Consider the following 49,254-nt stretch of genomic DNA (forward strand, 5'->3'; position numbering starts at 1 on the left):
AGGAATGTATTTACAAATAAACATAAGTAATTGATAAATTATTTTTAAAAGATATTGATTATAGGAAATTAAATAAGTTATAATTGAATCCATAGCAATGACATCCTTTCATGTTATTTTTGGTTTTAGCGATTCAATTATAGCATAAAAAAGGGGGTCATTGTTTTTTTATTAAAAAAACTCTGTAACCATTGATATATAAAGGTAAAAATTAATAAGTAGTGTAAAAAACTTTACACTACCCCGATAAACCTAGGAGGGGTTTTATGAAAAATTCAAAATTAAACAAAAACATCAAAATATCATTACTAGCAGTTATAGCATTTTTACTTATGTTTATTGAAGTAGCTATACCTATATTTCCAGAGTTTCTGAAAATAGATATAAGTGACCTGCCAGCGTTAATTGGAACTTTTGCTTTTGGGCCTGTGGCTGGTATTATAATTGAATTTATGAAAAATTTACTTCATGGATTATTTGCAGGTAAAACAGCTTTTATAGGCGAACTTGCTAACTTCTTAGTAGGGGCAATGCTAGTAATAACCGCTGGAACTATTTATAATAAGAAAAAAGATAAAACAGGAGCAGTTATAGCATTACTTGCAGGTACAGTAGTTATGAGTTTAGGAGCAGCTATAGTAAATCTTTTTGTACTGTTGCCACTGTATGAAAAAGTACTAGGTTTCCCTATAAGTGCAGTAGTAGGTATGAGTTCTAAGGTAAATCCAAAGGTTGTAAGTTTAGGAACGCTTATAATTTGGGCAATAATTCCTTTCAACTTAATAAAGGGAGCAGTAGTATGCATTATGACTAGATTAGTGTATAAGAGTGTATCTCCAATATTACACAAGGAACAAATGGAAATAGCTAATGAAAAATTAGAAAAAAAATATGAACAATAGTAAAAATAATAAATAATAAATAATAAATAACAAGAAACAAGTAAAAGTAATTCAACTTTTACGGTTAAAAAATAAAAATATAAAATTTGAAGATAAATAGTAGGTAATAGATAAGAAGTAAGAAGTAAAAAGTAAAAAGTAACAAGTAAGAGTTAAGGATAAAACTCCTTGAGCCTTATCCTTAACTCCTATCTACTAACTTTTACCTATCACCTAGCACCTAGTACCTAGTACCTATCACCTAGCCTTATTATCTCTGCCAATGTAGAGATTTTCTACAAAAAAGCCAACCTTGCTTATTTAGGTAGTTTACAGGTTTCTATTCCACATTATTAAACCGTCTTCTCCATCAGGATAGTATTTTTTTCGAATTCCCTCTTCTTTAAAATTAAACTTCTTGTACAAATTTTGAGCAATGGTATTAGAGGTTCTAACTTCTAGGGTTAGTTCTTTTACACCAATAGTTTTACAGAGATCTAAAATACCGTTCATTAAATGAACGGAAATGTCTAAACCACGGTAATCAGGATGTACTGCTATACTTATGATATGAGCTTCATCTAGTATGGCCCATATACCAGCATAGCCCACTACTAAGTCGTCCCTAAGGGCAACTATATAGTGAGCAAATTTATTCTCCAATTCTTTTGTAAATGAACTTTTAGACCAAGGGTCTTTAAAACTAAGAGAATTTATTTTAAGAACTTCGTCAATATACTCATCTGATATATTTTTTATTATTATATCACTCATATTATTCCTTCTTTTTTTCATATTCTCTTTCAGCTTGAGATTTTCTTAAATAAACAGGGCTTGCAGTTAATATATCATCAGTTATGCCCTCTTTAAAAAGCTCCATACCTAATTGACCTAGTGAAGAGGCATTCATTATATTTAAATGAGTAGGAGCAAAAAAACATTCAGCCAAAGAGTCCTTTAGTTTAGATGAAAATTTGTATGTACCATCTCCTATGAAAGTAACCGAAGAATTTTTTTCTTTTATAATGCTGATTAATTCATCAATATGAATGGCCATATAATCGGTTATTCTGCACAACTTACCATTATTAAAGGTAAACAATGCGGTATAAACATTATCCCTTAAGGCGTCTAAAATAGGACATATTAATCCAGAAGTATAGGCTAAATTATTAGCAAGAGAATCCAAAGATGATACACAAACTAAAGGCTTATTTGAGCCTTGGCAAAGACCTTTTACAGTTGCCATGCCGATTCTTAAACCTGTAAATGAGCCAGGGCCCTTTGAGCAAACGAAACCATCTATGGAACTTATATTTAAGCCTATATTTTTTAGAAGGTTTTCTATCATAGGCATAAGAATTACTGAATGCTGTTTTTTATAATTAAAAGTAATTTCACCTAAAACTTTATCATCTTCAAGCACAGCGCAACTAGCCACTTCTGTTGAAGAATCTATGCTTAAAATTTTCATATTCTAATCTCCTTTACGTAATTATATCTATCTCCAGTATAAGTAATAACTATTTTTCTAAAGTTTTCGCCTAGTTCAGGTAGTTTGTGTATGCTTATTTCCATATGTTCCTTTGGAATAAGTTCTTCTATATAATTTGCCCACTCGATGACACTTACTGCAGGGCTGAATATGTATTCATCAAATCCAATAGCTTCTATTTCATCAGGATCATTTACCCTGTACACATCAAAGTGATAAAACTTCAATCTTCCATTGTATTCGTTAACTATATTAAATGTAGGGCTTGTTATATAATCTGTAACTTCTAATCCCTTAGCAATTCCTTTGGTAAGATGGGTTTTTCCAGTGCCTAAATCACCTATTAAACATATAACGTCACCTGGAAGGGACAATTTCCCTATTTGTTCTCCCACACAAAGGGTTTTTTCAATACTATCTACTATAAATTCCATAAAATCCTCTCCTACTTAAGCAATAGTCTACACTATAAATATTCTATACTAAAAATATAAAAAATAAAAGGTAATCCTAATATATATTTTTTTTAAGAAACTATTATTTATTACCTATTAGTTCTTACCTTTTCACTTTTACGTATTAGCTACTCAACAAATTCCTATTTTATGAGCTAAAGTTTGAGTAACTAAATATTTAACTATTTAACTATTTAACTATTTATTATAAAGTAAAAAGTTTTATAGCTAAAAAAGCTTATTTATTCAATAATTTATTGCATAAGTAGGGTATATTTTATAAAATATATATAAAAACATAATTAATTATATGAAATTTTGAGGTGCAATATAATGAAAAAATGTACTCTAGTAATATTACTTATATTAACGATTATTATTTCTGGATGTAATAATAAAATTAATATAAATAATAAGGATAACAATAAAAATAATATAGAAAATTCAAAGATAAGTAATTCAAAAAAAGATAAAGAACAAATTAAATTGGATATATTAGTTAGTAATAAATTTTTATATGATTGTGTAAAAAAAATAGATAAGGGAATACATAAAGTTGATTATATATTTAATAAAAAAGGTGAGCAAATATATGTAAATTACTATTACGATATAAGTTATGTACCAGATATTTTTATATATGATGAATTTAATTTTTCAAATCTTAATAATAGTTATATAAGCAGGATAGAAGGTAATAAAGTAGGTATAATAAATAGTTCAAGGGGTGCTAATCCTTTATCCTATTATAAGAATGTAGACAAGTATGGAAAAGGTGAAGAATGTATATTCTGGAATAATATTGATAATTATAAAGTGGTTTTGGTAAATGTGAAAAACGCTATAGTGGAAAGAGACCCGTTAAATAGAAGTTATTATGAGAAAAATTTTAAAGAGAGCTTAAAAGAATTAGAGGATTATGAAAAAATATTTAAAAAGCAAGGGGAAGGTGTTAAGGAACATTTATTTATAGTAGAGGGCAATAGTTTGGATTATATAATGGCGTATAGTGGTTTGAAAACTGTAAGCATAGATGAAAATATTGAGAAAAGTAAAGAATTAGATTTAAATAAAATTATAGAAGAAAAATATGAAAAAAATAAGGATAAGATGGTACTAGTATACTTTAGTAATGATTTTTTGAGTAAAAATAAAGAATTTATTGCAAAGTATGGAGTGAAATGTGTTAAGGTAAGTAATTTTAATATAAGTGCTGAATATGATAAAGTGTTGGACTATGAAAAAAAATTATTTAGTACACTTGTAAATATTTGTACTAAATAATAAATATGATGTATAATTGTTATAAGTAACTATAAGGAGGGGGATTTATGTTTGTCAATAATTTAATGTTACCAAAAGAAAAATTAATTACTGTTACACCAAAGGATACTATTCAAAAGGCTTTGGATTTAATGGAGAAAAATAATTTTTTATCAATTCCCGTATGTGATGGGGATAAATTCTATGGAAGTATATCTAAGGAAATGATATATACTTTTTATTATGAGAAATGTTTAGATAAAAAGTGTCTTTTAGAAGATTTTCAAGTAGAAAAGGTTATGAGAATAGATGTGCCAAGTATAGAACCATTACAACAAATAGAAAAAGCTGCTCATTTTTTAGAAACAAAGAATATTTCTTTTGTAGCAGTAGTAGACCAATATGGAGATTTTAAGGGAATAGTAACACATCATGCTATATTCCATCAATTCACAGAGTTGTTTGGATTAAATCAAGGAAAAAGATTAGCAGTTATAGCATATGATATACCTGGCCAAATATCTAGATTATCAAAGATTATAACTGAAAACAATGGAGACATTATAAGCTTTGTTGTAGTAGACCCTAAGAGTTTAACAGAAGTAAAAGAAGTAGTTGTAAGAATAAAGGCTTCTGATGAGGTATTTAACAAAATTCAACAACAAGTTAAGGAAAATGGATTTAAAGTTCAGTAAATATAAATATTATAAAAGATTTAAAGGTGGCTTATAATTTTGTAAGTCACTTTTTCAATGCTCAATTAACAATGAACAACTATCAATGAAAGTTGAAACTCCTAAGGAATTTGTTGAATTTATATTTTTAAAAACTCCAAGAGAAGTTTTTTACTTAATTAATCCTTGATCATTTGTACATTGATATTTGCAATGCTATTGTATTATTAATATAATATTGATATAATACATTAAGTAAAGTTTATTATAAACTTGTTGATTGTTATATTTGTGGGGTAATTTTAATTTTAAACTAAAGAGTAGCTAGTTCATTCATATCTTAAATCTTTTAGAAATAGGAGAAAATGTATATGAAAGAATTTAGTATTAACACAAATGTCTATTTTGGAGAAGGTTCTTTAGATAGACTAAGCAAAATTGAAGGTAAAAGAGTACTGATTGTATGCGATAAGTTTATGGAAACTTCAGGCATGGTTGCAAAAGTACAACAAAAACTTGTGAACTGTGAAGTAGCTATATACAGTGATATTGTGCCTGATCCATCCGTAGAAGTTATTGCAGCTGGTATTCAAAAGTTAAAAAGCTGTAATGCAGAAATTATGATAGCTCTTGGTGGAGGTTCATCAATAGATGGAGCCAAGGCTATAAGAGAATATGCAAAAAAAATTACTGGAGGAGTTTCTTCTATAAAAGAATTCTATGCTATACCTACTACAAGTGGCACAGGTTCTGAAGTTACTGAATATGCAGTAATTACAAACAAACAAGAAGGGTTAAAATATGCTCTTGCAGACAAATCTCTTCTTCCAACAGTTGCTATTCTTGATCCTGAACTAGTAAAAACTGTACCTAATTTTATAACTGCAGATACGGGAATGGATGTAATAACACATGCTCTAGAAGCATATGTTTCAAAGAATGCTACTGATTTTTCAGATGCTCTTGCAGAAAAAGCTGTTACTTTAGCTTTTAAATTTTTACCACAGGCTTATGCTGACGGCAACGATATAGTAGCAAGAGAAAAACTTCACAATGCATCATGTCTTGCTGGTATGGCATTCAATGCAGCTGGACTTGGAATTACTCATAGCTTAGCGCATGCTGTAGGTGGAAAATTACATATTTCTCATGGAAGAAGTAATGCAATTATACTACCTCATGTAATTGAATACAATGCTAATTTGAATAAAGAGGCTTTCAATGCTGAATATGGAATAGCTGCTAAAAAATATCATAGAATTGCAGAATTATTAAATTTACATGCACCAAATGTAAATATTGGAGTTAATAATCTAATTAGAAGTGTTGTAGAACTTCAAAAGACATTGATGATTCCAACAACATTAAAAGAACAAGGTGCTGACATGGATTTAGCTAAAGCAACAAGAGAAGACATTGTAAATGCAGCTTCTAAGGATATTTGTACAACTGCAAACCCTAGAGAAGCAACAAGAGAAGATTTATTAAAAATATTAGATAAGGTTATGGAGTAAAATTTTGTAGTTAATACCACTCATTAATGGGTGGTTTTTTTATGTGATTTTTCAGAAAAAAGTTGAGAAATTAGCTTAAATAAAATATAATTAAAAATATCACAAAAGAAGGAGGTCTAACATGGGAGAGGAGTTGTATTCAATAGGGAAAGTAGAGGAAATATGTAAAATAACAAAGAAAGCACTGAGATATTATGATAAAATGGGCATATTATCTCCTGATAAAGTAGCTGATGAAAGCGGATACAGATATTATAGCAAAAAGAATTTATTATCAGTACCGGTTATAAAATATTATAAGCAAAGTGGATTTAAGTTAGAAGAAATGAGAAGCTTTTTAAAAGGTACAACCTATGAATTTGTTGATAAAAGCTTTAGAAATAAAATTGATGAATTAAAAGAGCTTGAAAGAGAAATAAATTTAAAAATCAGGTCCATTAAAGATTGGCACGATCTTATAATTGAGGCACAGATGGTACTTGAAAATAATATTTGTGATGTGACTATAAAATATATAGATAATCGTAATTTGATTTTTTTGGATCAAGATTTTAAATACGATTATATGGATTCTATAATTAATATAGAATTTAATAATTACATTGATAGAATAGATAATGCAATAACAGGACCTGTAATTATTCGTTTCCCCTCTTTTGAAGATAAAATTAATGGAAAATGTACTAGGGTGACAATAATGCAAGAGACCATTTTGAGATGTAGAGAGGAAGAATGTATTCAATTTGGAGGCTGGATAGCGGCTTCTTGCTATCACATAGGAACTCATGAAACAATTGATGAAACTTATAAAAAAATAAAAGAATGGACGAAAAAACATGGTTACATATGTTCAGATGAATCCTATGAAAGATATGTAACCGATTATTGGACAACTAAAAATACAGATAAATTTGTAACGGAAATTTTTATTAAAATCAGTAGAAAAAATAAGTAGGTAATATTGAAAACGTTGACCATAGGGGAAAGTATAGATGATTTATTAAACTCAATTTGTGAAAAAAATACCAATGTTATTAAATAAAAAAGGATATTTATTTCCATAATAAAATAAAACTTCCATCAATTATTATTGAATATTTTTTATATTTACATGTAAAAAAACCTACAAAACTAATTTAAATAAGCTACTTTGTAGTTGTATTATTAATTTAGTTATGTAGGTTTTTTTAGATTTTTGAATTTTATTTAAATATTCTTATTAAATATATATTGACTTTACCCCATAGGGAAAGGCATATAATTTAATAGAAAATGAAATATCTGCAAGATATAAAATGAAAAGTTGCTTAAAGTTTAAAAAACAAAATACCCCAAAGTATAACAATTCAAAAACACATTCATCACAAACTTTTATTTAATAATGCAAATAAAAATGTTATCAAAATTAAGCGAAAGGGGCTTTAATTATGAATGACGTTTCAAAATCAGTAAGCTTAGAAGCAATTGCAGCAAAAAAGAAGTTATCATCTAATTTCCTTAAAAAAGGAATTACTATTGCGCTTTTTTCAGGTCTTATGTATGGTTTTTATTCAGCGTTTTTGACATTAGGTATGACAAAAGGAGTTTGGGGTGACTGGTATGGTGCTAACACAGCAGGTTTATCAGCAGTAGTTATTACATATGTACTTGGTGCACTTGGCAGTGCTGTAAATGATACATGTAGTGCTATTTGGGCAATAATTTATGCAACTTTTAAAGGTAAACTTGGAGATTTTTTCAGATGTATTAAAACTAAGCCAGGTGCTGTAATGATATTGGCTGCTCTTATAGGAGGACCTATTTCAAGTACAGCTTATGTTGTAGCTTTACAAATGGCGGGCTCAATTGTTATTCCAATTACTGCGCTTTGCCCAGCTATTGGAGCTATTTTAGGAAGAATATTATTTAAACAAAAATTAAACAAACGTATGGTATTAGGTATTATTATTTGTGTTTTATCTAGTTTTATGATTGGAAGTACTAGTATTGGCGGAGATGCTCCTAAGGGAATGTTCCTTGGAATTTGTATTGCATTTATCGCTGCTCTTGGATGGGGATTTGAAGGCTGTGTAGCTGGATATGGTACATCTATGATAGACTCAGAAATCGGTATCACCATTCGTCAAGCAACATCTGGACTTTCAAACTTAATAATATTAGTACCTGTATTTGGTATGTTGTTTGGTGGTGGAGTTAAATTCTCAACTGACTTAACTATTAAAGCGTTTACAAGTGGTCCTGCAATGATTTGGTTTGCTTTAGGTGGACTTTGTGCCTTCGTTTCATACATGAGCTGGTATAACGGTAACAGTATGTGCGGTGCTGCACTTGGTATGGCTTGTAATGGTACATTTTCATTCTGGGGTCCATTCTGCTGCTGGATAATTCTTGGCGTATTAGGTGGAATGGAAGGATGGGCATTGCCTCCAATAGTTTGGATTGCTGCTGTATTAATGATGTTCGGTATCCTTGTAATAGCAATGAATCCAATGGATTTATTCAGAAAGAAGGAGGGAACAGAGAATGAAGCCGCTTAACTATGCGATTTTAAAATATTTTACTAAAGTTGAAGAAGCTTGTGCTGACGATGTTATAGAGGCATTAAAAGGTGAATATGGTAACTTTAAAGCTTTAAAAAAGAATGCTGTAATAACTGCTTTAATGACAGCAGAAGCCAATGGTCTTCTTGAAGAAAAAAGATTTGAATTAGATGAAAATAACGAGTTAAGAGTTTATTATCATGCACATGAAGATGGTGCTGCTACAATAAACAAATACATAAAAGACTAGAAAGAAATAGACTAGAAAATAAAAATAAATGACTCATTACTATAATGTAATTTCATAGCAATGAGTCTTATTTATTTTTTATATATATAATAAATTATTATTTTGAAAGGAGTTTTTATTTTATGAAGGAAGTTTCAAATGCAGTAAGTTTAGAAGCAGTTGCTGCAAAAAAGAGATTATCAAGGAATTTCTTTAAAAGGGGGATATCTCTAGCTTTGTTTTCAGGACTTACATATGGAATGTACACTGCATTTCTAACTATGGGTATGACAAAAGGAGTTTGGAGTGACTGGTATGGAGATAATACAGCTGGCTTATCAGCATTTGTCGTGGCATATTTGCTTGCAGCACTTGGTAGTGCAATAAACGACACATGCAGTGCTATATGGGCAATTTTATATGCTATAGCTAAAGGTAAGTTTGGTGATTTCCTAAGATGTATCAATACCACTCCAGGACGTATTATGATATTAGCAGCACTTATTGGAGGACCTGTAGCTGGGACTGCTTACGTTATAGCTATACAAATGGCAGGCTCAATTGTTGTTCCAATATCTGCTCTTTGCCCTGCTATTGCAGCTATATTAGGTAAAATTTTATTTAAACAGGAATTAAATAAGCGTATGGCTTTTGGTATTGCTATATGTGTATTTGCAAGTTTCTTAATTGGTAGTACAGGATTTAGCGGTGGTGCTTCAGCAAAAACTATTGCTGGTATATTAATAGCTATTATCGCAGCTCTTGCATGGGGATTTGAAGGTTGTGTTGCTGGATATGGTACAGCGATGATTGACCCTGAAATTGGTATTTGTATTCGTCAAGTAACATCAGGTATTGCTAATTTATTCATATTAGTCCCAATATTCGGAATTATGGCAGGGAAGGTAAGTATTTCCTTCAATCTTGCTATGCAAGCATTTACCAGTGCTCCTGCAATGGTTTGGTTTGCTTTAAGTGGTTTGTTATCAGTTATAACATTTATGACATGGTATGCTGGAAATAGTATGTGTGGAGCAGGACTTGGTACTGCATGTAATGGTACTTATTCATTCTTTGGACCATTATTCTGTCTATTACTATTAGGAATATACGGTGGAATGGATGGATGGGCATTACCGTCTGTTGCTTGGTTTGGAGCTTTGATAATGATGTTTGGTATTCTTACAATATCTATGAATCCGTTAGATCTTTTTAAAAACAGAAAACAGGAGGGTGTAGCAGATGAAGCCGCTTAATTATGCAATTTTAAAATATTTTACTAAAGTTGAAGAAGCTTGTGCTGACGATGTTATAAATGCTCTTAAAGGTGAATATGGAAATTTTAAAGCTTTAAAAAAGAAAGCTGTAATTACTGCTTTAATGACAGCGGAAGCAAATGGACTTATCGAAGAAACAAGATTTGAACTAGATAAAAATAAAGAGTTAAAGGTTTATTATCACGCACATGAAGAGGGTGCTGCTACAATAAACAAATACATTAAGGATTAATCTTCAACATTCCCCATAGGGTAATGCTGAATGGAATGAATTTATTAAGAAATTAATAAAATTATTATCCCAAGGTAATATTAGGAGTGAACTTTGCTCCTAATATTACAATCTAATAATGAAATATTTCAAAAATTTTATTTTCAGAAATATATTGACTTTCCCCCAAAGGGTAAGGGATATAATCAATATATAAAAATTAAAAAACATATGAAAATAATTATAGTAATGAAAGTTATTTAATTAACAAAAAAGTATATTCAGGAAGAAATGGGAAGGAGGAATTATCAATGAGATATTATGGAGAAGAGGCTTTAGGACTTGTAGAAACAATAGGGTTAGTTCCAGCTCTTGAAGCTGCTGATAAAATGCTTAAAGCAGCTAATGTTGAATTAATATCATATGAAAACGTTGGTTCAACTCTTGTAACTATTATGGTAAAAGGTGATGTTGGTGCAGTAAAATCTGCCGTAGAAGCGGGTGCTCAAGCAGCAGCAGCTATTGGTAAATTAACAGCACACAATGTTATGCCACGTCCTATTAAAGAAGTTGGAGATATTGTTTCAGTACACGATATCGATAACGAAGCATAATACATAGAAAGGAAATGATTACACATGACAAGATATAAAGCGTTAGGATTAATCGAAACTTTTGGTCTGGTTTTTGCTTTAGAAGCAGCAGATGCTATGTGCAAAGCAGCAGATGTTGAACTTATAGGATATGAAAACGTTGCTTCAGGTTATATATCTGTTTTAGTTCGTGGCGATGTAGGTGCTTGTAAAGCAGCGGTAGAAGCTGGAGCTGCAGCAGTTAATGCAATGGAAGGTGGAAATCTTTATAGTTCAATAGTTATCCCAAGTCCACATGAAGATCTTGAAAAAATAATAAAACGTTATGCTATTCCAAATCCTATAACTGAATAGTAAAGTGAACTTTTTTAAGAAAAGGAGAGAGGAAAATGAATATTATTGATAATGATTTACTCTCCATGCAGGAAGCTAGAATTCTTGTTGAAAATGCTCGTGAGGCGCAAAAGAAATTAGCAACCTTTCCACAAGAAAAGCTTGATGAAATAGTTGAACGTATGACGGAAGAAATTGAAAAACACTTAAAGGAACTTGCTAAAATGTCTAATGAGGAAACTGAATATGGAAAGTGGGAAGATAAATATATCAAAAACCGCTTTGTATGTGAGTATCTAAAAAATAGACTTAAGGACATGAATTGTGTAGGTATCATTAATGAAGATAAAATGAACAAGACAATGGATGTTGGAGTGCCAATGGGTGTTATTGTAGCTTTTTGTCCGTCTACGAGTCCTGTTTCTACAACTATATATAAGGCGCTAATTGCAATTAAATCAGGAAATGCAATTATATTTTCACCTCATCCAAGAGCTAAAAATACAATTTCTAAAACAGTTGATATTTTGATTCGAGCTGCAGAAGGTGTAGGACTTCCAGAGGGCGCTATTGCATATTTACATACGGTAACCCAAAGTGGTTCCAGGGAGCTTATGAACCATAGAGATACTTCTCTTATAATGAACACAGGAGTTTCAGAAATGCTTCAAGGGGCTTATAAATCTGGTAAGCCAGTGATTTATGGTGGAAATGGAAATGGTCCAGCATTTATAGAGCGCACAGCTGATATAGAGAAGGCTGTTAAGGATATTATTAGCAGCAAGAACTTTGATTATGGAGTTGTTTCTGCCGCTGAGCAATCAATTGTTGTGGATAGTTGTATTGTAGCAGAAGTGACACAAGAACTTCAGAAAAACGGCGGATACTTTATGACAGATGAGGAAGCTGAAAAGTTAGGAAATATCTTTTTTTACAAAGATGGAAGTGCTGATTTAGAGATGATTGGTAAATCACCACAATTTTTAGCTAAGAAAGCTGGTTTTAGTATTCCAGAAGATGTGAAGGTTCTTATTTCTAAACAAAAGTTTGTTTCTCAAAAGAACCCTTATTCAAAAGAAAAGCTTTCTCCAGTATTAGCCTTTTATATTGAAGATGACTGGATGCATGCTTGTGAAAAGTGTATAGAATTGTTACTTAGTGAAAGACAGGGACATACACTTATTATACATTCAAAAGATGAAGAGGTTATTCGTCAATTTGCATTAAAGAAGCCAGTTGGAAGAGTGTTAGTTAACACTCCAGGAACTTTTGGAAGTATGGGAGCAACTACAAACTTGTTTCCTTCAATGACTTTAGGCAGTGGTTCTGCAGGTCAAGGTATGACTTCTGATAATGTTTCACCTATGAACTTAATATATATACGTAAGGTAGGATATGGAGTTCGCAGTGTGGAGGAGTTTGTTAATGTAGCAAATCATAAAGAAGATTTCAATGGGGTTTCAAAGGATAAATTAAATGCAAATGAAATAGATAACTTTAAACTACTAGAGAGTATTTTGAAAAAAGTTATGGATGACTTAAGATAAAAATCATATCTTAGATATGAAATATATTAAAGAATGCGAGGGAATAAATTGGATATTCGTGAATTTTCAAATAAATTTATGGAAGCTACTCAAAACATGTCTGAAGAAGAACGTGCTAGTTTAATGAAGATGTTCGAGAGTGTTTCTAAAGAAATAACAAAAGAAGAACCAGCAGTTTCTCATGTTGCATGTGATAATAATAATGGACAAATTCCAGATGGAATGACAGAGCGTTTAGTTAAATTAAAAGAAAACTACTTAAAACATGTTCCATCAATAACAACTCACCGTGCAAGAGCTATTACTAAAATAGCTAAAGAAAATCCAGGTATGCCTAAGTCAGTTTTACGTGGTAAATGTTTCAAACACTGCTGTGAAACTGCACCACTAGTAATTCAAGACCATGAGCTTATAGTTGGAGCACCAAACGGAAAACCTCGTGCAGGAGCATTTTCTCCTGATATAGCTTGGAGATGGATGGAAGCGGAATTAGATACAATATCAACTCGTCCACAAGACCCATTCTATATATCAGATGAAGATAAGAAAATAATGCGTGAAGAGTTATTCCCATTCTGGAAAGGTCAGTCAGTTGATGAATACTGCGAAAGCCAGTACCGTGAAGCTGGTGTATGGGAACTTTCAGGAGAATCTTTCGTTTCAGATTGTTCATACCACGCAACAAATGGTGGAGGAGACTCTAACCCAGGATATGACGTTATACTAATGAAAAAAGGTATGCTTGACATAGTGAGAGAAGCAGAAGAAAAATTAGCTCAGCTTGACTACGAAAGACCAGAAGATATTGAAAAAATATACTTCTACAAATCATTAATTGATACTGCTGAAGGTGTTATGATATATGCTAAACGTATGTCAGACTATGCTGCAGAACTTGCTGCAAAAGAAACTAACCCTCAGCGTAAAGCAGAACTTTTAAAGATTTCTGAAATAAATGCTAGAGTACCAGCACATAAGCCAAGCAACTTCTGGGAAGCAATTCAAGCAGTTTGGACTATAGAATCATTACTTGTAGTTGAAGAAAACCAAACAGGTATGTCTATAGGACGTGTTGACCAATACATGTATCCATTCTACAAAGCTGATATTGAATCAGGACGTATGACTGATTTTGAAGCATTTGAATTAGCAGGTTGTATGCTTATAAAAATGTCTGAAATGATGTGGTTAACAAGTGAAGGAGCTTCTAAATTCTTCGCAGGTTATCAGCCATTTGTTAACATGTGTTTAGGTGGTGTAACTAGAGAAGGTCGTGACGCTACAAACGAATTAACATACTTATTAATGGATGCAGTTCGTCATGTTAAAATATATCAACCATCTTTAGCTTGTCGTATCCATAAAGGATCACCACAAAAATATCTTAAGAAGATAGTTGACGTTATTCGTGCAGGTATGGGATTCCCAGCATGTCACTTTGACGATGTTCATATAAAAATGATGTTAGCTAAAGGATGTTCTATAGAAGACGCAAGAGATTATTGCTTAATGGGTTGCGTTGAGCCTCAAAAGTCAGGAAGATTATATCAATGGACTTCTACAGGATATACTCAATGGCCAATATGTATAGAACTTGTTCTTAACCATGGTGTACCACTATGGTATGGTAAGCAAGTATGCCCAGATATGGGAGACTTGAGCCAATTTAAAACTTATGAGCAGTTCGAAGCAGCTGTTAAAGAGCAAATTAAATACATCACTAAATGGACAAGTGTTGCTACAGTAATTTCTCAACGTGTACACAAAGAGCTTGCACCAAAGCCACTTATGTCTATGATGTATGAAGGATGTATGGAAAATGGTAGAGGAGTAGAAGCAGGCGGAGCTATGTATAACTTCGGACCAGGAGTTGTATGGAGTGGTCTTGCAACTTACACTGACTCTATGGCAGCAATAAAGAAATTAGTATTTGAAGATAAGAAATACACTTTAGAACAATTAAATGAAGCTTTAAAGGCTGATTTTGTTGGATACGATCAATTAAGAAAAGATTGTTTAGAAGCACCTAAATATGGTAACGATGATGATTATGCAGACTTAATTGCTGCTGATTTAATCCAATTTACTGAACAAGAGCACCGTAAGTATAAGACATTATATTCAGTGCTTAGCCATGGTACTTTATCAATCTCTAACAACACTCCATTTGGACAACTTACTGGAGCTACAGCAAATGGACGTAGAGCTTGGATGCCATTATCAGACGGTATAAGTCCAACACAAGGAGCAGACTTTAAAGGACCTACTGCTATAATTAAATCTGTTTCTAAAATGTGTTGTGAAAACATGAATATAGGTATGGTTCATAACTTCAAGTTAATATCAGGTCTTCTTGATACAAAAGAAGGTGAAAACGGAATAATTACATTATTACGTAGTGCATGTGCCCTTCAACTTGGAGAAATGCAATTCAACTATTTAGATAATAAGACTCTAATAGAGGCTCAAAAACATCCAGAGCAATATCGTGACTTAATTGTTCGTGTTGCTGGATATAGTGCATTCTTCGTTGAATTATGTAAAGACGTTCAGGATGAAATCATCAGTAGAACTGTACTTAACCACTTTTAATTAGAAGAATTTTTGAGATTATTTAAACTAAAATTTATAAATCTGTAATCTACAGAATTGTTCTGTAGATTGCAGATTGCAATTAAGATATATATTAAAAATCAAGGTAATGAAACTGGAGAATGAAAATATGAGTAATGAAAATTTAGGTGTAATTGAAAGAAAAGCGACGATTTTTAATATACAGAAATACAATATGTATGATGGAGATGGAGTAAGAACTTTAGTATTCTTTCAAGGTTGTCCTCTTCGATGTAAGTGGTGTGCAAACCCTGAAGGAATGATTAAAAAACATAGAGTTATGTTTAAAAGTAATTTATGTGTTAATTGTGGGGCTTGTGTAGAAGCTTGTCCTGTGGGAATACACACTATCTCTAATGAAACTTTAAAGCATGAAGTTAATCGTGATATTGATTGTATCGGATGTGGTAAATGTCAAGAAGCCTGTCCTAAATCTGCTATATCAATAGTTGGAGAAGTAAAGACTATCTCTGAACTTTTGGAAATTATAGAAGAGGATAGAACTTTTTACGAAGTTTCTGGTGGCGGAGTTACATTAGGCGGTGGTGAAGTTCTAATGCAACCTGAAGCAGCTTCTAGTTTATTAATGGCCTGCAAACAAGTAGGAATAAATACTGCAATTGAAACTTGCGGTTATGCAAAACTAGAATCAGTACTTAAGGTAGCAGAATTCACAGACTTATTCCTATTTGATATTAAGCATATTGATTCTGATAAACACTTCCAATTAACAGGTGTTAGAAATGAACAGATTTTAGAAAATCTCCAGGAACTACTTCGTCGCAAATATAATGTTAAGATTCGTATGCCTTTACTTAAGGGTGTAAATGATGAAGAAAAAGACATTAAAAAAGTTATGGAATTATTAACACCATACAAGGATTATAAAAACTTTAAAGGAATTGATTTACTTCCATATCATAAAATGGGTGTAAATAAGTACAACCAATTAGGAATTGAATATCCTATAAAGGATGATCCGAGTTTAAAAAATGAAGATTTAGATAGAATTGAAGGATGGATTAAACAATATGATTTACCTGTAAAGGTAATCCGTCACTAAATAATTTTCAAATAGATAATAAGATAGAAGGTAAGGTTTATGGGAGATTTTCTTGATAGAAATATACAGCGTGTTATACAAGAGTCAGTGCCAGGAAAGCAAATTACAATAGCTCATGTTATTGCATCACCCATGCCTGATATATATGAACGTCTTGGAATTGATGAAAAAGGAGCAATAGGTATTTTAACGCTTTCTCCTTATGAATCTGCTATTATAGCAGCAGATATTGCTACAAAGGCTTCCGATGTAGAAATTGGATTTCTTGATCGTTTCACAGGTTCAGTTGTAATAAATGGTGATGTACAAAGTGTTGAAACAGCACTTAGTGCAGTAAATGATATTTTAAAGGATATGCTTGGATTTACTCCGGCTCCCATTACAAGGACATGAGAAGAAAGCGCATAATGGTAATTGGGCCTTCAAAATCTGGTAAAACCACATTGGTTAATGCATTAAACAATTATGATGGTCCATTAAGAAGAACACCAGATTTGATTTATGGTAAGAACACCATTGATGTTCCAAGCTCTTATTTAGAGAATGCATGGATGTATAAACATATAATAGCAGCAGCTCAGGATGCATCTCATGTGCTTATAGTGGTTGACCAGTCTAATTGCAGTGAAATATACTCCCATGGATTTGCAAAGTCCTTTAGATGCCCGGTAATCGGGGTTATAACAAAGTGTGACTTGGTACCTGAAAATGAAGAAAAATGTTTAAAACAACTAAAGAACATAGGAGTATCAGAACCATATTTTCATATTAGTTTTCAAATGGGAACAGGAATTGATGCTTTAAAGAAGTATTTATTTGAAAAAGGTGAGGAGTAAAGGTCAATGATGAGATTTATTACTGAAGAGTACTTGAGAGACTTATTTAGAAAAGAACCTTTTGATACCTACAAGTTACAACAAGGACAGCGCCTTACACCTGGAGCAGCTCAATATTTATCTGATAAAAGAATAAAATTAAGTGATCATGCTCCAAAAGCAAGCAAGAATGTTTCTAAAAACGAACAGGTTGAAACAAAAGAAGTAATGGTAAATAGCAATTCAAATTTAAATAAGAAACTTTGCTTAAAATTAAAATCTATGGAGGCAGTATTTCTTGTTACTAGTAGTGAGATATTAAAAGAAGATATTATCTTAGCGCAAAATATTATAAATTTGGGTAGAAAAATATCAAACATCAGAAACGTTGTGGATGGAAAAGGTACTCTTGAGCCAATTTACTGCAAAGAGTGTACTGGAATGAATTCATCAAATTTTACAACTGAGCTTGATGATTGTTTCGAAATAACAGAATTTCATATGCAGCTTGCAAAGAGCAATGCAATTTTAAAAATGAATACACTACGTTGTGCTTTAAGGGAGTTACAGTTTGAAATAATTGATACCTACAAAAATGATGATGACGGTTTAAAAGATAGAATTATAGGGAACGTTAACTCAATAATTAATTCGCTGTCTCAATTGATTTGTTCAGCAGTAGGAGGAAAAGAATGTCAGAGAAAAAATTAACTTTTGAATATTGTGATAATATGGTTCAGGAGTTTGAGAAAGTAATAGAAAGACCAATAGTTAATGGTTCTTCTGTTTATTATACAGGTGTAGACTTAGGTACTGCTTGTATAGTATTGGCTGTTTTAGATGAAAACTACAAGCCTGTTGCAGGTGCATACAGGTATGCAGATGTAGTTCGTGACGGTATGGTTGTGGATTATATTGGAGCAGTAAGGATTGTGAGAGAACTTAAGCAGGAAATTGAGGAGAAATTGAATACAGAGCTTATTTATGCAGCGGCTGCAATTCCACCTGGAACTGATGCTTTAGATTCTGGAGCAATTAAAAACGTAGTTCAGGCAGCTGGCTTTGAATTGACAAATCTTTTAGATGAACCTACTGCTGCAAATGCTGTACTTAAAATTCAAAATGGTGCAGTTGTAGATATAGGTGGTGGAACAACTGGAATATCTGTTTTAAAAGATGGAAAAGTTGTTTATGTTGTGGATGAACCTACAGGTGGTACACATTTTTCACTAGTTATTTCAGGTGCATATGGAATGCCTTTTGATGAGGCAGATAAGTTTAAAAGAGATAATAAAAACCATAAAGAAATTTTACCAGTGTTAAAACCAGTAGTTGAAAAGGTGTCAACAATTATTAGTAATCATATTAAAGACTATGATGTTAATGAAATTTCTTTAGTTGGTGGTACTTGTTGTTTGACAGGAATCGAAGAAATTATCCAAAAGAAGACTGGTGTTTATACTCATAAACCTAAAAATCCTATGTTTGTTACGCCACTTGGAATAGCATTAAGCTGTACACAAGATATTATGGAATAATAAGGAGAGTGTTTAAAAGTGGATTTTAGAATTATAAAATCACCTTCCCATAGCACTAAAGATATTCTAATAAAACGTATGGGTGCAAAGTGCCAAACGGATTTAAACAGCGTTGATGCAATAGGACTTGTGCAAGGTAAACTTATCGATATGATTTATGCTGCAGATATTGCCGAAAAAGCTGTTGGGGTTACTGTTGAAGAGGTTAGAGGTACATGTCCTCAACACATGGTTTTAATTGGAATTTTTGGTGACACATCATCAGTTGAAGCCGCCATAAATGAGATTAAAATGAAAATGAAAGAGGGAAAAACAATATGATAGTAGCAAGACTTATTGATAATGTATGGGCCACTAGAAAGGCAGAATCACTTAGCGGACTTAAGTTTATGCTTGCAGAGGAAATTGGTGGAATAGATGAAGGTCGCAGATTTATTGTTGTTGATATTATAAGTGCAGGTATTGGTGATAGGGTTATTGTTAGTACTGGATCTTCTGCCCGCAAAATGTTGGGCGACGACAATATTCCTGTGGATGCAGTTGTTATTGGAATAATCGATGATGATTGTCAGTTTGGTTAAATAAAACCTTTCTTAAAAATAATCACAGGATTTTAGGAGTTTTATGGACATCAACATTATTTGAAAGGAAGTGAAGGTATGAAAAGATTAATTTGTGCAAAAGATATTGAAGCATTAATATTAAAAAATGAAAAAGTATTTTATTTAGAAGGCAGTGAGATAATCACTCCATCAGCTCAAGATCTTGCAAAAAATAATGGAATAATATTCACTACAGAAACACCTGCAGCTAAAGTTGAGCATGTAGAAGTTAAAAATGCTCCAAGCATGCCAAACGTGCCAAACATAGAAGGCATGGATGTTGAAATGATGCTTAAGTTCTTTAGAACAATGATGGACAAAGGTCTTTTACAACAAATGCTTGACTGTTTAAAGCCAAACAATCCTCTATTTACAGCGGAGACTGATCCTAGCGGACTTAAGGTTGTTAGAGGAAACACAGTAAAGATGGATGTGTTTGATACTGGTAATCCAGAGGCAAAAGTTTATTTCCAAGAGTTAGTAAACAAAGAAGAATCAAAAATGAGTGCTGGATTTTTAATTATTGAAAATTCAAAATTTGATTGGGAATTAACTTATGAAGAAATTGACTTTGTTATTGAGGGAACTTTAACAGTTGAAATAAATGGTAAGACATATACAGCTTATCCTGGAGATGTATTGTTTGTACCATCAGGTTCTAAAGTAGTTTGGGGTTCCCCAGACAAAGCTAGGGTATTTTATACAACATATCCAGCAAACTGGGCGGATCTTTTATAGAAGACTAGGAGGATTGACCTATGCAAGCGCTTGGTTTAATAGAAACAAAAGGATTACTTGCAGCTGTTGAGGCAGCTGATACAATGGTTAAATCCGCAGATGTAAGTATTATTGAAAAAACCTATGTAGGTGGAGGTCTTGTTACAATTTCAGTTACAGGTGATGTAGGTGCTGTAAAAGCATCTATAGAGGCTGGAGTAGCAGCTGTTAAAAAACTTGATGAAGAATTTTTAGTTTCAGAGCATGTAATTCCACGTCCTCATCAGGAATTAGAAAGCTTAATTGGGGTTAATACTCCAGTAGAGGTTTTGGAAGTTCAAACACCTGATGAAGAGGTAGAAATAGCAGCAGAAGAAGAAGTAGTAGAAGAGGCGCAAGAAGCAGATATAGTAGAAGATACGCAAGAAGATATACAAGAAGATACACAAGAAGAAACTCAAGAAGAAACTCAAGAAGAAGTAGAAGAAATTGCACAAGAAACTGAAGATGAGGTCAAAGAAAATCAAGCTACAATAGAAACAGATTTAGATAAACTACATAAGGTGAACTTAGAAAATCTACATAAAGATGATGTAGACAATCTGGTAAGTAAAAATGGTATAGAAAAAACCATTTTGATATTATCTAAGTTAAAAGTTGTTAAGCTTAGAAATCTAGCTCGTGAATATAAGGATTTTGCAATTACAGGCAGAACAATTTCAAAAGCCGGTAAAAAATTATTAATTTCAAAATTCAAGGTATATTACGAGAAAAATTAGATATGTAAAGTGACGAAAGGAAGTAATGCAAATGGAAAACTTTGATAAGGACTTACGTTCTATACAAGAAGCAAGAAACCTTGCTAGACTTGGAAAAGTAGCAGCTGATAAAATTGCTGATTATACTGAAGAACAAATTGATAAAATTTTACGCAACATGGTTAAGGTTGCAGAAGAAAATGCTGTTTGTTTAGCACAAATGGCAGTTGAAGAAACTGGTTTTGGTAAAGTTGAAGATAAAACTTTCAAAAACCATTTAGCAGCTACTATACTATATGATTCAATAAAAGATATGAAAACTATAGGTATAATTAAAGAAGATGAAGTAAACAAGCTTATAGAGATTGCTGAACCAGTTGGTTTAGTTATGGGTATAGTTCCTTCAACAAACCCAACTTCTACTGCAATATTCAAAGCTATGATTTCAATAAAATCTCGTAATGCTATAGTGTTCTCACCACATCCATCTGCTGCAAAATGTACAATTAAAGCAGCTGAATTAATGCGTGATGCAGCTATTGAAGCTGGTGCACCAGAGAACATTATAAGCTGTATAACTACTCCAACAATTGGAGCTACAAATGAGTTAATGAAGAGCAAAGAAGTTGCTATAATAATAGCTACAGGTGGTCCTGGAATGGTTAAGGCTGCTTACAGTGCAGGAAAACCAGCTCTTGGTGTTGGTGCAGGAAACTCTCCAGCATACATAGAAAGAACTGCTAATGTAGAACAAGCTGTTAGAAACATAATGGCAAGTAAGACTTTTGACAATGGTACAATTTGTGCTTCAGAGCAATCAATAATCTGCGAAGAGTGTAATGAAGCTAAAGTTATTGAAGAATTCAAAAAGCAAGGCGGATACTTCATGACAACAGAAGAAACTGATAAAGTTTGTAAGCTGTTATTCAAAAATGGCCATGCTATGAATGCTAAATTTGTTGGAAGAAGTGCACAAGTTATTGCAACTGCTGCAGGATTCACAGTTCCATCAGAAACTAAAGTACTTATAGGAAGACAAAATGGAGTAGGTGAAGGCAATCCATTGTCATATGAAAAGCTTACAACAGTTCTTGCATTCTATACAGTAAAAGATTGCCATGAAGCATGTGAATTAAGTATTGAATTACTTCAAAATGGAATTGGTCACACAATGAGCTTACACACAGAAGACAGAAATATGGTTCTTAAGTTCGCTGCAAAACCAGCTTCTCGTATTCTTGTTAATACTGGTGGAACACAAGGTGGAACAGGTGCAAGCACAGGACTTAACCCTTCATTCACTTTAGGTTGTGGTACATGGGGAGGAAGTTCAGTATCTGAGAACGTTACTCCAGAACACCTTATAAACATAAAGAGAGTTGCTTATGGTTTAAAAGATTGCGCAACATTAGCATCTAATGACCCAACTTTCAACTGTATAAAAACTGCTGAGAACTGTCATGCTGTTCAAAATCAATTTATGAACATGAGTCCAGCTCAAATTGCAGCAGCTGCAGCAGCTTTAAATAAAGTTACTGAGTGTGCTCAAAATACTAATAGCTGTACTGAATGCAGTTGTGAAGGTACAAAAAATGAAGAACTTTTAGACTTAGTTAACCAAATAGTTGCCGCTATGAAGGGGGCAAAATAATGGATAATTTAGAAGCAGTATTAAAGCTTTTACTAGAAACTGCAAAAAGTAAGGGTGAAAACACTGTATGCAAGGGAAGCTCAGCTGAGATTCCAGTAGGTATTTCTAATAGACACGTACATCTTTCACAAAAAGATTTAGAATGTCTTTTCGGAAAAGACTATCAACTTGCTAAACTTAAAGATTTATCTCAACCTGGACAATATGCTTGCAAAGAAGTTGTAACAGTATGTGGACCAAAGGGTGCAATTGAAAAAGTTAGGATTCTAGGACCTGTAAGAAGTAAAACTCAGGTTGAAGTATTAGCTGGAGATTGCATTAAGCTTGGTGCAGTACCACATGTTAGATTATCTGGAGATTTAAGCAGAACACCTGGAATAACATTAGTTGGACCAAAGGGATCTGTTCAAATTGAAGAAGGATTAGTAGTTGCACAAAGACATATCCACATGACACCTGAAGATGCTAAAAATTTAGGAGTATGTGATGGAGAGGTAGTATCAATAAAATTTGATGATTTAAGAGGCGGAATATACAGCAATGTAGCTATCAGAGCTAATGATGCTTCAAAGCTTGAATGCCACCTTGATATAGAAGAAGCTAATGCAATGGGCATTAACTCAAAGTCAAAAATAACAATAGTAAAGTAAAGTATTTAAATATATAATTAAGTAAAAATTAATAAAATAAATGATTATAATTAAAAATTATAATATATAAATATATAATATTAGGAGGATTTTAAAATGAAATACGATGCATTAGGAATGATAGAAACTAAAGGATTAATAGGATCAATAGAAGCAGCTGACGCTATGGTTAAGGCAGCAAACGTATATTTAATAGGTAAAGAATATGTTGGAGGCGGACTTGTAACTGTTATGGTTAGAGGAGACGTTGGAGCTGTTAAAGCTGCTACAGATGCTGGTGCTGCTGCTGCACAACGTGTTGGAGAATTAATATCTGTTCACGTTATACCACGTCCACATTCTGAAGTTGAAGTAATACTTCCATCAACTAAAGAAGCTGCAAAATAAGATTTAATTAGATTGTAGTAAAACGTCGCTAAAGTATATTTAGCGGCGTTTTAAATTTATTGTTCCGAGCTCTTATGCAAGTCATGGAGGAGAAATTTCATAATTCACCTACAGTGTACCTTTTGTGGTTGAATCATTTTATTGGTTTTTAGCAAAATTTAATGCAAATATATGTTGACTTATGTTGCATATCATGATACAATAAATTTCGTCAAAGGGGTATAGCTCAATTGGTAGAGTAGCGGTCTCCAAAACCGTTGGTTCCGGGTTCGAGTCCTCGTGCCCCTGCCAGACAAAAACCAGTAATCTTAAAGATTGCTGGTTTTTTTATGTGCATATTTATCTTGTTGATTTTTAAGCATTGGTTGTAATTTGGTTGTCTTTTAAAAATATGCTTAAGAATTACTATTTTCTATAGAAGATTTGCAAAAACATATCTTGTCTATGTAAGTGCTATTTTGCATCTTATTAATATAGTATAAATAAATTAGATTCCTTCAATTTGTATTTAAAATATAATAATGATAATATAAATAAATGTAGTATAATATTAGTAGAATTTTGAATATAAATTCTGTCGCTTATTTTAATGGTAATTCACTTAGCAATTAGCATGGATGAAAACCTTTAAATTGCACCATAAGTTTACTGGAGGGGATAGACTTGATATTTATAAATAGTAGCTTTACAGATCCATATATTAATCATTCTGTAGAGGAGTACATACTTAAGGAAAAGGATACAGATTGTTTTATACTGTGGAGAAATAGAAGATCTATACTCATAGGGAAAAATCAAAATACACTAAGAGAAATAAATTTAGAGTATGTTAAAGAAAAAGATATAGATGTAGTTAGAAGGGTATCTGGTGGCGGCACAGTATTCTGTGATTTAGGTAACTTAAACTTTACATTTATAACTAAAAAGGATTCGGATTTTGCAGATTTTAAAGGATTTACTAAGCCTATAATAAATGCCTTGAAAAAACTTGGAGTAAATGCAGAGTTTACTGGAAGAAATGATTTAACCGTGGAAGGAAAAAAATTTTGTGGCAACGCACAATATTCATATAAAAATAAAGTTCTTCATCATGGGACTTTATTATTTGATGCGGATTTATCAGACTTAGTAAAAGCTTTAAAGAGCAATCCTATAAAATTTAAGGATAAGGCTATTAAGTCTGTATCAAATAGAGTTACTAATATAAGAAAGTATTTAAATAGGGATATGGAAGTAGAAGAATTTAAGGATTGTCTAATAAAATTAGTGATGGAAGAATTTAATTGCAAGGAGTTTTATGAACTAGACGAAGAAGAGTTAGAAAAAATAAATAAAATATCCCAAGAAAAATTTTCTACTTGGCAATGGACTTATGGAAATTCACCCAAGTTTGAATTTTTTAATGAGGACAAGTTTAAATGCGGGGTAGTTCAAATTAATTTATCCATAAAGAATGGAAGTATAAATGACATAGAGATAAATGGAGACTTTTTTGGCAAAAAAGAAATTAGTGAATTAGAAAATATACTTATAGGGAAAAAATATCAGGAAGAAAACATAGCACAAATCATTAAAGCTATAAATATTTCAGAATACATATCTGATTTAACAATGGAACAGTTTATGGGGTTGATGTTTAACTATAAATAAACATGTGTGATTTATAAATTATAAGTAGTTTAGAAATAGAAAATATAATGGGTGTGTAGTATATGCTGCATTTAATATTTTAAGGGGGAATAAAAATGTACGTAAGAAAGCCAGAATGGTTAAAGGTAAAACTAGTTAGAAATCACAATTCTGTAGAAGTAGAAAAGTTATTAAAGGATTTAGAATTAAATACTGTATGTGAAGAAGCTTTATGTCCTAATAGAGGAGAATGTTTTCATAAAGGGACAGCAACATTTATGATACTTGGCAGAAATTGTACTAGAAATTGTACCTTTTGCAATGTAACTAAAAGTAAACCAGAGCCTGTAAATGAAAAGGAACCAAAAAATTTAGCTAAAGCAGTAGAAAGACTTGGCTTAAAGCATGTAGTTGTTACATCTGTAACCAGAGATGATTTAGAAGATGGTGGAGCAGGACACTTTGCTAAGGTTATAAAGGAAGTTAAAAATTTAAATAGAAAGGTGACCATTGAGGTTTTAATACCTGATTTCCAAGGAGATGAAAAAGCTCTTAAATTAGTAGCAGATGAAAAACCGGATATAATAAATCATAATGTAGAAACAGTGCCTGATTTATATCCAGGGGTTAGACCAAGAGCAATATATAAAAGATCCCTTGAGGTTTTAGAAAATGTTAAGAAAATGGATAGCTCTATTTTGACTAAGTCTGGAATAATGTTAGGCTTAGGAGAAACGAAAGAGCAAGTGGTTAGTCTTATGAAAGATCTTAGAAAAGTAGATTGTGACATATTCACCATGGGACAATATTTGCAGCCATCTAAAAAACACCATGATGTAGTAGAATATGTTCATCCAGATGTATTTGATGAATACAAGAAAATTGGAGAAAGTTTAGGGTTTAAATATGTGGCATCAGCTCCTTTGGTTAGAAGCTCTTATAATGCAGTAGAAGTATTCGAAAAAATTAAGGGAAAATAAACTGTATATTTGTATAGTGGAATTATAGCCGTAATATATACATACCTTATATAAACTGATAAAATATATTAGAGATATTAGCTTAGTCTTTTTTAATTTAGAGGGAGGTGGACTGTTGCAAAAACAGAAATAAATCCTATAAAAATATGTTTTAATATATTGAATGGTTTTATAAAGTTTTGGCAGCGGAAATTCTATGCAATTATATGATGTGGTGGTAATAGGAGGGGGACCTAGTGGCTTATCTGCAGCTATTACTGCTAAAAAGCAAGGAATAGATAAGGTTTGTATAATAGAAAGAGATAGTTCTTTAGGAGGTATACTAAACGAAAATATTCACAATGGATTCTTCTTAAAAGATTCTAAAGAATATGTTACTGGTCCTGAATATATACAAAGGTTTATTGATAAAATAAATGAATATAAAATAGAAACCAAGATAAATTCTACCGTATTAAGACTTACAGAACATAAAGAAATAACTTATGTAAGTGAAAAAGAAGGTATAAAAAATATAAAAGCTAAAGCTGTAGTTTTAGCTACAGGATGTAGAGAACAATCTATAGGTGCTATAAATATACCTAGGAATAAGTGTGTAGGCATATATACTTGTGGAACAGCACATAAACTAGTGAATTTACATGGATATTTACCGGGAAAAGAAGTTATAGTTTATGGTTCAAGTAATTTAGCTTTATTAACTGCCAGAAGGCTTAAATTAGAAGGGGCAAATGTAAAAATGGTGGTAGAAAAAAATCCGCAGCCCATAGGAAAAAAAGAATTTTTTAGAGAATGTATAGAGGAGTTTAATATACCATTTAAGGAAAACTGCTATATAATAGATATAAAAGGAAAAGATAGAATAGAGGGTGTAACACTAGCTTCACTGGACAAGGATAAAAAGGTATTAGAAGGTACTGAGCGCTATGTAGAATGTGATACACTGCTTTTATCTGTGCAGTTATTCCCTGAAACTGATATAGCTATGAATGCTAAAATTTCTCTAAATAGTCCTTGGGGAGGTCCCGTGGTAGATGAAAATATGTGCACATCTGTAGATGGAATATTTGCCTGTGGGAACTTGCTTAAAATTAATTACAACACTGATTATGTAGTTTCTGAAGGTGATAAAGCAGGGAAGTCTGCAGCTGAGTATATAAATGTGTTAAAATAATCCATTTAAAATTTTAGTGCTGTACAAGATATTAAATGTACAGCACTAAAAAAGTTTTTTGAAACAATTATTGCAAATAAATGAGCTGCCCTTATTAATAGATACTCCTTCTTTGCTTTTTATAGGTTTGCCGCATATTTCACATAATTCACTATTAGAATCACCTGATTCTTTTTTTAAGTTATTTTGGCAAGAGATGATCTTGTTTTTTTTATTTGCTGGTGGTGTGTAAATTATAGGTTTTTCAGGCTTTTCTTTTTTCAATATAGAGTATTCCACATGATATTCACTTTCAGGAAAAAGTTCTAATTCAAATCTAGGATTATCTTTATCATAAAACTCCTCAATAATCAATCTTCTTATTTGAGCATCATTTATAATCAATCCGCTTTTTTCTATTCCATCAAAAATACTTTTAGTTATATTTGTGGTATCAGGATGCCTTTTTTTACTTTTATAATATACCTTTAATATAGCTATTAACGATTCATTAAGCACTGTATTAGGGTTTTGGCATCTAGCTTCATAAGCTATTTGTTCTTCATATAAAGCATATCTATCATGATATTTTCCAGAATCATAAGGTAGTATAGCTCGTCCTTGAGTATTAGAAAGTTTAAAATTAGATTTTGTTATAGGAGAGCCCTTAATTATAACTTTAGCGTAATTACAAATCATATACAAACTCCTTTTCATATTATCAAAAGAATTATATCATAATATTAATATAATACAAAATGGATAGGCTTTGAAAGTTTTTAAGGTTTTCCTTGATGATATATGAAGTTTTTTGTATTATAGAAGTTAAGGTATAAAATTAGATGTAGTAATATTTTAGGCTATATGGAAATAGTGAAGAACTAAGAACTAATAGTGAAAAAGTAAGAGTTAATAGTGAAAAAGTAAGAACGATTACCTACAAATTAATTATTAAAAACTCCTAGAGTTTTATCCTTACCTCTTACTTCTTACTTATTATACTTTGCATTAAATACTACACAGTAAAGGAAGGGATCTATTATGAATGAAGATATAAAAATATTAGCTATAGAAAGCAGTTGTGATGAAACTGCAGCGGCAGTAGTTGTAAATGGAAGAGAAGTGTTATCTAATGTAATAGCTTCTCAAATAGATATACATACTAAATTTGGGGGAGTGGTTCCAGAAGTGGCGTCTAGAAAACACATAGAAGCCATAAGTGCAGTGGTTCAAGAGGCTTTAGATAAAGCCAATGTTACACTTGAGGATATAGATGCTATAGGCGTTACCTATGGCCCAGGATTAGTTGGGGCACTACTGGTTGGACTTCAATATGCAAAAGGCCTTAGCTATGCCTTAAATAAGCCATTAATAGGTGTAAATCATATAGAAGGACATATAAGTGCTAACTTTATAGAGTATAAAGAACTAGAGCCACCATTTGTATGTCTCGTGGTATCTGGAGGACATACTTTCATAGTATATATGAAGGATTACGGTGAATTTGAAGTTCTGGGCGGAACTAGGGATGACGCAGCAGGAGAAGCTTTCGATAAAGTAGCAAGAGCCATAGGGCTTGGCTATCCAGGTGGACCTAAAATAGATAGGGTTTCAAAAGAAGGAAATGCTGATGCCATAAAATTCCCTAGAGCTAATTTCCACGACAACAGTTTAGATTTTTCCTTTAGTGGAGTTAAATCAGCAGTACTTAATTATTTAAACAATAAAGAGATGAGGAATGAAGAAATAGTTAGAGAAGATGTGGCAGCATCCTTCCAAAAGGCAGTGGTAGATGTATTGGTAGACAATGCAATGGAAGCTTGCAAAAAGAGAAAGGTAGATAAAATAGCCATTGCAGGCGGAGTAGCTTCTAATTCATGTCTTAGAGAATCAATGATTAAAAGAGGTGAAAAAGAAGGAATAAGAGTGTTGTTTCCTTCAATGATTTTATGCACAGATAACGCAGCGATGATAGGAAGTGCTGCTTACTTTGAATATAAAAAAGGAAATATAGCTCCTTTGACTTTAAATGCTATTCCAAATTTAAAGCTAGGAGAGAGATAAAAACTATAATAATGGGGGTGAAAAATTGGGGACAAATATAAATAGAAGATTTAAATCCCTGCTAGGCACTTATTCAGGGTTGCCAAAAGAAATATATGTTTTATTTATAGCTAGGGTTATAAATTGTATTGGAAATTTTGTTTATCCATTTATGACATTCTTTCTTAAGGATAGGTTAAATATGTCTCCTAAGGAAATAGGTACATTTATAACCATAACTGCAGTATGCGGTGGTATTGGATCCTTAATAGGTGGAAAGTTAGCAGATCATGCAGGAAGAAAGAGAACAATAATTATATCTCAGGGATTAGCAGCTTTTTCATTAATTTTATGTGGAGTATTAAACAATCCTCATTTTATAATATGGTTGCTTATTTTATCAGGGGTATTTAATGGGGCAGCACAACCAGCTAATAGTGCAATGCTGGCGGATGTTACTAATAAGGAAAATAGGAAAGCAGCTTTTTCTCTTTTATATTTAGGTATAAATGTAGGTTTTGCCATAGGACCATTAATTGCAGGAATGTTATATAACAATCATATGAGAATTTTATTTATAGGTGATGGTATAACTACATTAATCTCATTAATTTTAGTAATGGTATATGTTAAAGAGTCTATACCTGAAGAGAAGGAAATGGAAATAAGAATTGATGATGATGAAAAAAGTGAAGAAGGTTCTACCATTTTAGCATTAATTAAGAGACCAAATTTACTTATTTTCACTTTTATTTCTATTATATATTCATTTATTTACGCTCAAGCTGGCTATATAATACCACTTCAAGTAAATGATATATTTGGAACAATAGCTTCTAAAAAATTATATGGATATTTAATGACCGTAAATGCTCTTACAGTAATATTTTTTACTACAATTATAACGCATATTACAAAGAAGAATAAGGCAGTTTTAAATATCGCATTGGCAGGAGTTTTTTATGCTATAGGATTTGGAATGTTGTCTATTATAAAAGCATATCCATTATTTATATTATCCACAGCAGTGTGGACAGTAGGGGAAATATTATGTTCAACTAATTCAGGAGTATACATAGCAAACCACAGTCCAATGTCACACAGAGGTAGATTTAATGCTCTTATACCTATAATCTCTGGAGCGGGATATGCTATAGCGCCATATGTAATGGGTGGGATTTTAGAGAAAAGTGGATTTACATTATCCTGGACTTTAGTTTTAGGACTAGCTATCTTATCCGGAATTTCCATGTACGGTCTTTATCTAAACGAAAAGAGAAAATAAGAAAATTGTGAAGTAAGTGCCATAGGAAAAATCTGCTTTTAATTCCGTGATAAAATTGAAATTTGGGACTGTGAACAGTACGCTAAGAACTTCTAAATGTTTTGAAATTTAAATCCCCTAAAGCCTTCAAACTCGCTCGTACCTCACTCAAGCAATGAAGGCTTCTTAACGGGGATTTAAATTTCAAAACAAAGAAGTTCTAAAGCTAGTTCAATAGTCCCAAATTTCAATTTTATCACTCCATTAAAAGCAGATTTTTCAGGTCATGCATATATCGTCACGGGGAGAAAACAGCCTACTAAAGGATAATTTTTCTTCATTGCATTACGAAAAATTTTAGAATGTAAAAAAGATAGCTAACATAATTTCACGTTGTGAAATTGTGTTAGCTATTTTTTGGGACTTAACTTAAATCTTTTATTGGCGATAGCCAGGTTAAATATATAAATGAGAGATTTGCATAATTAATAAATTTAAAACATAGCCATAATATATAGTATTCCGTAAATTGGATCTATACAATATCTTAACAAGATTTTATTTTAAAATGAATTATCCAATTTTCTCAAATAATAAATATCAATTAATGTGAATTTTCTTCATTTTATTTAGGAAATCTTTAATTTATAAGAAAGAACTCATAATTTTTTTTAGGCGTAGCCGTTCGTTTAGTCACCAATTCATAATCCCCAATCCCTCGATTCTAAATGTATTAAAGGATAAAACTTCTTAGGGAATTTCAACATTATTTGATATTTCTATATTTTCGCTGGCTACCGCCAATAAAAGATTTTTTAAGCCCTTAAAAAGAAAAAGTATAACCACTTCATTTAATGAATCAATTATACCTTTTCCCACTATACCATTGCTTATATTTAATTAAAGATTTTCCGTAACGTAGTGGAGGAAAATCATCCTTTCCTAGCACCTAGCACCCAGTACCTAGTACCTAATCTCTTATTTTTTATTTCTTACTTCTTACTTAATTGTCCATTGTCAATTGTCAATTATAAAATTGCGTCGCAATATATTTTTATTCAGAGAGTTTTTTGGATATGAAGTCATCTAAAAATGTTTTTAATACTGCTATAACAGGAACACTTAAAAACATTCCTATAACGCCAAAAGTTCCGCCACCTACAACTATGGCTAAAATTATCCAGAAAGGACTTAATCCAACCTTATCACCTAAAATTTTAGGTCCTAAATATAAACCATCAAATTGTTGAAGTGCAAATATAAATATAAGTACCCAAAGGGCCTTTATAGGATTATAAAATAAAGTTATTATAAAGGCTGGTATCATTCCTATAAAAGGTCCAAAATAAGGTATCATATTAGTTACACCTACTATCAAACTTAAAAACAAGGCAAATGGAGCTTTCAAAATACTTAGACCTATAAAACAAAGTATACCTATTATAAAGGAGTCTATGGCTTTCCCAATTATGTATTTAAGAAAAATATTATCCACTTCTCTTGAAATATGTATGATTTTATCCACAGTTTCTTCTTTTAATGTTGCATACAAAAATCTTTTAAAACCATATTTAAATTTTTCTTTATCCTTTAGTATATATACAGAAATTATAAAACCTAAAATGGCCTTAAAAAAGGATGATGTAATGGTAATAGCTTTGGTTAAAGCTATATTTAAGCCTTCTCCTATGGAAGTGGTGAATTTACCAGTAAGAGCGTTAATTTTTTCATCTATATTTATTCCGAGCTTGTCTAGAAAATCTAAAGTTAAATTAGAGTTGTCTATCCAATGTTTTGTCTTATCAATGTAATCAGGAATATTTTTAACTAAGTCACTTATACTGTGAGTTATTTTAGGGGATATTCTTGTTATTAGCAGTACTATGCTTCCCAGAACTAGGGTATAAACTATAAGTAAACTAATAGGTCTTTTTAGTTTAAATCTCTTTTCTAAATAATTGACAGCAGGACTTAAAATATAAGCGATACAAAATGCCCATATAAATGAACTAATTATAGATAAAAATGTTTTTAGAGATTTTGCAAATAAATTAATATTATCAATGAATTTAAATAGTAAAAAAGATATAACCAGTATGGGGATTAAATTTAAATAGGGTATTTTTTTATTTTTAATCAAAATAGTCACTCCTCGTATAATAAGTGAAATTAATTTTATAGTCCTATTACATGGAATTAGCTTTAGAATTATTATAAAAGTTATTTTCTATTAATTTTTTACTTATAGGTATTATATGAGGTCGTAAAGTTACGGGATCTTTTATTATGTTTACATCTATGGAATAGGCTAGTCTTATGTTATTTTTAGTAAGAACTTGTTCTGGTGTACCTATGGAAATTATTTTTCCATCTTTTAAAAGTATTATATAATCACTGTACTGGGATGCTAGATTCAAATCGTGTAAAACAGCTACAATAGTCATGTTGAAGTCTATAAATTTTATGGTATCTAAAAGTTCAATTTGATGATATATGTCCAAATTAGAAGTTGGTTCATCAAGTAGGAGTATATCGGTCTTTTGAGCAAGGGCTCGTGCAATAATTACCCGCTGACGTTCTCCGCCGCTTAATTCTTTAATGTTTTTATTTTTCAAGTGCCAGGTATTAGTTATTTTCATAGATTCTTCTACAATTTTTAAATCTTCAGGACTTTCAGAGGAAAATCTATTTATATATGGATTTCTGCCCATGAGAACTATGTCCATAACAGAAAAATCAAAATCTATAATTGTATTTTGCGGAACCCAGGAAACTTTCTTTGCTAATTCCTTATTTTTTATGAAGTACAAGTCTTCATTTTCTATAAATATAGTATCCTTTATTGGTTCAAAGGATTTATTAATATTTTTTAAAAGAGTAGTTTTACCAGAACCATTTGGACCAAGTATGCTGTAAAATTTATTTTTTTCTATATTTAAATTTATATTTTCTAATATAGTTTTTTCACCATACTTAAAGTTTAGATCTTTTACAAGTATCATAATTATAACACCTTCTTCTTATTTTGGTATAGTAGGTATAAAAAATATGGTGCACCAAATAATGCAGTAATAACCCCAACAGGTATTTCAGAAGGATTTATTAATGTACGAGCCAAGGTATCTGTAATAGTTAAAAATATAGCACCAAATAGTGCAGAGAAGGGAAATAAAATTTTGTGGTCAGGTCCAACTATTAATCTAGTTATATGAGGAATTATAAGTCCTACAAAGCCGATTATACCTGTGACAGATACGCAGGAAGCAACTATTAATGAAGAAGTTATAAGTATTATCTTTTTGACTTTTTCTACATTTACTCCAAGACTTTCAGCAGTGCTATCACCGGTTAACATAATGTTTAAGTCTTTGGATAGGGATATTATTATTAGAGAACCTATTAATATTATAGGTACTACTATTTTTAGTTCCTGCCAGCTAGCAGAGGAAACACTACCCATTGTCCACATATATATATCTTCTAATTGATTTCTATTAAATAGCATTAGTATTGATATTATAGAAGAAAGTAAAAAACTCATGGTTACCCCAGATAAAAGCAGTGTGTTTGTAGGAAGTTTTTTTCCCACTCTTGCGATATTGTAGACAAAGAGAGTGGTTAATATACCACCTAAAAAAGCGAAAAAGGATATTCCAATAACACTGTTTAAAAATTTGCTTAGAAAGGAGAAATTTAATATTATGCCTACAGTAGCTCCTAAGGCAGAACCAGATGAAATACCTAGTATATATGGGTCTGCCATGGGATTTTTAAATATAGCTTGAAAAGAACAGCCAACTATGGATAGACCTATACCTATTATTATAGACATTAATATTCTAGGTAAACGTATATTTAAAACTATTAGACTTTCAGAAGCTTTAATATTAGAAGTATCTATTAAAATATTTATAAAAGGAAGCTTAGAAAATAAAATTTTCATTGATTTAAAAAAATTTATATCTGCAGCGCCTAGTGCAGCACAGAATATTATAAGCAAAAATAAAATAACGGTAAGAATAATAAATAATATATTGTAGTGTGTTTTTTTTTCTGTAAAATTCATTTTCTTTCCCCATTTCAAATTATTCTTGAAAGGACTATTGACAATACAAACATTGTATTAAATGTCAATAGTCCTTTATGGCTCTTTTATTTAAATAATTCAGGATGTATAATTTTTGCTAATTCTTCAAGGCCATCTGCAAGTCTAGGTCCTTGTCTATCTAAAAGATTATTGTCTATTTCATATAATTTATTATTTTTTACAGCAGTTAAATCTTTATAACCGTTTGCATTTTCAATTCCTTTTTTAGCATCAAAATATTTAGAGCATATTACTATATCAGGATTTTTTTCTATAAGTTTTTCTATACTATATTGCCAGCCTTTAACGTCAGAAGCCACATTTTTTCCACCGGCAGTTTCTATAAGCTCATTTATAAAAGTATCTCCGCCAGCAGTGTAATCACCAAATTTACCATAAGAAATTACGTAGTATACAGAAGGTGTAGATTTACCTTTAACCTTTTCTTTTATTGATTCAACTTTCTTTTTCATACTTGAAACTATTTCATTTGATTTTTCTTTTGCGTTTAATATTGTGCCTAGCTTATCTATTACGCTATATGCTCCATCTAGATTATCTTTACCATAAAGTACAACGGTTTTAATATTTAAAGCTTCTAGTTTTTGTAGAACTTTTTTATCAAAATGAGTAGAAGCAACAACTAAATCCGGTTTTAACTGAGCTATTTTTTCTATATTAGGGTTTTTAAGTCCTCCTACAGATTCAATCTTTTTAGAAGCTTCTGGATAATCGCAGTAATCAGTTTTACCAACTAATTTATCACCCTTTCCTAAAGCAAAAATAGTTTCAGTTATATTTGGAGCTAGAGAAACTATTTTTGCTGGTTCCTTTTCTATAGAAACCTCTCTATCATATGAATCCTTTATCTTTAAAGGATAAGAAATTTTCGTATCTTCTTTAGTCTTAGATGAATCGGTTTTTTTGTTGCTGCAGGCTGCTAGTGAAAATAACATTACTAAAAATAAACAACTTGATATAAATTTTTTAAAGTTTTTCATAAAGATCCTCCTATTATTTGTAATTTTTTTCAATATAAAAAACCACTATCCTGCGTAATAAAAGATAGTGGTCATAAAAAACAAACCAATATAAGCTTTATCCGCGCAAGCTAATACTAAACTATTATAGGCAGGTCTCCTGACTTAGAATCATCATCTATTGACGCCTTCCCTAATAAATTAAGTGGCATAAAGTCAATAAACTCTTCATTACAGTGGCGGGACCGTATGAGTCTTTCACTCATTTCCCATTTAAACATTAAAGTACCTATAATATGAATTATTTATAAATTTACAAAATGATTATAGCACTTATATATTTATTAATCAAACTATTTAATCAGTGTATACACACTATAATCTAAAGTTCTATGCAACAATTTGAAGAGTAGTATTAAAAAGGACTTTTTAAAAACAATATTATACATTATAATTAAATTATATTGGCAGTGATTAAAGTATAAATTTTAAAGTTATGGTTACTAATAATTTTATATTAGTGTTATACTAGATAGTGATTAATAATTATAATCACATTAATGAGAAAGGAGGTACGTTATAAGTTTCTAAACTTTTTTAAAGTAACTATTTAAGAGCTAAACTTTAGAAGTTTAAAGGAGGCTTTTAACGGTAAATCAGCAGTGGGAGAAAAACCTTCGTTAAAGAGAAATAAAAGAAAAGAAAATAAAACTATTAAGAGGAATAGCTTGTACGATGCAGCATATGAATTATTTACAACTAAAGGTATAAATAACACAGCTATAGATGATATAGTTAAAAAGGCTGGAGTGGCTAAGGGAACTTTTTATTTGTATTTTAAAGATAAATATGATATATTCGATAAAATAATTTTAAAAAAGAGTTCTGTGGTAATTAAGGAAGCTATGGCAGAAACTGAGAAAAATAAAGATGAATTTAATGATTTTATAGAAGCTATAATATTTTTTATAAACTATTTAATTGAGTACTTTAAGAATAATAAAATGCTTCTAAAATTAATACATAAGAATTTATCTTGGGGTATATATAGAAAAGCTGTGTATGATATAGATACTAATGAAGAAATGAAAAGGCTAGTAGATATATTTATGGAAAATATGAATTCTGGTGATTACGATATAGAGGATTCAGGAAAAACCTTATTTATAATATTAGAATTGACAAGTTCTATATGCTATAGCGGTATAATATTTGAAGAACCAGATAATATAGATAATATGAAGCCGGTACTTTTTAAGAGCATAAGAAAAATATTAACAAAATAGAATATTGATAAAATAAAAACAATCCTAGTGAATTAAAATTGGCTATGATTGTTTTTTTTATGAACATATATAATTTTAATCATACATTTTAAGAAATAATTGGATATAAAACTTGCAAAAAAACAAAAATACACATAATGTTATTAAAAAAATAATCACGCGTTAATATTAGTACAACTGATTTTATAGTGGTAAATGTTAAAAAAATAATTAAATAATTTTCTGAAAAAAGGTGTTTTGAATTTGCTTAAATTCATATATAATAATATGTAAATATTTCAAAAAGAAAGGGGCGCTATTATGAGTAAAGTAATAGAAAATAAAGAAAGAGGACAGTGGGGGTCTAAACTTGGTTTTATATTAGCAGCTGCAGGATCAGCTGTAGGCCTTGGAAACCTGTGGAAGTTTCCTTATAAAGCAGGGACTAACGGAGGAGGGGCTTTTGTTTTAGTCTATGTAATTATAGTTTTATTATTGGGTTTTAGTTTAATGATAGCTGAAATTGCTTTAGGAAGGAATACTCAATTAAATGCCATAGGAGCATATTCGAAAATTAATAAAAAATGGGGATGGGTAGGAGCTCTTGGCGTTTTGGCAGCTTTTCTTATATTATCCTTCTATAGTGTTGTGGGTGGATGGGTTATTAATTATTTAGTAAAGTCTGCAACGGGAGCTTTAAAAATTAGTGATGCAAATGTATTAAAGGAAGTATTTGGGGGATTTGTATCTTCCACAACCATGCCTATAATATATCATGGAATTTTTATGTTGATTACTCTTGCTATAGTATTTGTAGGTATTGATAAGGGTATAGAAAAAGCAAGTAAAATAATGATGCCTTCTTTATTTGTGATAATTATTATTTTAGCAATACGTTCAGTTACATTGCCTGGAGCTATGGAAGGAGTTAAATACTTTATAATTCCTGATTTTTCAAAAATAAACATGAGTGTGGTTTTAGATGCTCTTGGTCAAGTATTTTTCTCTCTTAGTTTAGGTATGGGGTGTATGATAACCTATGGAAGCTATCTTGGCAAAGATACCAATATACCTAAAAGTGGAATTATAATTCCTCTTATTGATACAGCTATAGCTTTGTTAGCAGGATTTGCTATTTTGCCAGCAGTTTTTGCTTTTGGATTTAAACCAGATCAAGGGCCTGGACTTATGTTTGTAACATTACCAGCAGTATTTTCTAAAATGCCGTTGGGTACAGTATTTGCAGTGTTATTTTTCATACTTGTATTATTTGCAGCACTTACTTCATCTATTTCTTTGCTAGAAGTGGTAGTTGCATATATAGTAGATAAATGGAATTTTTCAAGACAAAGAACATCAATAGCTATAGCTATAATTATATTCTTAGTAGGAATACCGGCTTCTTTATCACAAGGCGTGTGGAGCAATATTCATTTACTGGGTAACAGAGGATTTTTTGACACGTATGATTTTATAGCTAGTAATATACTTTTGCCATTAGGTGGATTCTTATTATGTATATTTGTAGGATGGATTTGGAAAAAGCAACAGTGTGAAGATGAAATAACTAATGGAGGAGAAATAAAATTCAGATTAAAGAAAGTTTGGTTTTTCCTAATAAAATATATATGTCCAGTAGCTATACTTATAGTATTTCTTCGATCTATAAAATAGTAATGTGGAAAACTAATATAATTATATGAAAAATTATATTTTCAATTGGTAGAAATATGAATTTATATATTTTAATTAAAACCTTACTTTAATGTAATTAAGTGAGTAGATAAGGGGAGAGTTGGCGTTAAGGATTTATTTAAAAAATTTATTATAGGAGATATTTATAAATTTTAAAAATAAGACCATGTATAAAAGGGAATTTATTTTCCTGTTTATGCATGGTTTTTGTTTATGCATGAATTTTACGGATTTTGCTATAGCTATTCAGTTATTTTAAATTTCACGTGCTTTAGGCACATTAATTATGTAAATAAATATTATGGAATTATAGGTAGCGTTTTACAAAGTACTTAGATGATGAGGTGAAGAAATGTATGAGAAAGATTTAGTAAAGAGTGTAGAACCTTTAGAATATGAAAAAATTAAAAATAGAAAACCTAAAATAAAAGTTTATTTAAATAGTGATAATATAAGAAAAAACTTTAAGAATATAAAAATGTATTTAGATGGTGAAAGTTTAAAGTATAAAATTAAGGATAAAAAAATAAAATATACTCCCAAAAGGAAACTTAAAAGGGGAAGGCATTGTGTAAAAATTTCGGTAGTGTTTCCTAAGGGCGAAACTTATGATTATGCGTGGTATTTTATTATAGAAGAAAAGGAGATAATGAATTATTATTTTGGAAATCTTCATTCTCATACTTCTTATTCTAGTGGACAAGGTACTCCAGAAGAAGCTTTAAATAATGCAAAAAATAAGGGGATGGATTTTTGGGCGTTGACAGACCATTCTAGTTCATTGAATACTGATGAAAAGTGGGAACAATATAGAAATGTTTGCAGTGAATTCAATAAAAAGCATAAAAATAATTTAGCTCTTTTTGGAAAAGAAATAAGCGTAAAAGGATTGGGACATTTAAATTTATTTAATTGTGACAAAGTAGATAAGGTAAAGATAAATAAATTGGATAAATTAGAAAAAATAATTAATAAATATGAAGATGTAATACTGTGTATAAATCATCCGGGTAAATCTGTATTTAATTTAAAAAACGAAAAACACTTAAATGAAAACATATGTCTAATTGAAGTGGGCAATGGAAGTTTTGGGGAGAAATATAATAGATATGAAAAACATTATTATGGAATGTTGGATCAAGGGTGGCATTTAGGTGCGGTAAATAGTCAAGACAATCACAAAAGGGATTGGGGTAAATGGGAAAATCTAACGGTAATATTGGCTCCTAAGTTGAATAAAAAATATATCTTTGAAGCTATTAGAAAAAGGAGAATTTACTCTACAGAAAGCAATACTATGAAACTTAAATTTAAACTTGGGGAAATGTGGATGGGTAGTGTTGTAAAAGAATATAAAAAGGGTGATATTATTCAGTTTACTGTAGAATGTGAAGATAAAAAAATACCCATAGAAAAAGTTCAAATAATAACTAATGGATCAGTGGTTTTGGAAGAAAAAAATATTATGGGTTATAAATGTGCATGGAAACCAAAAGTTAAATTAGATACAGATAATGCTTGGTATGTGGTTAAGGTTATCCAAAAGGGGGGGAGAAGGGGAATATCTTCTCCTATAATAGTAAAATAGGACAAAACTTCAAGAATTTTAAATTTAAATTCTACATTAGATGAATAAACGTTTTAAATTTAAAATTTAGAATGTAAAATGGGGTTTATGGAAAAGGTAATAATTAAGTAATAGGTAAGAGAAGTAAGAAGTAAGAGTTAAGGGGGATTTTCCTCCACTGCGTTACGGAAAATCTTTTATTGGAAATAGCTAGACTAATTAATTCTAAAAAACTCCTTGAGTTTTATCCTTAACTCTTACTTATTAACTCTTACTTATTACTTATTATCTATTACCTACTCTATTATCTATTAATTATCTGCAAGTTTAATATTTGAACTTATGGTTTAACATTTACAAATCAGATAATTCTTCCCACTTTTCATAAAGAATATTTATTTCTTCCTGTAAATTTATAATATCTTTATTTACAGTTTCGCTTTTTTGTGGGTTTGAGTATATTTCTTCCTTACATAATTGGTTTTGCAATTCTTCTAAAAGAGTTTCCTTTTTAGCTATGTCTTCTTCTAAGTTTTTTATTTCCAATTTCTTTTGTTTTTGAAGTTTTTCTTCTTCTCTTTTCTTTTTCTTTTCAAGTTTTATTTGAGTTTTTGTTTTACCTTCATTTTCTTCTTCTAATTCAAATCTTAATGGATTTTTTTTCTTTTCAATATAGTAAGAATAATCTCCTAAATATTCCTTTAGTTCATCTTCTTTTAGTTCATAAATTTTATCTACCACTTTATTTAAGAAATATCTATCGTGGGAAATTAAAAGCACAGTGCCATCATAATTAAGTATAGCATCCTCTAAAGCTTCTCTTGACATAATATCCAAATGGTTAGTAGGTTCATCTAATAGTAAAAAGTTGGCTTTTGATAACATAAGCTTTAAAAGATTGATTTTGCACTTTTCCCCTCCGCTAAGAGTATGAATTTCTTTAAAAACGTCATCTCCAGTGAAAAGAAAAGCAGCTAAATAATTTCGAATTTCAGTTTGAGTTAAATTTGGAAAAGCATCCCAAACTTCATCTATAACAGTTTTATTAAGGTTTAAATCAGATTGTTCCTGATCGTAATAGCCTAAAAATACATTTTTACCTAAAACTTTAACACCTGAGTCAGGTTTTAATTTATCCATAATTATTTTAAATAATGTAGTTTTGCCTCTTCCATTTTCACCGATTAAAGCTGATATCTGTCCACTTTTAATATCTAAATTTAGGTTGCTAAACAGATGTTTTTCACCAAAGCTTTTACTTAAATTTTCTATGTATAGCACATCATTTCCGCTTTTAATACTGGTTTCAAAAGTAATTCTAGCAGAAATGGTATCTTCCACAGGTCTATCTAGGCGTTCTATCTTATCTAAAGCCTTTTGCCTGCTTTCAGCAGCTCTTATGCTTTTTTCTCTATTAAAAGATTTAAATTTCTTTATTATATCTTCTTGTCTTTTTATTTCCTGCTGCTGTAGATTATAAGCCTTTAATTGCACTTCATAATCTTTTTTTCTTAGATCTAAGGATTTTGAATAGTTGCCGTTGTACATATTCATACAACCATTAACCAATTGAAAAGTTTTATCCGTAACTGCATCTAGAAAATATCTATCGTGAGATATTATAAATACAGAACCTTTATATTCTTTTAAATATTCCTCTAACCATTCTATAGCATCCAAATCTAAATGGTTAGTAGGTTCATCAAGTAAAAGAATATCAGGTTTTATAAGAAGTAATTTACATAAAGCTACTCTGGTTTTTTGACCGCCGCTTAATATATTTATAGGTTTATCAAAATCTATATGGAGAAATCCTAATCCAGTTAAAACTCTATTAATTTCACCTTTATATACGTAACCGCCTCTATGATTATAAATTTCTGTTAATGTGGTGTAATCTTTTATAGCCTTTTCATGAATATGGGCATTATCTTCGGTGTATGGCTCATTCATTTTTACTTCTAAATCGTTCAATTTATACTCTATATCGATTAGGTCATTGAATACAGTAAGCATCTCTTCGTATATGGTAAGCGAGGATTCTAGAGAAAGATGCTGAGACAAATATCCTATTTTTTTACTTTTATCTATAAAAAGTTCACCGCTATCCTGTTCTAAATCACCGGTAAGTATTTTAAACAAGGTAGACTTTCCGGCTCCATTTATTCCTATTAATCCAATTTTATCTCCTTCATTTATATTAAAAGATACTTTGTTTAAAATAACATCTATTCCGTAACTTTTATGTATATCTTTGCAACTTAAAATAATCATTTAATCACCTTCTTAAAATTCTCTATTAAAATTAAATACTATAATGAATACATTGGGTATTGGCAGAATACCTTTAATAATTATATCAGAAATTTTGGATAATATAAAATACTATAGTTAATAGGTAAAATTAGATTGTTAAATAATAAACTTACGGGATAACTGCATATAAATCAATTTGTAAAGGAATATTTTAACTTGCAAAAACCCTGTTAAAAATAATATAATTAATATAGTCTAAATATAATACTGTTAAAATAGGGAAAATGTATAAAAATGTAATTATATAAAATAATATTACTAGTACTATTGACAGAGAATATAATAAGAGAATAGTATTAAATTATTGCATAAATTATGTAGTTATACAAATACTTTAATAAGAGAGTATAAGATAAACTCAGTAGTAGGGAGGTGTAAAGATGGATAAGAAAAAGAATATATCTATGGCGGTAATTAAAAGACTACCTAAATATCATAGATATTTGAGAGAACTTATGGAAAATGATATAGATAGAATATCCTCAAAAGAACTTAGTGAAAAAATTGGATTTACCGCGTCCCAAATAAGACAAGATTTAAATAATTTTGGGGATTTCGGTCAACAGGGTTATGGGTATAATGTAAAAGAACTTTACAATGAAATCAGTGCTATTTTAGGATTAACTAAAATTTACAAAACTGTAATAATAGGTGCAGGAAATATAGGGCAAGCTATTGCAAATTATACTTATTTTGATAAAGTAGGTTTTAGTGTACAGGGAATGTTCGATATAAATCCTAAAATAATAGGATTAAAAATAAATGATGTAGAAGTTTTAGATATTGATTTTTTAGATGATTTTTTGAGAAAAGACAATATTGATATAGGGATAATATGTGTACCTAAAAATAGTGCTCAAAAGGTTTGTGATATGTTAATTAGGAACAAAGTGAAAGGTATATGGAATTTTGCTCCTGTGGATTTGCAAATACCTGAAGATGCACAAATAGTAGTAGAAAATGTTCATTTAAGTGAAAGTTTACTTACTCTTAGTTGTTTGATGAATGATGATATAAATTAATATTTAAATTTTAAAAATAGTTAAGTAATATATAAATAACCAAAAAATGTTTATTTGTATTGAATTTACAGGGTTATAGGTATATAATAAAAATAATTGAAGCTATCTTCAATTATTTTTTTATATAATATTGTTAATTAAATAACAATCAAAAATATATTAACTAAAATAGATATACAACTAATTATATTAACTCAACTTTGGGATATATGGGTCAGCGGGCTTGCCAGTTCTTTAAGTAAGATTTCTTGCTATCACAAATTAATTATAAAAAACTCCTTGAGTTTTATCCTTCACTCTTACTTATTACTCCTTACCTCTTACTTACTTACTTAATATTATAACTGCGAAAGTTAAGTTATATTGAAAAACATAATTAAGTTCAAAAACATATAATAATATACTATATATTTTTCTGAAAAATATGTTAATATAGATATGGGGAGGAGTAATATGGAACTTAAAAATGTTGTTTTAGAAAAGAGAGAAAATATAGGGATAATTACTATGAATAGGCCTAGTGTTTTAAATGCTATAAATACTGAAACTCTACTGGATCTTCAAAAGGTTATAAGTTGTGTTGAAAAAGATGATGATATATATGTGCTTATAATAACTGGAGCAGGAAAAGCTTTTGTAGCTGGAGCAGATATTAATGAAATGAAGGATATGACAACCATTGAAGGAAGAAAATTTAGTATTCTTGGAAATGAAATTTTTAGAAAATTAGAAATATTAGAAAAGCCAGTTATAGCTGCGGTAAACGGTTTCGCCATAGGTGGAGGGTGTGAACTCTCAATGGCATGTGATATTAGAATATCATCTAGTAAAGCTAAATTTGCTCAATCAGAAGTAGCCCTAGGTATAACACCTGGATTTGGTGGAACTCAAAGGCTTGCTAGATATATAGGACTAGGCAAGGCAAAGGAATTGATGTTTACAGGTAGATTTTTTAGTGCAGAAGAGGCACTGCATATGGGACTTGTAAATGCAGTATATGAGCCAGAAGAGCTAATGGATGAGGCTATAAAATTGGCTGAGTCTATAGCTAAAAATGCACCAATTGCAGTTAAGCTATGTAAGGAAGCTATAAACAGAGGTATGCAGATGGACATGGATACTGCTATAAAGTATGAATCAGAAATATTTGGGGAATGTTTTTCAACAGAAGATCAAAAGGAAGGTATGAATGCTTTTGTTGAAAAAAGAAATAAAAATTTTAAGAACAAATAATAAAAAACAAAAAACAAAATAAATAAGGGGGTAAAATAAATGAATTTTGCATTGACAAAAGAACAGGAATTGGTAAGGCAAATGGTAAGAGAATTCGCTGAAAATGAAGTTAAGCCATTAGCAGCAGAAATCGACGAAACAGAAGAGTTTCCTATGGAAAATGTAAAGAAAATGGGGAAATACAAAATGATGGGGATACCATTTGCCAAGGAATACGGAGGAGCAGGTGGAGATACCTTATCTTATATAATAGCTGTAGAAGAACTTTCTAAAGTTTGCGCTTCTACAGGTGTTATCCTTTCAGCTCACACATCTTTATGCGCTTCCTTGATAGAACAATTTGGTACAGAAGAACAAAAACAAAAATATTTAATACCTCTTGCTAAAGGGGAAAAAATAGGTGCCTTTGGACTTACAGAACCTAATGCAGGTACAGATGCAGCAGGACAACAAACTGTAGCGGTGGATATGGGTGACCATTATTTAGTTAATGGGTCAAAAATATTCATAACTAATGGTGGAGTGGCAGATGTTTTTTGTATATTTGCTATGACAGACAAGAGCAAAGGAACTAGGGGGATATCTTGCCTAATAATAGAAAAAGGATATAAAGGATTTTCCATAGGAAAACTTGAAAATAAAATGGGTATAAGAGCATCTTCAACTACTGAACTTATATTTGAAGATTGCATTGTTCCGAAGGAAAATTTAGTTGGAAAAGAAGGCAAGGGTTTCTCTATAGCCATGAAAACTCTAGATGGAGGAAGAATAGGTATTGCAGCGCAGGCTCTTGGAATAGCAGAAGGTGCATTTGAAGAGGCTGTTAAATATACAAAAGAAAGAAAGCAATTTGGAAGAAGTATATCTTCATTCCAAGGATTACAATGGATGATAGCAGATATGGATACAAAGATTGAAGCTGCTAAATTGCTAGTTTATAATGCTGCATGGAAAAAGGATAATGGAATGCCATATAGTGTAGATGCTGCAAGGGCAAAATTATATGCTGCTGAAGTGGCTATGGAAGTTACTACAAAGGCTGTTCAACTATTTGGAGGCTATGGATATACTAAGGAATATCCAATGGAAAGAATGATGAGAGATGCCAAGATAACTGAGATATATGAAGGAACTTCAGAGGTTCAAAGAATGGTTATAGCAGGCAGTGTATTAAGATAGGGGGGCATTGAGATGAATATTGTTGTTTGTTTAAAGCAGGTACCAGATACAAATGAAGTTAAAATAGATCCTAAAACTGGAACACTTATAAGAGAGGGAGTTCCATCCATAATAAATCCAGATGACAAAAATGCTTTAGAAGAAGCTTTAAATTTAAAAGATGCAGTAGGTGCTAAAGTCACTGTTATAAGTATGGGACCACCACAAGCTGAAAAAGCTTTAAGAGAAGCTTTGGCTATGGGAGCAGATGAGGCTATACTGATATCAGACAGGGCTTTTGCAGGAGCAGATACATTAGCTACTTCACGTGCATTAGCAGGGGCATTAAAAAAATTAGATTATGATATAGTATTTGCTGGAAGACAAGCTATTGATGGAGATACAGCTCAAGTTGGTCCTGAAATAGCAGAGCATTTAGATCTTCCACAAATAACATATGTTGAAAAAATAGAAGTAAATGGAGAAGAGTTAAAAGTAAGAAGGGCTTTAGAAGATGGTTATGAAACTATAAAAGTTAAAATGCCTGTGCTTTTAACAGCTATAAAAGAATTAAATCATCCAAGATATATGAATATAGAAAATATATTTGGGGTTTTTGATAAAGAAATAAAACTATGGAATGCAGATTATATAGAAGTAGATAAATCCCTTCTAGGACTATCAGGTTCACCAACAAAGGTTAAGAAGTCAGCTACTAAGGAGACAAAGGGAGCGGGTGAAGTAGTTAACTTACCACCAAAGGAAGCTGCTGCTTATGCCATTGGAAAATTAAAAGAGAAACACTACATTTAAGGAGTTGGAGGGATTATAAATGAACATAGCAGATTATAAAGGTGTTTGGGTTTTTGCGGAACAAAGAGATGGAAAGATACAAAAGGTTGCATTAGAACTATTAGGAAAAGGTAGAGATATTGCAGATAAACTAGGGGTAGAATTAACCGCGTTATTGTTAGGTGAAAATACGGATTCTATGGCGAAAGATTTAGCTAGTCATGGTGCTGATAAGGTTTTAGTAGTGGATAACCCATTATTAAAGAACTATACTACTGATGGATATACAAAGGTTATATGTGATTTAGTAAGGGAAAGAAAACCAGAAATATTATTTATAGGAGCAAGTTATATAGGAAGAGATTTAGGACCAAGAGTTGCAGCAAGATTAGAAACAGGACTTACTGCAGATTGTACAGCTTTGGATATAGATAAAGAAAACAACAATCTTTTAATGACAAGACCAGCTTTTGGTGGAAACTTAATGGCTACAATAGTATGTGGAGATCATAGACCACAGATGGCTACTGTAAGACCAGGAGTTTTTGAAAAATTACCAGAGGATGAAGATAGTAAATGTAAAATAGAAAAGGCTACTGTTCAATTGGAAGAAAGCCATATTAGAACAAAAGTAGAGGAAGTAGTTAAGCTTGCTAAGGAAACTGTAGATATAGGAGAGGCACAAATCATTGTATCTGGTGGTAGAGGTGTAGGTGCAGGAGAAAACTTTAAGTTATTAAAGGAGCTAGCAGATGCATTAGGTGGAGAAGTTGGTGGCTCAAGAGCTGCAGTAGAAAGTGGCTGGGTAGATAAAGCTGTTCAAGTAGGTCAAACAGGAAAAACTGTAAGACCAAAGGTATATATTGCTTGTGGTATTTCAGGAGCTATACAGCATTTAGCTGGAATGCAGGACAGTGATTTTATAATAGCTATAAATAAGGATGGAGATGCTCCAATTATGAAAGTAGCTGATATTGGAATAGTAGGAGACTTAAACAAAGTCATACCAGAAATGATAGCTAAGGCTAAAGAAATAATTTAAAAAGACTGATAATTTGAAATAATATAAAATTTCATCCAATGGTTATTTGACGTAATGAAAACTTGTTATATATGGATATGTGAATAGTTTGCTCTAAGGTTGTATTAATATTAGGGCAAATTATTCTATATAATAAAAATTATTTTGGGGTGTTAATATTAAAGGAGGGCGTAAAATATGAAAATATGTGTACTTGGTGCTGGTACTATGGGTTCTGGAATAGTACAGGCTTTTGCCATGAATGGTCATGAGGTTTTAGTAAGAGATATAAAGGATGAGTTTGTTGATAGAGGACTACAAAACATAAATAAAAACTTATCTAAATTAGTTCAAAAGGGAAAAATGGACGAGTCAACTAAAGAAGAAATACTTACAAGAATATCAGGAACTACAGACTTGGGTTTAGCTGAAGATTGTGATTTAGTTGTAGAAGCAGCCATAGAAAATATGGAAATAAAGAAAAAAATATTTGCTGAATTAGATGGAATATGTAAAGAAGATACAATATTAGCTTCTAATACTTCATCTCTTTCCATAACTGAAATAGCTTCTGCTACAAAAAGACCAGATAAAGTAATAGGAATGCACTTCTTTAATCCTGCTCCTATTATGAAGTTAGTAGAAGTAATAAGGGGTATGGCTACATCTCAAGAGACTTTTGAAAAAATTAAGGATTTAGCTATAAATATAGGCAAAGAACCTGTAGAAGTGGCAGAAGCACCAGGATTTGTGGTAAATAGAATACTTATACCAATGATTAATGAAGCTATAGGAATATACGCTGAAGGTGTAGCTTCAGTTGAAGATATAGATAAGGCTATGAAATACGGCGCAAATCATCCAATGGGACCTCTAGCTTTAGGGGATCTTATAGGTCTTGATGTATGTCTTGCTATAATGGATGTTTTATATAGTGAGACAGGAGACACAAAATACAGAGCCCATTCATTACTTAGAAAATATGTTAGAGCTGGATGGCTTGGAAGAAAAACATCAAAAGGATTTTATGACTACTCTAAATAAGAAAATTATGACGTTGTCACAATTTTCAGTGGGCTAGTGTGCAAGTGTGCTAGAGGGCTAAAATTAGTGTGCTAGTGTGCTAGAGGACCAGAGGGCTAGAGAAGGATAATTTTTCTTCATTTCATTACGAAAAATTTTAGAATGTAAAAAAGAAAGATAACATAATTTGACAACGCGAAATTATGTTATCTTTCTTTTT

General features: G+C 31.1%; 48 protein-coding genes, 1 tRNA gene and 1 riboswitch. Of the genes, 40 read left to right on the top strand and 9 right to left on the bottom strand.

Annotation, left to right across the window (positions count from 1 at the left end; all coding sequences use genetic code 11):
• The first annotated feature begins 266 nt into the window (after nt 1-266).
• On the top strand, nt 267-902 hold the full coding sequence (locus FGK85_RS04745; RefSeq protein ID WP_138204232.1) for an ECF transporter S component: 636 nt from the start codon (nt 267-269) through the stop codon (nt 900-902).
• Nucleotides 903-1,211: 309 nt separating this feature from the next.
• Here FGK85_RS04745 and rimI read toward each other — a convergent pair whose 3' ends face one another.
• The 3 genes from rimI to tsaE are packed head-to-tail and all read right to left on the bottom strand — an operon-like array spanning nt 1,212 to nt 2,810.
• Nucleotides 1,212-1,655, bottom strand: a complete 444-nt coding sequence (gene rimI, locus FGK85_RS04750; protein ID WP_138204318.1) for a ribosomal protein S18-alanine N-acetyltransferase — start codon at nt 1,653-1,655, stop codon at nt 1,212-1,214.
• Between the two features lies 1 nt (nt 1,656).
• Nucleotides 1,657-2,355, bottom strand: a complete 699-nt coding sequence (gene tsaB / locus FGK85_RS04755) for a tRNA (adenosine(37)-N6)-threonylcarbamoyltransferase complex dimerization subunit type 1 TsaB (protein ID WP_138204234.1) — start codon at nt 2,353-2,355, stop codon at nt 1,657-1,659.
• Nucleotides 2,352-2,810: a tRNA (adenosine(37)-N6)-threonylcarbamoyltransferase complex ATPase subunit type 1 TsaE gene (tsaE, locus tag FGK85_RS04760; RefSeq protein WP_138204236.1), complete on the bottom strand. Its 459-nt coding sequence runs from the start codon at nt 2,808-2,810 to the stop codon at nt 2,352-2,354. Before tsaE ends, tsaB begins: the two co-directional genes overlap by 4 nt.
• A gap of 354 nt (nt 2,811-3,164) precedes the next feature.
• On the opposite strand from tsaE, the gene FGK85_RS04765 reads away from it, so the two are divergent.
• From FGK85_RS04765 to FGK85_RS04900, 28 genes are all read left to right on the top strand, one after another.
• Nucleotides 3,165-4,115: a metal ABC transporter solute-binding protein, Zn/Mn family gene (locus FGK85_RS04765; RefSeq protein WP_138204238.1), complete on the top strand. Its 951-nt coding sequence runs from the start codon at nt 3,165-3,167 to the stop codon at nt 4,113-4,115.
• 47 nt (nt 4,116-4,162) lie between these two features.
• Entirely contained in the window at nt 4,163-4,789 is a 627-nt protein-coding gene (locus FGK85_RS04770) for a CBS domain-containing protein (RefSeq protein ID WP_138204240.1), read from the top strand.
• Between the two features lie 350 nt (nt 4,790-5,139).
• Nucleotides 5,140-6,282, top strand: a complete 1,143-nt coding sequence (locus FGK85_RS04775; RefSeq protein ID WP_138204242.1) for a 1-propanol dehydrogenase PduQ — start codon at nt 5,140-5,142, stop codon at nt 6,280-6,282.
• A 121-nt stretch (nt 6,283-6,403) separates the two neighbouring features.
• Nucleotides 6,404-7,237 carry a MerR family transcriptional regulator gene (locus tag FGK85_RS04780; protein ID WP_138204244.1) on the top strand — a complete coding sequence of 278 codons (834 nt, stop codon included), beginning with the start codon at nt 6,404-6,406 and terminating at the stop codon, nt 7,235-7,237.
• Between the two features lie 472 nt (nt 7,238-7,709).
• On the top strand, nt 7,710-8,819 hold the full coding sequence (locus FGK85_RS04785) for a hypothetical protein (RefSeq protein ID WP_138204246.1): 1,110 nt from the start codon (nt 7,710-7,712) through the stop codon (nt 8,817-8,819).
• Nucleotides 8,806-9,072, top strand: coding sequence for a hypothetical protein (locus FGK85_RS04790; protein WP_138204248.1), 267 nt, complete (start codon nt 8,806-8,808; stop codon nt 9,070-9,072). The genes FGK85_RS04785 and FGK85_RS04790 overlap by 14 nt, the downstream gene beginning before the upstream one ends.
• A 122-nt stretch (nt 9,073-9,194) precedes the next feature.
• Nucleotides 9,195-10,307, top strand: a complete 1,113-nt coding sequence (locus FGK85_RS04795; RefSeq protein ID WP_138204250.1) for a hypothetical protein — start codon at nt 9,195-9,197, stop codon at nt 10,305-10,307.
• Complete coding sequence (locus FGK85_RS04800; RefSeq protein ID WP_138204252.1) at nt 10,294-10,560, top strand: hypothetical protein; 267 nt, start codon at nt 10,294-10,296, stop codon at nt 10,558-10,560. Before FGK85_RS04795 ends, FGK85_RS04800 begins: the two co-directional genes overlap by 14 nt.
• 290 nt (nt 10,561-10,850) lie before the next feature.
• The gene (locus tag FGK85_RS04805) at nt 10,851-11,153 is read left to right on the top strand and encodes a BMC domain-containing protein (protein WP_138204254.1); all 303 of its coding nucleotides are present in this window, start codon (nt 10,851-10,853) and stop codon (nt 11,151-11,153) included.
• Nucleotides 11,154-11,177: 24 nt separating this feature from the next.
• Nucleotides 11,178-11,486 (top strand): BMC domain-containing protein, encoded by a 309-nt coding sequence (locus FGK85_RS04810; protein ID WP_138204256.1) that lies wholly within the window; start codon nt 11,178-11,180, stop codon nt 11,484-11,486.
• Between the two features lie 35 nt (nt 11,487-11,521).
• Nucleotides 11,522-13,012, top strand: a complete 1,491-nt coding sequence (locus FGK85_RS04815; RefSeq protein ID WP_138204258.1) for an acetaldehyde dehydrogenase (acetylating) — start codon at nt 11,522-11,524, stop codon at nt 13,010-13,012.
• Nucleotides 13,013-13,060: 48 nt separating this feature from the next.
• Nucleotides 13,061-15,604 carry a choline trimethylamine-lyase gene (cutC, locus tag FGK85_RS04820; RefSeq protein ID WP_138204260.1) on the top strand — a complete coding sequence of 848 codons (2,544 nt, stop codon included), beginning with the start codon at nt 13,061-13,063 and terminating at the stop codon, nt 15,602-15,604.
• 130 nt (nt 15,605-15,734) lie between these two features.
• Complete coding sequence (gene cutD / locus FGK85_RS04825; protein WP_138204262.1) at nt 15,735-16,688, top strand: choline TMA-lyase-activating enzyme; 954 nt, start codon at nt 15,735-15,737, stop codon at nt 16,686-16,688.
• A gap of 39 nt (nt 16,689-16,727) precedes the next feature.
• On the top strand, nt 16,728-17,081 hold the full coding sequence (locus FGK85_RS04830; RefSeq protein ID WP_138204264.1) for a BMC domain-containing protein: 354 nt from the start codon (nt 16,728-16,730) through the stop codon (nt 17,079-17,081).
• A complete protein-coding gene (locus FGK85_RS04835; RefSeq protein WP_138204266.1) occupies nt 17,078-17,524 on the top strand; it encodes a EutP/PduV family microcompartment system protein in 447 nt (148 codons plus the stop codon). Before FGK85_RS04830 ends, FGK85_RS04835 begins: the two co-directional genes overlap by 4 nt.
• A 6-nt stretch (nt 17,525-17,530) precedes the next feature.
• Nucleotides 17,531-18,214, top strand: coding sequence for a cobalamin adenosyltransferase (locus tag FGK85_RS04840; RefSeq protein WP_138204268.1), 684 nt, complete (start codon nt 17,531-17,533; stop codon nt 18,212-18,214).
• Complete coding sequence (gene eutJ, locus FGK85_RS04845) at nt 18,196-19,041, top strand: ethanolamine utilization protein EutJ (RefSeq protein WP_138204270.1); 846 nt, start codon at nt 18,196-18,198, stop codon at nt 19,039-19,041. Before FGK85_RS04840 ends, eutJ begins: the two co-directional genes overlap by 19 nt.
• 18 nt (nt 19,042-19,059) lie before the next feature.
• Nucleotides 19,060-19,362, top strand: coding sequence for a BMC domain-containing protein (locus tag FGK85_RS04850; RefSeq protein WP_138204272.1), 303 nt, complete (start codon nt 19,060-19,062; stop codon nt 19,360-19,362).
• Complete coding sequence (locus tag FGK85_RS04855; RefSeq protein WP_035293918.1) at nt 19,359-19,622, top strand: EutN/CcmL family microcompartment protein; 264 nt, start codon at nt 19,359-19,361, stop codon at nt 19,620-19,622. Before FGK85_RS04850 ends, FGK85_RS04855 begins: the two co-directional genes overlap by 4 nt.
• Nucleotides 19,623-19,700: 78 nt before the next feature.
• Nucleotides 19,701-20,381, top strand: coding sequence for a cupin domain-containing protein (locus FGK85_RS04860; protein WP_138204274.1), 681 nt, complete (start codon nt 19,701-19,703; stop codon nt 20,379-20,381).
• Between the two features lie 20 nt (nt 20,382-20,401).
• The gene (locus tag FGK85_RS04865; RefSeq protein ID WP_138204276.1) at nt 20,402-21,139 is read left to right on the top strand and encodes a BMC domain-containing protein; all 738 of its coding nucleotides are present in this window, start codon (nt 20,402-20,404) and stop codon (nt 21,137-21,139) included.
• Nucleotides 21,140-21,170: 31 nt separating this feature from the next.
• Nucleotides 21,171-22,769: an acetaldehyde dehydrogenase (acetylating) gene (locus FGK85_RS04870; protein ID WP_138204278.1), complete on the top strand. Its 1,599-nt coding sequence runs from the start codon at nt 21,171-21,173 to the stop codon at nt 22,767-22,769.
• Nucleotides 22,769-23,419 (top strand): phosphate propanoyltransferase, encoded by a 651-nt coding sequence (locus FGK85_RS04875; protein WP_138204280.1) that lies wholly within the window; start codon nt 22,769-22,771, stop codon nt 23,417-23,419. The genes FGK85_RS04870 and FGK85_RS04875 overlap by 1 nt, the downstream gene beginning before the upstream one ends.
• Nucleotides 23,420-23,515: 96 nt before the next feature.
• Nucleotides 23,516-23,806, top strand: a complete 291-nt coding sequence (eutM, locus tag FGK85_RS04880) for an ethanolamine utilization microcompartment protein EutM (protein WP_138204282.1) — start codon at nt 23,516-23,518, stop codon at nt 23,804-23,806.
• 215 nt (nt 23,807-24,021) lie between these two features.
• A tRNA-Trp gene (locus FGK85_RS04885) sits at nt 24,022-24,097 on the top strand.
• A gap of 372 nt (nt 24,098-24,469) precedes the next feature.
• Nucleotides 24,470-25,456: a lipoate--protein ligase gene (lplA, locus tag FGK85_RS04890; RefSeq protein WP_138204284.1), complete on the top strand. Its 987-nt coding sequence runs from the start codon at nt 24,470-24,472 to the stop codon at nt 25,454-25,456.
• A 95-nt stretch (nt 25,457-25,551) separates the two neighbouring features.
• Entirely contained in the window at nt 25,552-26,415 is an 864-nt protein-coding gene (lipA, locus tag FGK85_RS04895) for a lipoyl synthase (protein ID WP_138204286.1), read from the top strand.
• Between the two features lie 196 nt (nt 26,416-26,611).
• A complete protein-coding gene (locus FGK85_RS04900; protein ID WP_138204288.1) occupies nt 26,612-27,589 on the top strand; it encodes an NAD(P)/FAD-dependent oxidoreductase in 978 nt (325 codons plus the stop codon).
• Nucleotides 27,590-27,634: 45 nt separating this feature from the next.
• Here the strand turns inward: FGK85_RS04900 and FGK85_RS04905 are convergent, their stop codons facing one another.
• Entirely contained in the window at nt 27,635-28,267 is a 633-nt protein-coding gene (locus FGK85_RS04905) for a RusA family crossover junction endodeoxyribonuclease (protein WP_138204290.1), read from the bottom strand.
• A 342-nt stretch (nt 28,268-28,609) separates the two neighbouring features.
• On the opposite strand from FGK85_RS04905, the gene tsaD reads away from it, so the two are divergent.
• Nucleotides 28,610-29,632, top strand: a complete 1,023-nt coding sequence (gene tsaD / locus FGK85_RS04910) for a tRNA (adenosine(37)-N6)-threonylcarbamoyltransferase complex transferase subunit TsaD (protein ID WP_138204292.1) — start codon at nt 28,610-28,612, stop codon at nt 29,630-29,632.
• Nucleotides 29,633-29,657: 25 nt separating this feature from the next.
• On the top strand, nt 29,658-30,896 hold the full coding sequence (locus FGK85_RS04915) for an MDR family MFS transporter (RefSeq protein WP_243122805.1): 1,239 nt from the start codon (nt 29,658-29,660) through the stop codon (nt 30,894-30,896).
• A 1,033-nt stretch (nt 30,897-31,929) separates the two neighbouring features.
• On the opposite strand, the gene FGK85_RS04920 is transcribed toward FGK85_RS04915, so the two are convergent.
• From FGK85_RS04920 to FGK85_RS04935, 4 genes are all read right to left on the bottom strand, one after another.
• Complete coding sequence (locus tag FGK85_RS04920; RefSeq protein ID WP_138204294.1) at nt 31,930-33,015, bottom strand: AI-2E family transporter; 1,086 nt, start codon at nt 33,013-33,015, stop codon at nt 31,930-31,932.
• 46 nt (nt 33,016-33,061) lie between these two features.
• Nucleotides 33,062-33,877, bottom strand: coding sequence for an ABC transporter ATP-binding protein (locus tag FGK85_RS04925; RefSeq protein ID WP_138204296.1), 816 nt, complete (start codon nt 33,875-33,877; stop codon nt 33,062-33,064).
• Between the two features lie 2 nt (nt 33,878-33,879).
• On the bottom strand, nt 33,880-34,941 hold the full coding sequence (locus FGK85_RS04930) for a FecCD family ABC transporter permease (RefSeq protein WP_138204298.1): 1,062 nt from the start codon (nt 34,939-34,941) through the stop codon (nt 33,880-33,882).
• Nucleotides 34,942-35,027: 86 nt separating this feature from the next.
• Nucleotides 35,028-35,963: an ABC transporter substrate-binding protein gene (locus FGK85_RS04935; RefSeq protein ID WP_138204300.1), complete on the bottom strand. Its 936-nt coding sequence runs from the start codon at nt 35,961-35,963 to the stop codon at nt 35,028-35,030.
• A gap of 112 nt (nt 35,964-36,075) precedes the next feature.
• Nucleotides 36,076-36,250: riboswitch (cobalamin riboswitch) on the bottom strand.
• Nucleotides 36,251-36,670: 420 nt separating this feature from the next.
• Between FGK85_RS04935 and FGK85_RS04940 the strand changes: the two genes are divergently transcribed.
• The 3 genes from FGK85_RS04940 (at nt 36,671) to FGK85_RS04950 (ending at nt 40,490) form a co-directional block, all read left to right on the top strand.
• Entirely contained in the window at nt 36,671-37,228 is a 558-nt protein-coding gene (locus tag FGK85_RS04940; RefSeq protein ID WP_207670518.1) for a TetR/AcrR family transcriptional regulator, read from the top strand.
• 300 nt (nt 37,229-37,528) lie between these two features.
• Nucleotides 37,529-38,881: a sodium-dependent transporter gene (locus tag FGK85_RS04945; protein ID WP_171011331.1), complete on the top strand. Its 1,353-nt coding sequence runs from the start codon at nt 37,529-37,531 to the stop codon at nt 38,879-38,881.
• 373 nt (nt 38,882-39,254) lie between these two features.
• Complete coding sequence (locus FGK85_RS04950; RefSeq protein ID WP_138204302.1) at nt 39,255-40,490, top strand: CehA/McbA family metallohydrolase; 1,236 nt, start codon at nt 39,255-39,257, stop codon at nt 40,488-40,490.
• Nucleotides 40,491-40,823: 333 nt separating this feature from the next.
• On the opposite strand, the gene FGK85_RS04955 is transcribed toward FGK85_RS04950, so the two are convergent.
• Nucleotides 40,824-42,743, bottom strand: coding sequence for an ABC-F family ATP-binding cassette domain-containing protein (locus FGK85_RS04955; RefSeq protein ID WP_138204304.1), 1,920 nt, complete (start codon nt 42,741-42,743; stop codon nt 40,824-40,826).
• A 422-nt stretch (nt 42,744-43,165) separates the two neighbouring features.
• Here FGK85_RS04955 and FGK85_RS04960 point away from each other — a divergent pair, with 422 nt between their 5' ends.
• The 6 genes from FGK85_RS04960 (at nt 43,166) to FGK85_RS04985 (ending at nt 49,055) form a co-directional block, all read left to right on the top strand.
• Nucleotides 43,166-43,807, top strand: a complete 642-nt coding sequence (locus FGK85_RS04960) for a redox-sensing transcriptional repressor Rex (RefSeq protein ID WP_138204306.1) — start codon at nt 43,166-43,168, stop codon at nt 43,805-43,807.
• A gap of 453 nt (nt 43,808-44,260) precedes the next feature.
• Nucleotides 44,261-45,040 carry a short-chain-enoyl-CoA hydratase gene (locus tag FGK85_RS04965; protein WP_138204308.1) on the top strand — a complete coding sequence of 260 codons (780 nt, stop codon included), beginning with the start codon at nt 44,261-44,263 and terminating at the stop codon, nt 45,038-45,040.
• A gap of 39 nt (nt 45,041-45,079) precedes the next feature.
• Nucleotides 45,080-46,219 carry an acyl-CoA dehydrogenase gene (locus FGK85_RS04970; protein ID WP_138204310.1) on the top strand — a complete coding sequence of 380 codons (1,140 nt, stop codon included), beginning with the start codon at nt 45,080-45,082 and terminating at the stop codon, nt 46,217-46,219.
• Between the two features lie 12 nt (nt 46,220-46,231).
• Nucleotides 46,232-47,011: an electron transfer flavoprotein subunit beta/FixA family protein gene (locus FGK85_RS04975; RefSeq protein WP_138204312.1), complete on the top strand. Its 780-nt coding sequence runs from the start codon at nt 46,232-46,234 to the stop codon at nt 47,009-47,011.
• Nucleotides 47,012-47,030: 19 nt separating this feature from the next.
• Nucleotides 47,031-48,032, top strand: a complete 1,002-nt coding sequence (locus tag FGK85_RS04980; protein WP_138204314.1) for an electron transfer flavoprotein subunit alpha/FixB family protein — start codon at nt 47,031-47,033, stop codon at nt 48,030-48,032.
• 177 nt (nt 48,033-48,209) lie between these two features.
• Nucleotides 48,210-49,055: a 3-hydroxybutyryl-CoA dehydrogenase gene (locus FGK85_RS04985; RefSeq protein ID WP_138204316.1), complete on the top strand. Its 846-nt coding sequence runs from the start codon at nt 48,210-48,212 to the stop codon at nt 49,053-49,055.
• Nucleotides 49,056-49,254: the final 199 nt, after the last annotated feature.

Source organism: Haloimpatiens lingqiaonensis, assembly GCF_901447495.1.
Classification (GTDB): domain Bacteria; phylum Bacillota; class Clostridia; order Clostridiales; family Clostridiaceae; genus Haloimpatiens; species Haloimpatiens lingqiaonensis.

Coding starts and splice junctions, on each gene's coding strand:
- rimI (WP_138204318.1), bottom strand. CDS start 1,655: ATGAGTGATATAATAATAAAAAATATATCAGATGAGTATATTGACGAA.
- eutJ (WP_138204270.1), top strand. CDS start 18,196: ATGTCAGAGAAAAAATTAACTTTTGAATATTGTGATAATATGGTTCAG.
- FGK85_RS04745 (WP_138204232.1), top strand. CDS start 267: ATGAAAAATTCAAAATTAAACAAAAACATCAAAATATCATTACTAGCA.
- FGK85_RS04785 (WP_138204246.1), top strand. CDS start 7,710: ATGAATGACGTTTCAAAATCAGTAAGCTTAGAAGCAATTGCAGCAAAA.
- FGK85_RS04870 (WP_138204278.1), top strand. CDS start 21,171: ATGGAAAACTTTGATAAGGACTTACGTTCTATACAAGAAGCAAGAAAC.
- FGK85_RS04780 (WP_138204244.1), top strand. CDS start 6,404: ATGGGAGAGGAGTTGTATTCAATAGGGAAAGTAGAGGAAATATGTAAA.
- tsaD (WP_138204292.1), top strand. CDS start 28,610: ATGAATGAAGATATAAAAATATTAGCTATAGAAAGCAGTTGTGATGAA.
- FGK85_RS04805 (WP_138204254.1), top strand. CDS start 10,851: ATGAGATATTATGGAGAAGAGGCTTTAGGACTTGTAGAAACAATAGGG.
- FGK85_RS04900 (WP_138204288.1), top strand. CDS start 26,612: ATGCAATTATATGATGTGGTGGTAATAGGAGGGGGACCTAGTGGCTTA.
- FGK85_RS04775 (WP_138204242.1), top strand. CDS start 5,140: ATGAAAGAATTTAGTATTAACACAAATGTCTATTTTGGAGAAGGTTCT.
- FGK85_RS04795 (WP_138204250.1), top strand. CDS start 9,195: ATGAAGGAAGTTTCAAATGCAGTAAGTTTAGAAGCAGTTGCTGCAAAA.
- lipA (WP_138204286.1), top strand. CDS start 25,552: ATGTACGTAAGAAAGCCAGAATGGTTAAAGGTAAAACTAGTTAGAAAT.
- FGK85_RS04770 (WP_138204240.1), top strand. CDS start 4,163: ATGTTTGTCAATAATTTAATGTTACCAAAAGAAAAATTAATTACTGTT.
- FGK85_RS04855 (WP_035293918.1), top strand. CDS start 19,359: ATGATAGTAGCAAGACTTATTGATAATGTATGGGCCACTAGAAAGGCA.
- FGK85_RS04830 (WP_138204264.1), top strand. CDS start 16,728: ATGGGAGATTTTCTTGATAGAAATATACAGCGTGTTATACAAGAGTCA.
- FGK85_RS04945 (WP_171011331.1), top strand. CDS start 37,529: ATGAGTAAAGTAATAGAAAATAAAGAAAGAGGACAGTGGGGGTCTAAA.
- FGK85_RS04970 (WP_138204310.1), top strand. CDS start 45,080: ATGAATTTTGCATTGACAAAAGAACAGGAATTGGTAAGGCAAATGGTA.
- FGK85_RS04905 (WP_138204290.1), bottom strand. CDS start 28,267: ATGATTTGTAATTACGCTAAAGTTATAATTAAGGGCTCTCCTATAACA.
- FGK85_RS04950 (WP_138204302.1), top strand. CDS start 39,255: ATGTATGAGAAAGATTTAGTAAAGAGTGTAGAACCTTTAGAATATGAA.
- tsaE (WP_138204236.1), bottom strand. CDS start 2,810: ATGGAATTTATAGTAGATAGTATTGAAAAAACCCTTTGTGTGGGAGAA.
- eutM (WP_138204282.1), top strand. CDS start 23,516: ATGAAATACGATGCATTAGGAATGATAGAAACTAAAGGATTAATAGGA.
- FGK85_RS04800 (WP_138204252.1), top strand. CDS start 10,294: ATGAAGCCGCTTAATTATGCAATTTTAAAATATTTTACTAAAGTTGAA.
- tsaB (WP_138204234.1), bottom strand. CDS start 2,355: ATGAAAATTTTAAGCATAGATTCTTCAACAGAAGTGGCTAGTTGCGCT.
- FGK85_RS04835 (WP_138204266.1), top strand. CDS start 17,078: ATGAGAAGAAAGCGCATAATGGTAATTGGGCCTTCAAAATCTGGTAAA.
- FGK85_RS04815 (WP_138204258.1), top strand. CDS start 11,522: ATGAATATTATTGATAATGATTTACTCTCCATGCAGGAAGCTAGAATT.
- FGK85_RS04860 (WP_138204274.1), top strand. CDS start 19,701: ATGAAAAGATTAATTTGTGCAAAAGATATTGAAGCATTAATATTAAAA.
- FGK85_RS04965 (WP_138204308.1), top strand. CDS start 44,261: ATGGAACTTAAAAATGTTGTTTTAGAAAAGAGAGAAAATATAGGGATA.
- FGK85_RS04840 (WP_138204268.1), top strand. CDS start 17,531: ATGATGAGATTTATTACTGAAGAGTACTTGAGAGACTTATTTAGAAAA.
- cutD (WP_138204262.1), top strand. CDS start 15,735: ATGAGTAATGAAAATTTAGGTGTAATTGAAAGAAAAGCGACGATTTTT.
- FGK85_RS04810 (WP_138204256.1), top strand. CDS start 11,178: ATGACAAGATATAAAGCGTTAGGATTAATCGAAACTTTTGGTCTGGTT.
- FGK85_RS04985 (WP_138204316.1), top strand. CDS start 48,210: ATGAAAATATGTGTACTTGGTGCTGGTACTATGGGTTCTGGAATAGTA.
- FGK85_RS04875 (WP_138204280.1), top strand. CDS start 22,769: ATGGATAATTTAGAAGCAGTATTAAAGCTTTTACTAGAAACTGCAAAA.
- FGK85_RS04790 (WP_138204248.1), top strand. CDS start 8,806: ATGAAGCCGCTTAACTATGCGATTTTAAAATATTTTACTAAAGTTGAA.
- FGK85_RS04865 (WP_138204276.1), top strand. CDS start 20,402: ATGCAAGCGCTTGGTTTAATAGAAACAAAAGGATTACTTGCAGCTGTT.
- FGK85_RS04975 (WP_138204312.1), top strand. CDS start 46,232: ATGAATATTGTTGTTTGTTTAAAGCAGGTACCAGATACAAATGAAGTT.
- FGK85_RS04925 (WP_138204296.1), bottom strand. CDS start 33,877: ATGATACTTGTAAAAGATCTAAACTTTAAGTATGGTGAAAAAACTATA.
- FGK85_RS04935 (WP_138204300.1), bottom strand. CDS start 35,963: ATGAAAAACTTTAAAAAATTTATATCAAGTTGTTTATTTTTAGTAATG.
- FGK85_RS04930 (WP_138204298.1), bottom strand. CDS start 34,941: ATGAATTTTACAGAAAAAAAAACACACTACAATATATTATTTATTATT.
- FGK85_RS04955 (WP_138204304.1), bottom strand. CDS start 42,743: ATGATTATTTTAAGTTGCAAAGATATACATAAAAGTTACGGAATAGAT.
- FGK85_RS04765 (WP_138204238.1), top strand. CDS start 3,165: ATGAAAAAATGTACTCTAGTAATATTACTTATATTAACGATTATTATT.
- FGK85_RS04980 (WP_138204314.1), top strand. CDS start 47,031: ATGAACATAGCAGATTATAAAGGTGTTTGGGTTTTTGCGGAACAAAGA.
- FGK85_RS04960 (WP_138204306.1), top strand. CDS start 43,166: ATGGATAAGAAAAAGAATATATCTATGGCGGTAATTAAAAGACTACCT.